We start from the raw sequence: 56,140 nt of genomic DNA on the forward strand, positions 1-56,140 counted from the left end.
CTGCGTCAACAGTCAGAATCGAGCCTAGTCCCTCCTCCTCCCTTCAAGTCCTACCATACAAGCGAGCCTGCTCGCGAATGCGGTCAGTCAATCAACGTTGATGTCGACTGACCCACCGCTTTCGCGAGCAGGCTCGCTCCCACATTAGGTTTGCGGTGGTTTTTTAGACCGCCATCGGCGCGGTCATTGGCGCGTGGTGTTGGTAGCCTTCCAGCGAGAAATCGCCCGGCTCGATCAGCTCCAGCCATTCCGGCTGATACACGCCTGTCTTGGCAAACTCCGGCACACGATCACTGATCACCAGTTTCGGCATCGGGAACGGCTCGCGCTTGAGCTGTTCATTCAGCATGTCCAGGTGGTTTTCGTAGACGTGCGCATCACCGATGAAATAGGTGAACCAGCGCGGCGTATACCCGGTCAGGCGACCGATCAGGCTCAGCAGCGCGGCGCCCTCGGTGAGGTTGAACGGCGTGCCCAGGCCCAGGTCGTTGGAGCGGATGTAGAGGGTCAGGGAGATTTCCCTGGTCTCGACATTCGGGTGGAACTGGTACAGCAAATGGCACGGCGGCAGGGCCATTTCATCGAGCTGGGCAACGTTCCAGCCGTGGAACAGGATGCGGCGGCTGCCCGGGTCCTTGATGATGGTGTCGACGCACTGGCGGATCTGGTCGATCGCCTTGTACAGCACCACGTAGGCCTGGCCGTCTTCTTCGCCTTCAGCGATCTGGCGGTAGCCCTGGCTCAAGGTCTGCTCGATGGCGGCCTGGTTGCTGACCGGGATCTGCTTGTACGCCGGCCATTTGCGCCATTGCACGCCGTAGATCTCGCCGAGATCGTCTTCGCCCTGGCGGAACGGGTTGGCCAGCCACTGCGCGTTTTCGTTGGCGTTCTGGTCCCAGACCTTGCAGCCCAGCGCACGGAATTCGGCGGCGTTGTTCACGCCACGCAGGAAACCGCACATCTCGCCGATGGCCGATTTGAAGGCCATCTTGCGCGTGGTGATCGCCGGGAACCCTTCCTTCAGGTCGTAACGCAGCATCGCGCCCGGAAAACTGATGGTGTTCACGCCCGTGCGGTTGGCTTGCTTGGTGCCGTTCTTGATGACGTGGGCGACCAGTTCGAGATATTGCTTCATGAGTTACCTGTGTCCTTGAACCCGGAGGCCGTCGCCCCCGGGGTTCGAATTTATACGGCTGCCGCTGGAGTCGCCGGGGCGCGGTGATACGCCAGCCAGATCAGGAACAGACCGCCGACGATCATCGGCACGCAGAGCACCTGGCCCATGGTCAGCCAGTTCCAGGCCAGATAGCCCAGTTGCGCGTCCGGTACGCGGACGAATTCGACGATGAAACGGAAGATGCCGTAGAACAGCGCGAACATCCCCGATACCGCCATGGTCGGCCGCGGCTTGCGCGAGAACAGCCACAGAATCAGGAACAGCGCGACGCCTTCCAGCGCGAACTGATACAGCTGCGACGGGTGGCGCGGCAACTGCGACGGATCGCTGAACGGCGGGAAAATCATTGCCCATGGCACGTCGGTCGGCTTGCCCCACAACTCGGCGTTGATGAAGTTACCGATACGCCCGGCGCCCAGGCCAATCGGCACCATTGGCGCGACGAAGTCCATCAGCTGGAAGAACGACTTGTTGTTCTTCTTGCCAAACCACAGAGCCGCGAGCATCACGCCGATGAATCCGCCGTGGAACGACATGCCGCCCTTCCACACTTCGAAAATCAGCGCCGGGTTGGCCAGGTAGGCGTGCAGATCGTAAAACAGCACATAACCCAATCGGCCGCCGACAATGACGCCCATCGACATCCAGAAGACCATGTCGGAAAGTTTCTCCTTGGTCCAGGTCGGGTCGAACCGGTTCAACCGGCGAGACGCCAGCAGCCAGGCGCCGCCAATGCCGATCAGGTACATCAAGCCGTACCAGTGGATTTTCAGCGGACCGATGGCCAGGGCCACCGGGTCGATCTGCGGGTAAGGCAGCATTGCGACTCCTCGTTAGAGTTGAAACCAAAATTCCCGGGCGACGCTGCCACCTCAGGATTAAGCCAGGATTGCGACGCGTGTCAGAGCAGAAAGCTCAGGCCAACGCAGAACAGCAAAGCGGCAAACAGTCTTTTCAGCAACTTCGGCGACAGCCTGTGGGCCAGTCGCGCGCCGATACGGGCGAAAACCATGCTGGTCAGGGCAATCCCCAGCAGCGCCGGCAAATAAATAAAACCGAGACTATGGGCCGGCAGCAACGGATCGTGCCAGCCCAGAATCATGAAACTTAATGCACTGGCCAAGGCAATCGGCAGACCGCAGGCCGACGACGTGGCCACGGCTTGCTGCATCGGCACACTGCGCCAGGTCAGGAATGGCACGGTCAATGAGCCGCCACCAATCCCGAAAATCGCCGAGGCCCAGCCAATCACGCTGCCGGCCAGGGTCAGACCGACTTTGCCGGGCACCGTTCGGCTGGCCTTGGGTTTGACGTCCAGTGCCAGTTGCGCGGCAATGACCAGGGCGAACACGCCGATGATCTTCTGCAGGTTCGGGCCGGAGATCGCTTCGGCGGTCAGTGCGCCGAAACCGGCGCCCATCAGAATGCCGACGGTCATCCAGACGAAAATCGGCCAACGCACTGCGCCACGGCGATGGTGTTCGCGTACGGCGTTGACCGAGGTAAAGATAATCGTCGCCAGGGACGTGCCGACTGCCAAGTGGGTCAGGATCGAAGCGTCAAAGCCTTGCAAGGTGAAACTGAAGACCAACACGGGGACGATGATGATCCCGCCGCCGACCCCGAACAGCCCGGCCAGCACGCCTGCACAGGCGCCGAGCGCCAGGTAAAGCAGAAATTCCATGGATGCATCCCCGAAGAAGTGGGGCATGGTAACGGATGGAGGGGTCAACGCTCCACTGCGCGAGGCGATGGAACGACGGGCGAGGACTGCGTAGAGTGAGCAAAAAACACACAAGGACCACCTTATGTGCCTGATTGTCTTCGCCTGGCGGCCCGACCACGCCCAGCCGCTGATCGTGGCGGCCAACCGCGACGAATTCTATGCCCGCCCGAGCCTGCCCCTGGCGCAATGGCCCGAAGCGCCCAACGTTTATGCCGGCCGAGACCTGGAAGCCGGCGGCACCTGGCTGGGTATTGGCGCCAATGGGCGCTTTGCGGCACTGACCAATATTCGTGATCCGCATCAGCCGCCATCGCGTAAGTCCCGCGGTGAACTGGTGGCGGGGTTTCTGTTGGGTGACAAGTCGATTGATGACTATTTGAGCGATATTGTCCGACGCTCCATCGAATATGCCGGGTTTAATCTGCTGATCGGCAATACCAACGAGCTGTGGCACTTCAATGCACGGGAGTCCGAGGCGGTGATGCTGCCCCCGGGAGTTTACGGATTGTCGAACGCCGGGCTTGATACGCCATGGCCGAAATTGCTCAAGGCCCGGACGGCGCTGGAAGAAGTATTGGCGGACCCGCAACCGCAGGCGTTGCTGGCGTTATTGGGCGATGCGCAGACGGCGCCGTTTACCGAACTGCCGGATACCGGGGTCGGGTTGGCGACCGAGACGTTGTTGTCGAGTGTGTTTATCGCCAGCCAGAGTTATGGGACGCGGGCGAGTACGGCGTTGATTGTTCAGGCGGATGGGACGCGGCATATGGTCGAAAGGAGTTTCGGGCCGTATGGGGGGCATTTGGGGGAAGTGGAGATCAGGCTTTAGTTTTGTGTTGTGAGGACTGGCCTCTTCGCGAGCAGGCTCGCTCCCACAGGGGATATGTGTCGATCACAAATCCAATGTGGGAGCGAGCCTGCTCGCGAAGGGTCCGCAACAGGTTTAGAGGGTCTTGACCGCAGCCGGATTGATCATCTTCGCCAACCCAAGGTTCTTCAGCGCCAGTTGCAGCGAGCTGTGGATAACTTGAGGGTTGTCGATGGTCATCAGTTCCGCGAGCAACTCCTTGGCCTTGCTCAGGTTGATCTGACGCAGCATCCACTTCACTTTCGGCAAGTTGGTGGCGTTCATCGACAGGCTGTCGAAGCCCATCGCCATCAACAGCACCGCCGCAGCCGGGTCACCGGCCATCTCACCACAGATACTCACCGGCTTGCCTTCGGCATGGGCGTCACGCACCACATTCTGCAACGCCTGAAGCACCGCCGGGTGCAGGTAGTCGTAAAGGTCGGCCACCCGCGGGTTGTTGCGGTCCACGGCCAGCAGGTACTGGGTCAGGTCGTTGGAGCCGACCGACAGGAAGTCCACTTGCCGCGCCAGTTCCTTGGTCTGATACACCGCCGCCGGAATCTCGATCATCACGCCAATCGGCGGCATCGGTACGTCGGTGCCTTCGTCGCGGACTTCGCCCCAGGCCCGGTGAATCAGGTGCAGGGCTTCTTCGAGTTCGTGGGTGCCGGAGATCATCGGCAGCAGGATCCGCAGGTTGTTCAAGCCTTCGCTGGCCTTGAGCATGGCGCGGGTCTGCACCAGGAAGATTTCCGGGTGATCGAGCGTGACGCGAATCCCGCGCCAGCCGAGGAAAGGGTTGTCTTCCTTGATCGGGAAGTACGACAACGCCTTGTCGCCGCCGATGTCCAGGCTGCGCATGGTGACCGGTTGCGGATGGAACGCGGCGAGCTGCTCGCGGTAGATCGCCAGCTGCTCCTTTTCGCTCGGAAACCTCTGGTTGATCATGAACGGCACTTCGGTGCGGTACAGACCCACGCCTTCCGCGCCACGCTTCTGCGCCCGCGCCACGTCCGCCAGCAAGCCGGTGTTGACCCACAGCGGCATGCGGTGACCATCGAGGGTCACGCACGGCAAGTCGCGCAGGGTGTCGAGACCGAGCGCCAGTTGTTTCTCTTCTTCCACCACCTCGGCGAATTGCTTGCGCAACACTTCGCTCGGGTTGGTATAGACCTCGCCGCGGGTGCCATCGACGATCAATTCGATGCCGTCGACCTTGGCGTACGGCAGGTCGACCAGCCCCATTACCGTCGGGATGCCCATCGCCCGGGCGAGGATCGCGACGTGGGAGTTACCCGAGCCGAGGACCGAGACCAGACCGACCAGCGTGCCTTCCGGCACCTCGCCGAGCATCGCCGGCGTCAGTTCTTCGCTGACCAGAATGGTTTTTTCCGGGTAAACCAGATTCTGCTGACGCTCTTCCTGCAGGTACGCCAGCAACCGCCGACCAAGGTCCTTGACGTCCGAGGCGCGCTCACGAAGGTAGGCGTCGTCCATCAATTCGAAACGGTTGACGTGCTCAGTGACCACTTGGCGCAACGCACCCTGGGCCCATTGGCCAGTCTTGATCACGGTGGTGACTTCGTTGCCCAGCGCAGCATCGTCGAGCATCATCAAATAGACGTCGAACAAGGCCCGCTCTTCTGGACGCAGCTGCGAGGCCAATTTGGCCGACAGCGCGCGCATGTCGGCGCGCACGCCCTCGATGGCGGTCTTGAACAACGCCAGTTCGGCGTCGATATCGACGATGTTTTTGTCCGGCACCACGTCCAGATCGGCCGGTGGCAGCATGACCACCGCCGTACCGACCGCCGCCCCCGGCGAACCCGGCACGCCGACGAACTTGGCTTCCTGGATGCCCTTGCCCTGACGGCCCAAACCACGGATCGAACCGGTGGCCTCGGCGTGAGCGATTACGCCGGCAAGCTGCGCGCTCATGGTCACAAGGAAGGCTTCTTCACCTTCATCGAACTGGCGGCGTTCTTTTTGCTGGATGACCAACACGCCGACGACGCGGCGGTGGTGAATGATCGGCGCCCCGAGGAAGGAGGCGTAGCGCTCTTCACCGGTCTCGGCGAAGTAGCGGTAGCGCGGGTGATCCGCGGCGTTTTCGAGGTTCAGCGGTTCTTCACGCGTGCCGACCAGGCCGACCAGACCTTCGTTGGGCGCCATGCTGACTTTACCGATCGAGCGCTTGTTCAAGCCCTCGGTGGCCATCAGCACGAAGCGGTTGGTCTCGGGGTCAAGCAGGTAGACCGAGCAGACCTGGCTGCCCATGGCCTCTTTGACGCGCAATACAATAATGCCCAACGCCGCCTTGAGATCCTTGGCGGAGTTAACTTCCTGGACGATCTTGCGCAGCGTATTGAGCATGGCTCGGGGTCGAACTCCGTCGTCAGTCGCGCGTTAAAAGGCGCGGGGCAAGCTCTTTGAGAGCGCGTCGATACACCTCGCGCTTGAATGTCACCACCTGGCCCAACGGATACCAATAGCTGACCCAGCGCCAGCCATCGAATTCCGGTTTACCGGTCAAATCCATCCGCACCCGCTGCTCGTTGGAGATCAGGCGCAGGAGAAACCATTTCTGTTTCTGGCCGATGCACAGCGGTTGGCTGTGGGTACGAACCAGACGTTGCGGCAAACGATAGCGCAACCAGCCCCGGGTGCAGGCGAGAATTTCAACATCTTCGCGCTCAAGACCCACTTCTTCGTTCAACTCGCGGTACAAGGCGTCTTCCGGCGTCTCCTGGGGGTTGATACCGCCCTGAGGAAACTGCCAGGCATCTTGATTGATACGGCGAGCCCATAGCACCTGTCCGGCATCATTCGTGAGAATGATCCCGACATTGGGGCGGAAACCATCGGGGTCGATCACGGCAACAACCTCGCAAACGCATGTCGCCGCATTGTTCCACAAAGGTTGTGAAAGCAGCAACGCGCCGACCGACCTTATGTGCACTCTTGTGAAAAGTCCGTATTCTGGGCGCCTTTCTACAGACTTTTCAGCGAGTAACTGCAATGCGTCTGGCTTTATTCGACTTGGACAACACCCTGCTGGGCGGCGACAGTGACCACGCCTGGGGCGATTACCTGTGCGAGCGCGGCTTTCTCGACGCCGTCGCCTACAAGGCACGCAACGACGAGTTCTATCAGGATTACCTGGCCGGCAAGCTGGATAACGCCGCTTACCTGAACTTCTGCCTGGAAGTGCTCGGGCGCACCGAGATGGCCACGCTGGATCAATGGCACCTCGATTACATGCGCGATTGCATCGAACCGATCGTGTTGCCGCAGGCCCTCGATCTGCTGAAAAAGCATCGCGATGCCGGCGACAAACTGGTGATCATCACCGCGACCAACCGCTTCGTGACCGGGCCGATTGCCCAGCGCCTGGGGGTTGAAACCCTGATCGCCACCGAGTGCGAGATGGTCGATGGCCGTTATACCGGGCGCAGCACGGATGTGCCGTGCTTTCGCGAAGGCAAGGTGACGCGATTGAATCGTTGGCTGGAAGAGACCGGGCATTCGTTGGAAGACAGCTATTTCTATAGCGACTCGATGAATGATTTGCCGTTGCTTGAGCAGGTGGCGAATCCGGTGGCGGTGGATCCGGATCCGAATTTGCGTGCTGAAGCCGAGAAGCGTGGCTGGCCGGTGATTAGCCTGCGCGGCTGATATCGCCTTCGCGAGCAAGCCCGCTCCCACATTCGACCGTATTTTCCTGGACGAACTCGGTTAAATGTGGGAGCGGGCTTGCTCGCGAAGGGGTCAACGCGGTCTCAAGCCTTAAACAGGCTTGGCACCCATCAACCCCGCAATAGCGATAAAGCAGACAAAACTGAACAACGCCAAGGCAAAGGTAAATCTCCCCACCCCACCCGGCACCTTGCGCAATCTGTTAAGCCGCACCAACAGCCAAAACCACGCCAACGCCGCCACGGTGTAAAGCACGCTCGACGCCAACAACCACGTCTGCCCCAACGGCCAGCCCACCAGATGCACCATCCCCCAGCCGGTGAACGGCATGCTCAGCAGCGCCAGCCCCATCAGCAGCCAGATGAACACCCGCGGCCGTTGCAGGGTACGGCTTCCCGCCGTCGCATCACCTTTGCGTCGCGCGAGAAAAACCCAGATCCCCAGACCCAGCGCACTGATCAGCAACACCACCGTTGCAACCATGTGCGCCACTTTCAGGGCAGTTAACGTTTCCATTGTCCGATTTCCTTATGACCTGCCCATCAGCGTAGCCGCTCAGCCCAGAAACAGCTTATAGGCCGGATTGTCGCTTTCGTCCCAGTACGGGTAACCGATTTCTTCCAGCGCCGCCGGCACCAGATGACGTTCGTCGTGCGGTACTTGCAGGCCCGCGACCACTCGACCGTCCGCCGCGCCATGGTTGCGGTAGTGGAACATCGAGATGTTCCAGCGCCCGCCCAGCTTATTGAGGAAGTTGAACAGCGCCCCCGGACGCTCCGGGAATTCGAAGCGCAGGATCACTTCATCGACCACGTGGGCCGCACGACCGCCGACCATGTGGCGGATGTGCAGCTTGGCCAGTTCGTTGTCGGTCAGGTCCAGCACCGGGAAGCCCTGTTCGGTCAGGCTCGCCAGCAGCGCACTGCGCGGATCGGTTTCCGGGTGCGTCTGCACGCCCACGAAGATGTGTGCTTCGCTGCCGGTGTTGTAGCGGTAGTTGAATTCGGTGATCTGGCGCTTGCCGATGGCTTCGCAGAACGCCTTGAAGCTGCCCGGTTTCTCGGGGATGGTCACGGCGATGATCGCTTCACGGCCCTCGCCCAGTTCGGCGCGTTCGGCGACGTGGCGCAAACGGTCGAAGTTGACGTTGGCGCCGGAGTCGATGGCGACGAAAGTGTGGCCGGTGACACCATTCTGCTCGACGTATTTCTTGATTCCCGCCACGCCCAGCGCACCGGCTGGCTCGGTGATCGAGCGGGTATCGTCGTAGATATCCTTGATCGCTGCACAAATCTCGTCGGTGCTGACCGTGATCACGTCATCGACATAGTCTTTGCAGATATCGAAGGTGTGCTGGCCGATCTGTGCCACCGCCACACCGTCGGCGAAGATGCCCACGGTCGGCAATACCACGCGCTCGCCAGCCGCCATCGCGACTTGCAGGCAATTGGAGTCGTCAGGCTCGACACCGATGATCTTGATTTCCGGGCGCAGGTATTTCACGTACGCCGCGATGCCGGCGATCAGGCCGCCGCCACCGACCGGCACGAAAATCGCGTCGAGACGGCCAGGGTGCTGGCGCAGAATCTCCATCGCCACGGTGCCCTGCCCGGCAATGGTGTGGGGATCGTCGTAAGGGTGGATGTAGACGTAGCCTTTTTCGTCGACCAGTTTCAGCGAGTAGGCCAGGGCTTCCGGGAACGAATCCCCGTGCAGCACCACTTTGCCGCCGCGCGAACGCACGCCTTCGACTTTGATTTCCGGGGTGGTCTTGGGCATGACGATGGTGGCTTTGACGCCCAACACTTTCGCCGCCAGGGCCAGGCCTTGCGCGTGGTTGCCCGCCGAGGCCGTGACCACGCCGCGAGCACGTTCTTCATCGCTCAACTGGGTCAGCTTGTTGTAAGCGCCGCGAATCTTGAACGAGAACACGGGCTGCAAGTCTTCGCGCTTGAGCCAGATATTGTTGCCCAGCCGCTCGGAGAGCTGGCGGGCAGTCTGCAATGGGGTTTCTACGGCAACGTCATAAACGCGCGAGGTGAGGATCTTTTTGACGTACTGTTCGAGCATCGGAAAGCATCACTGAGCGGGTTGGGCAGGGCCAAGGAGTCTAACCCGGCTTTCGGGCGGGCGACCACACGAATCAAGAGGTTTTAGCCCCGCATGGGGCTATAATGCCGGCCTTTCCGTTTCCCCTTGCCCGCTTTCGGAGCCCGCATGACCCAGGATCAACTCAAACAGGCAGTGGCTCAGGCCGCCGTCGACTTCATCCTCCCGAAACTCGACGACAAGAGCATCGTCGGGGTCGGCACCGGCTCCACCGCCAACTGCTTCATCGACGCCTTGGCCAAGCACAAAGGCGCGTTCGACGGCGCGGTCGCCAGCTCCGAAGCCACCGCCGCCCGCCTCAAGGGCCACGGCATTCCGGTGTACGAACTGAACACCGTCAGCGATCTGGAGTTCTACGTCGACGGCGCCGATGAAAGCGACGCGCACCTGAACCTGATCAAGGGCGGCGGCGCAGCCCTGACCCGCGAGAAGATTGTCGCGGCCGTGGCCAAGACCTTCATCTGCATCGCCGACGCCAGCAAACTGGTGCCGGTGCTCGGTGAGTTCCCGCTGCCGGTCGAAGTGATCCCGATGGCCCGCAGCCACGTGGCCCGCGAGCTGGTGAAACTGGGCGGCGACCCGGTTTACCGCGAAGGCGTGCTGACCGACAACGGCAACATCATCCTCGATGTGTTCAACATGCAGATCACCAACCCGGTTGAACTGGAACGCCAGATCAACGCGATTGTTGGCGTGGTCACCAATGGCTTGTTCGCGGCGCGTCCGGCGGATTTGCTGTTGCTGGGTACCAGTGAAGGCGTGAAAACCCTGCGCGCCGAGTAATCCTCAAAACGTGTGGGAGCGAGCCTGCTCGCGAATTCGGTGTATCCGTCGACAGTGATGTTGAATGATGCACCGCTTTCGCGAGCAGGCTCGCTCCCACAGTGGTTTTTGGGTGTTTTTAAGGTTGTGCCGGTTTTTTGAAGACATAGAACAGGTTCGGCTCGCTGACGAGGTACATCGTGCCGTCGTCGTCCATGGCGATGCCTTCCGCTTGCGGCACGGTCTTTTGCAGGCCTTGCCGTCCCTTGTTCAGTGACATCGTACTCAACGGTCGACCGTCCACGTCCAGCTCAATAATCAGCCGCGACTCGTCGGACAGCGCCAGCAAATGACCGCTGCGTTCGTCGTATTGCAGGCTCGACAGGTCTCGCACAAACATCCCGGCATCGCGCCTGGGGTTGTTCACCACGTGCACGGCGTAGGATTTCTCCGGGTTGTAATGCGGGAAGCCCTGCACTTCGTAGATAAGCATCGGGTCGCGTTCCTTGGCGACGAACAACCGTTTGCCCACCGAATCGTAAGCCAGCCCTTCAAACCCCTTGTTGCTGCCCATGTGCACACCAAGGACCATCTGCTCGGCGTCCGCCCCGTCGATGAAGGTTGTGTCCGGCTCCAGGTGAATCTTGATCAGTCGCTGCTCGCTCTCATCAGTGATGACGTAAGTGTCGGCACTGATGAACTCCACCGCCTCCGGGTCGCCAAAACCAATCAACGCCACACGCCGCAGGATCTTGCCCTCAAGCGACAACTCGATCAGCTCGGAATCTTTATTGGTGACCGTGAACAGGCTTTTGCGCACCGGATCGAACGTCAGCGCCGAGACGTTATCGTTCAGCCCGTCGATCACCCGTGCTTCGATGTCCACCCGGTATTGATCCAGACCGATGGAGATGCTGCTCTGCGGCTGCCAAAGCGTATGCAGGTTGAACCACGCACGCTCGAACAGGCGCATGTATTGGCCGACCGCAACCAGCGCGATCAGCGCAATCGCTGACAGGATCAAAACGAGGGGTTTGGGACGGGCAAGTCGGCGCATTCAGGCGAGCTCGAAAACAAAACGGGCGGATGAAATATCACGCCCGTATGAATTCAAGCTTAATGGCCAGTGGCTTGCGACCACAACCGCGGGTTTGCGGCGACTATTTCTGCTTTTCGAAGCGGTAGAACAGGTTTGGCTCACTGACCATGTACAAGTTACCCGCTTCGTCCATGGTCACGCCTTCGGCGCGTGGAATGGTGTTCTTCAGGCCGTTGAAGCCGCGCAACAGGGCGATGAAGCTGACTTGCTCACCCTTTTTGTCCAGCTCCATCAACAAGTGGGAATCGGCGGACAGCACCAGCATGTGACCCGTGCGCGGGTCGATGGCCAGGGCCGACAGGTTGCGCATGTCCAACGCATGGCTGGCCAGCTTCAGCTTGTCACCGGTCAGGACCCGGCCGTCACCTTTCCAGGAAAATAATGCCGGCGGGCGCTCTTCGCCCAGCAGCAACTGCTGGTTTTGCGAATCCCAGGTCACCCCTTCAAAGGCCTTGTTCTGATCTTTCGAAGGCCCGAGGTCATACTTGGTAAAGTCGGCGATGTTCAATTCACGGGTGTTGGCATCGACCTTGACGACGGTGATCAGGTGTTCGCGCTCATCGACAATCGCCAGCAGGCCGTTGCCCAGCACGGTGACGCCTTCCGGGTTACTCCAGCCCACCAGCGGCATTTTGCGCAGCACATCGCCCTGTAGATTCAGCTCGACCAGAAACGGGTTCTTGCCCATGACCGAGAACAGCGTTTTGGTCTGGGGATCGTAGGCGAGGTCCGAGGCTTCGTCCTTTTCCATACCCGGCAACTCTTTGGCATCGATCACTGCCCGATAGTCAGGAAGCCAGATACTGGCCTGACGCTCGGCCGGGCTCTTGAGTTGTTCTTTTACCCAGAGCACGCCGCGATTGTCCCAATGCATCGCAAAGGCAACGCCGTATGCGATGACCGCCACCAGCAACAGCCAGGCATACCAAGGCAGCGCGAAGCGCGAGCGGCGGGTTGTTTTGAGAGTCGACAGAGGTGGGGTGGCCATTGAGGGATGCGTTCCAGAAATTCAGGCTAGGGGTAATAGCACAATTGGGGCCGGCTCAGACGCCGCAAGCCCCGGAATTATCCAGACGAAATGTGAAAAAAACGGGAAATGGCGGGATTGCCCTTTTTGCCAACCACACAAACCAATGTGGGAGCGGGCTTGCTCGCTCCCACACTAGTTCAGCGGTGTAGCGACTAACGCACGCTGCTGGTGAAGCTACTGGCGCCAGGCAATTCCAGCACAATCTCATCACCGACATTCAACGGACCAACGCCCACCGGCGTACCAGTCAGGATCACGTCACCGGCCTGCAGCGAAAAGCAGCCGGCCATGTGCTGGATCATCGGCACGATCGGGTTGAGCATCGCGCTGCTGTTGCCATCCTGGCGCACTTCGCCGTTGATGGTCAGGCGAATGCCGATGTCGGTCAGGTCGGCAAAGGTGCTGCCGGACACGAACGGCGCGATCACCGCCGCGCCGTCGAACGACTTGGCGATTTCCCACGGCAGGCCCTTGGATTTCAGCTCGGCCTGCTTGTCGCGCAGTGTCAGGTCGAGTGCCGGGGCGAAACCGGAGATGGCGTCCAGCACTTCTTCGCGGCTCGGCTTGGTCGACAACGGCTTGCCGATCAACACCGCAATTTCCGCTTCGTAGTGCACCGAGCCACGCTCGGTTGGAATGGCAAAACCGCCTTCCAGCGGCACCACGCAGCTGCCCGGCTTGATGAACAGCAGCGGCTCGGTAGGCACCGGGTTGTCCAGTTCCTTGGCGTGTTCGGCGTAGTTACGGCCGATGCACACCACTTTTCCCAGCGGGAAATGAATACGCGTACCGTCGACATACTGGTGCTGATAGCTCATTACCGACTCCTGATTCGTGCTTTTAACAATCGAAAATCAAACAGCGAAGATCTTGCCCGGGTTCATGATGCCGTTCGGGTCGAACACCGCTTTCACCGCTTTCATGTACTCGATCTCAACCGGCGAACGGCTGTAGGTCAAGTAATCACGCTTGGTCATGCCCACGCCGTGCTCGGCGGAAATCGAACCGTTGTACTTCTCGACGGTTTCGAACACCCACTTGTTGACGGTGGCGCACTTGGCGAAGAACTCGTCCTTGCTCAGGTTTTCCGGTTTGAGGATGTTCAGGTGCAGGTTGCCGTCACCGATGTGGCCGAACCAGACGATTTCGAAGTCCGGGTAGTGTTCGCCGACGATCGCGTCGATTTCCTTGAGGAACGCCGGGACTTTCGACACGGTGACCGAAATGTCGTTCTTGTACGGCGTCCAGTGGGAAATGGTTTCGGAGATGTATTCGCGCAGCTTCCAGAGGTTCTGCAGCTGGGTTTCGCTCTGGCTCATCACGCCGTCCAGCACCCAGCCCTGCTCGACGCAGTGCTCGAAGGTTTCCAGCGCGTGGTTGGCCACTTCTTCGGTGGTCGCTTCGAATTCCAGCAATGCGTAGAACGGGCAATCGGTTTCGAAAGGTGCCGGAACGTCGCCGCGACCCATGACTTTCGCCAGGGCCTTGTCGGAGAAGAATTCGAAGGCAGTCAGGTCGAGTTTGCTCTGGAACGCGTGCAATACCGGCATGATCGAGTCGAAATCGCTGGTACCAAGGACCATCGCGGTGAGGTTTTTCGGTGCACGGTCCAGACGCATGGTCGCTTCAACCACAAAGCCGAGGGTGCCTTCAGCGCCGATAAACAGCTGGCGCAGGTCGTAGCCGGTGGCGTTCTTGATCAGGTCGCGGTTCAGTTCCAGCACGTCGCCCTTGCCGGTCACGACTTTCATGCCGGCAACCCAGTTACGGGTCATGCCGTAGCGAATGACCTTGATCCCGCCGGCATTGGTGCCGATATTGCCGCCAATCTGGCTCGAACCTGCCGAAGCGAAGTCCACCGGGTAGTACAGGCCTTTTTCTTCAGCGACGTTCTGCAAATGCTCGGTAACGACGCCTGGCTGACAAACGGCAGTGCGGTCGGTGAGGTTCACATCGAGAATCTGGTTCATGTAGTCGAACGACACGACCACTTCGCCATTGGCCGCCACGGCCGCGGCGGAAAGCCCGGTACGACCGCCGGACGGCACCAGCGCCACCTTGTGTTCATTGGCCCAACGGACAATGGCTTGCACCTGTTCGGTGGTCTTGGGAAACACGATGGCGGTCGGGGCCGGGGCGAAATGCTTGGTCCAATCCTTACCGTAAGCATTCAGGGAGTCGGCATCGGTCAGCACCTTGCCAGGCTCAACCAGGGTCTTCAGCTCATCAATCAGGGCAGGATTGGTCATCGACAGAACTCTCGAACAATTCATGGTCATCCTGAGAACGCTTCACGTCGCAGGAATGAGTGTTTAGCGGGGTGCGTATGCTAGCATACCGACCCCGCAGCATAGTGCCCAACGGCCAATCTGCGGCGACGGCTTTCCTGCCGTCCGGGTCAGCGTCTGCTGGCTATTTCCTGCCATTTTTCTCCGGGATACAGGTTTACGCAGATGAGCAAGACTTCTCTCGATAAGAGCAAGATCAAGTTCCTTCTTCTCGAAGGCGTCCACCAATCGGCTGTCGACGTTCTCAAGTCGGCGGGCTACACCAGCATCGAGTACCTCACGGGTTCTCTGCCGGAAGCCCAGCTGAAGGAAAAGATCGCTGATGCGCACTTCATCGGCATTCGCTCCCGCACTCAACTGACCGAAGAGATCTTCGATCACGCGAAGAAGCTGGTCGCGGTCGGCTGTTTCTGCATCGGCACCAACCAGGTTGACCTGAACGCAGCGCGCGAACGCGGGATTGCGGTGTTCAACGCACCGTACTCCAATACCCGCTCCGTCGCCGAGCTGGTGCTGGCCGAAGCGATCCTGCTGCTGCGCGGCATCCCTGAGAAGAACGCTTCCTGCCACCGTGGCGGCTGGATCAAGAGCGCGGCGAACTCCTTCGAGATCCGTGGCAAGAAGCTCGGCATCGTCGGTTACGGCTCGATCGGTACTCAACTGTCGGTCCTGGCTGAAGGCTTGGGCATGCAGGTGTACTTCTACGACACCGTGACCAAACTGCCACTGGGCAACGCCACCCAGGTCGGCAACCTGCACGAGCTGCTGGGCATGTCCGACATCGTCACCCTGCACGTTCCGGAAACCGCTGCGACCCAGTGGATGATCGGCGAGAAAGAAATCCGTGCGATCAAGAAGGGCGGCATCCTGATCAACGCGGCTCGCGGCACTGTAGTTGAACTGCAAGCGCTGGCGGACGCAATCAAGGACAAGCACCTGATCGGCGCGGCCATCGACGTGTTCCCGGTGGAGCCACGCTCCAACGACGAAGAGTTCGAAAGCCCGCTGCGTGGCCTGGACAACGTGATCCTGACCCCGCACATCGGTGGTTCCACCGCTGAAGCGCAAGCCAACATCGGTCTGGAAGTGGCAGAAAAACTGGTCAAGTACAGCGACAACGGTACCTCCGTATCGTCGGTGAACTTCCCGGAAGTGGCCCTGCCGGCTCACCCAGGCAAGCACCGTCTGCTGCACATCCACGAGAACATTCCGGGTGTGATGAGCGAAATCAACAAGGTGTTCGCCGAAAACGGCATCAACATCTCCGGTCAGTTCCTGCAGACCAACGAGAAAGTCGGCTACGTCGTGATCGACGTCGATGCCGACTACTCGGAAATCGCCCAAGAGAAACTGCAGCACATCAACGGCACCATTCGTTGCCGCGTGTTGTTCTGATAGCGACTTGAGCGACAAAAAAAGGAGCCCTCAGGGGCTCCTTTTTCATGGGCGCGGTTTTTTATTCCGAGCAGGTCACTTGACGTTGACGGTGATTTTTTTCGACACGATTGGCGGATCGAAAGCCATGTGGCCTTTGTCACCCAGCTCCAGTTGCAAGGTGTGTTTGCCGGGAGTCAGGGTGAGCTCGGTTTCGGTCTGCGCCTTGCCGAAATGCACATGATTGGCGTCCGCCGGAATAACCGAACCCGCAGGGACTACATCCTTGGCATCGATCAGCAGGTGGTGGTGACCGGTGTTCTTGGTCTCGTCACCGGCCGGGGCCAGGGAGACGTTCTCGACAGCGAATTTAACCTTGAAAGTTTGCGGGACAGTCCCACCGTCTTCAGGAGAGACGATGGACACTTCGGCACCTTTAGGCGCCGGCGTGGCAGCACTGGCCAGCACCGAAACACCCATCAGCAGGCCAGCCATAGCCGCACGAGACATAAACGTTTTCATTCTCTTCTCCAGTTTTTTCGTAAAATCCGCGTGACCATGACAACTTCATGGTCAATCGTTGTCGAAGGCACTCGACAACCATAGCAAAGCGAGCCTGACTCAGAGCATCGCGATAATGAATTCAAAGGAGTGACCATGCGCCTTTTGCCTGGCCTGATCTGCCTGCTACCCCTTTTGAGCCCTTTGGCTCATGCCGAACTGATTGACGACATCAACGACCGTGGCGAACTGCGCATTGCTCTTGAGGCTAATACACCCCCCTTCAATTTCAAGGATGAAGGCAAACTCAGCGGGTTCGAAGTCGAGCTGGGCCAACTGCTGGCCAACGAACTCGATGTCCGCCCCGATTTCGTCGTCACTGACTCGGGCGATCTGTTGACCGGCGTGGAAAGCGGCAAGTACGACGTCGCCATCAACCACATAGCAATGACCCCGGATCTGAAGGATCGTTTCGATTTCAGCGAGCCTTACCTTCAAACCGATGCGCAATTGATCGCGCAGAAGGAAGAGCCGCGCTCGATGCTGCTGGTGCAGTCGTTTGCGCAAGAGAAGCCCAAGGCCAATCCGCCGGTGGGTCTGGCGATTCCGTTTCAGAAAGGTAACCCGGCGTTTCATGCCAGCCTGGAGAATGCGTTGCAGCGGATCAAGGATGATGGCCGGATGGCGGCGCTGGAGAAGAAGTGGTTTGGGACGGATGCGAGCGTGGCGCCGAAACCCTGATTTCAGGTTGAACGAACAACCCTGTGGGAGCGAGCCTGCTCGCGAATGCAGTGTCTCAGTCGACATAAGTGTTGCCTGACACACCGCATTCGCGAGCAGGCTCGCTCCCACAGTGGTTATGTGTGGGGCGTTAGTCGAGTGAACTCAATGAGTGCGCCGCCTCGGCTAACTCCAGCTCACTGAAAACCTGCACACCATTACGCTTGAGCAACGCCGCCGTCACGCCTTCGCCCGCCACCTTCACGCCGCTGAAGCTTCCGTCATAGGTCAGCAAATTCCCGCAGGACGGGCTATTGGCTTTAAGCACGGCAATGCGGATGCCGTGCTTTTGCACCAGTTCCAGCGCCTGATAAGCCCCCGACAGAAACTGCGCACTGACATCCTCGCCCTCGGTGGTGATCACGCTGGCGTGGCCATCCAGCACTTGCGCGCCCTGCCCGCCGGGAATTTCCGCTGCGGCCCTGGGTGTCGGCAAGCCGCCAGCCACCTCGGGGCACAACGCAATGACCCGGCCCTCATCCAGCCACTGCTGGAGCTGATCGAATGGCCCGCTCGCCCCGCCGTCGTAACGTACGCGGTGACCCAGCAGGCAGCGGCTTACCAGAATCTTTTGCATGATCAGAACGGCTCGTTGCCCCGGCGTCGGAACCAGCCGGTCAATGACAGGCGATCCCGGGTCGCGGGCAGGACTTCGTGGGGGACTTCGCCCGACAGAAACACCACCAGGCATCCGCCGACAGGTTCCACATCGTAGGCCCGGTCTTGCTCCAGATACATGCGCAACTGGCCGCCGTGCTCGGGCAGCCAACCGTCATTGAGGTACACCACCGCCGAGACCATGCGCCGGTCGTCATCGCGAAAACGGTCGACGTGCCGAAGGTAAAACGCGCCTGGCGGATACAGCGCGAAATGGCTTTCGAAATCCTCCAGACCCAGAAACAACCCGCGGTTCATCGCTTCACGCAGGCTGTCCATCAATCCCAGATAGCTGTCGCAAGCCTCGGCCTGGCCGGGGTCGATCCACTGGATATGGTCGCCGCGAATCCCCTCGCGAACCTCCGACGACGGCCCTCGGCCTACCGCTGCGGGGGCCAGTTCACCCTCGGCTGCACGTTTACGGCACTCAGCCGCCAGCGCCCGGGTCAGATCCTCAGGCAGGAAAATGTTCTGTTGCGACCAGCCGTTTGCAGCCAGGTCGTCAACGATACGTAACAGCAGCGGGTGATCAGAGGGTATTTGCATGCCGCGCATAGTATTCCTGTGCCTGAAAATCCGACAGAGCCACGCAGCGGGTTGATACGAATTCTCGACAAGTACGGATGCCACACGGAGAATAGTCGCCTGCTGACAGGAGTCCCTATGCGCCGGTTGCTTTTTTCACTGTTGATGCTCTGTGTTTTGCCCGCTTGGGCAGACGGCCACGACCAGTTGTATAAAGTCGCCGGCTGGCCAGACCAACGCGCACATTTCAACGACGCCCTCACAGCCGCGCAACAACGCTACGAAAGCAGCCTGCCGCCGGCGGTGTTTCAGGCACTGGTCAACAACAGCAATCAGCGATTCGCTCCGCAGTCGGTCGATCAACGCGCCGAAGCTCAATTACGCAAAAGCCTGGCCGATCCAAAACCGGCACTGACCTTCTTCCAATCGCCCCTGGGCAAAAAAGTCGTGGCCGCCGAGTTGCTGGCGACCCGTCGCGACCAATTGGCGAAGAACGCCAAGGGCCTGCCGAAGATGCAAGCCAGCGACAGCCGTCAACTGATCATCGGCCACCTGGCCCAGGCCCTGCCCGCTCGCGAGGCGGGGGCTGAAGTCAGCCTGGCGATTGCCGGTGTCGCGGCTGACAGCCTGAGTTCGATGATTCCCGGGTTGCTCGGTAGTGGACAGTCGCAAGGGATATTGAACGGTCAGCGCCTGCGTTTGATGAACCAGATCGGCAGCGACCTGAACAACACGCTGCTGTATGTGTATCGCGACCTGTCGGATAACGAACTGGAAGAGTTCGCCACGTTTGCCGAGTCCACTGAGGGGCAGGCGTATTACCAGGCGGCGCTGGCGGCGATTCGGGCGGGGTTGGCGGTGGGGCAAAGCACTTCGAACCTCAGCCAATAATTTGCGGCGCATTCTTCGCGAGCAGGCTCGCTCCCACAGGGGAAACGCATTTCAAATGTGGGAGCGAGCCTGCTCGCGAAGGGGCCAGTGAATCCACTACAGATTCCGGCCCTTGATCCGCTTGCTCAAAAACCCGAAATACTCCTCCCGCATCACCAACGTCTCATTCGCCAGGTGATGCCGCGCCTCTGGCAACATCAACACCTGAGGCCGATCGAACTTGGCCTTCAACACCCCAAGGTTGTGCTCCCAATCCACCGTCATGTCCGCCTGCCCCTGCACGATCAGCGGCCGACGCGGGCTGTTCGGTGCGGCTTCGATGCGCTTGATCCAGCGCGCCAGTGCCCCGACCCACGCCGTGGGCAAACGCAGCGGCTGCAACGGATCAGCCTGCAGGAACGGCAGGAAATCCGGGTCGTTGGAGTTCTCGCTGAAGCGTCGGGCGATGGCTTTGACGAACGGTTTGAGCAGGTAATAGCTGAGCTTTGACCACCCCCAGGCACGCGGCCGGACCAGAGGTGACAACAGGATCACCTGCCCTTGAGCCGGACTGTTCGCGCCGTGGTTGAGCACATGATCAATCACGATCGCCCCGCCCGTGCTCTGCCCGCACAAGTGCCACGGCTGCGGCAGTTCAATGGACAACGCCTCGGCGAACAACCCTTGCAGCGTGTCCTGATACTCGGCGAATTCCTTGATGCTCGCCCGCTCGCCACTGGACAGCCCATGCCCCGGCAAGTCACAGGCAATCACGGCAAAACCCTGATCCAGCGCCCACTCGATCACGTGGCGGTAGAGCCCGGTGTGGTCGTAGAAACCGTGGAACAGGAACAGCGTCGCCTTCGCCCGCTCCGGCCACCAGAACTGGCTGACCAATTGATAGCCATCGATCTCGAAACGCCCCAACCCCCCACGCAGCGTACGACCGGGAAAATCCAGCCCATAGAAATGCTGATACGCCTTGGCCTCGGTCGACAGCGACTGCCCTTCGGCCAATGGCCGCAGGCTGGCGCGCAAATGATCGGGGGAAAACGTGGCTGACATGAAAGATTCCAGAGCGTTGAACGGACTTTATAGGCCTGCGATATTCATCTGTCGCAGCAAGCATGGCAAGCTAGCCGGCCTTCGAGGATCAAACCCATGCGCCCGGCCCACCGCACCACACTGCTTGCCAGCCTGCTCGCCCTCGTGTGTGCCGGCGTTTTGTGGGCCGCGTATGACTGGTTTCAAGGGCGTTACTTGCGGGCGTTCAGCGAACACACCGCGGTCTTTTCCGGCGACCCGCTGCGCTTGCCCGACGACCTCGCCGGCCCCGGCGCCATTCGCCTGGTGCACTTCTGGGACCCGGCCTGCCCGTGCAATGTCGGCAATCAGCAACACCTGAGTGAGCTGGTTGAGCGTTATGTACCGCAAGGCGTCGAGTTTTATGCCGTGCAAAAACCCGGCAGCCATGGCCAGCTCCCCACCACATTGAGCAGCCTGAAAACCATCACGCTACTGCCCGGCTCCGAACAGATTCCCGCCAGCCCGGCCGTGGCGATCTGGGATCGAGCCGGCAAACTGGCTTACTTCGGCCCGTACAGCGAAGGCCTGACCTGCAATTCGAACAACAGCTTTATCGAACCCATCCTGCAAGCCCTGAGCGAAGGTCGCGCAGTGAATGCAACGCATACGCTGGCCATCGGTTGTTACTGCCCGTGGCCGGTTGAAGTGAAATAAGGCATTACTGACTTTTGCAGGACCGCGATGCCCGGCACAGGAGGTCTGTGCTACATGTTGGCAGCCCACACGGGCGGCAATCCAATAAGAACAAGGAGTCTCCATGAAACGCGTCCTGACCGTACTTGCCTTGCTGATTGTCGCACTCGCCATCGGGGTTGGCGGGTATGTGTACAGCAAGCAGCCGTCGCGCCAGGGCCAAGTGGAGTTGCAGCACCTGCAAGGTTCGGTGAGTGTGCGCTACGACGAGCGCGGCGTTCCGCATATCCGCGCGGAAAACGAGACCGACCTCTACCGCACCCTCGGCTACGTGCAGGCCCAGGACCGTTTGTTCCAGATGGAAGCCATGCGTCGCCTGGCCCGTGGTGAACTGGCCGAGATCCTCGGCCCGAAACTGATCGACACTGACAAACTGTTCCGCAGCTTGCGCATCCGCGAACGGGCCGACAGCTACGTCGCCGCGCTGGATCGGCAGTCACCGGCGTGGAAGGCCCTGGAAGCCTATCTGGACGGCATCAATCAATATCAGGACACGCACGCAGCGCCTGTCGAGTTCGACGTGCTGGGCATCCACAAGCGCCCGTTCACGGCGCAAGACAGCATCAGCGTCGCCGGTTACATGGCGTACAGCTTTGCCGCGGCGTTTCGCACCGAACCGTTGCTGACGTTTGTGCGCGATCAATTGGGCGCCGACTACCTGAACATCTTCGACCTCGACTGGCAGCCCAAAGGTGTCCTGGCCCAAGGGCATTCCAAGCCTGCGCCCATCCTGTCCAGTAGCGACTGGAAAGACCTGAACGCCCTCGCCCGCCTGAGCGAACAGGCACTGGCCGACAATGGCCTGCCGCAATTCGAGGGCAGTAACGCCTGGGTGATTTCCGGCAACCGCACCAAAAGCGGCAAGCCGCTGCTGGCCGGCGATCCGCATATTCGTTTTTCCGTGCCGGCAGTCTGGTACGAGGCGCAACTCTCGGCGCCGGGGTTTGAGTTGTACGGCCATCATCAGGCGTTGGTGCCGTTTGCGTTCCTGGGCCACAACCTGGACTTCGGCTGGAGCCTGACCATGTTCCAGAACGACGACCTGGACCTGATCGCCGAGAAGACCAACCCGGACAATCCGAACCAGGTCTGGTATCGCGGCAAGTGGGTGGACATGGTCACCACCGAGCAACAGATCGTCGTGAAGGGGCAGGAAGCGGTCAAGCTGACGCTGCGTCAGTCGCCCCACGGCCCGATCATCAACGATGCGCTCGGCACGGCGGCCGGCAAGACGCCGGTGGCGATGTGGTGGGCCTTCCTTGAAACGCCGAACCCGATTCTCGACGGTTTCTATCAGCTCAACCGCGCCGACACGCTGGCCAAGGCGCGCGCTGCAGCCGCCAAGGTTCAGGCACCGGGGTTGAACATTGTCTACGCCAACGCCAAGGGCGACATCGGCTGGTGGGCTTCGGCACTGCTGCCCAAGCGCGCGGCCGGGGTGAAACCCGGTTTCATCCTCGACGGCAGCACCAATCAGCCGGACAAGGACGGTTTCTACCCGTTCAGCGCCAACCCACAGGAAGAGAACCCGGCGCGCGGCTACATCGTCTCGGCCAACTTCCAGCCGCTGTCGCCGACCGGCATGGAGATTCCCGGTTACTACAACCTGGCCGATCGCGGTCAACAGCTCAATCGCCAGCTAAGCGACAAGAACGTGAAGTGGGACATCGACGCCAGCCAGAAGCTGCAACTGGGCACCACCACCGCCTACGGTCCGCGCCTGTTGGCGCCGTTGCTGCCGGTGCTGCGTGAAGTGGTGACTGATCCAGCCGAACTGAAACTGGTGGAGCAACTGGCGCAGTGGAAAGGCGATTACCCGCTGGATTCGACCAGCGCCACGCTGTTCAACCAATTCCTGTTCAACCTCGCTGACGCGACGATGCACGATGAACTGGGCAATGATTTTTTCGAGACCTTGCTCTCGACCCGGGTGATCGATGCCGCGCTCCCGCGCCTCGCTGCCACGCCTGATTCACCGTGGTGGGACAACCGCAATACCCTCGGCAAGGAAACCCGTGCCGACACGGTCAAGGTGGCCTGGCAAGCGAGCATCGCCCACCTCAAGACCACCCTCGGCGTGGATTCGGCGCAGTGGCAGTGGGGCAAGGCGCATACCCTGACCCATGGTCATCCACTGGGCGTGCAGAAGCCGCTGGATCGGGTCTTCAACGTCGGGCCGTTCGACGCACCCGGTACCCACGAAGTGCCGAACAATCTCTCGGCCAAAATCGGCCCGGCGCCCTGGCCGGTGACTTATGGCCCGTCGACGCGGCGTCTGGTGGACTTTGCCGACCCGGCTCACAGCCTGACGATCAACCCGGTCGGCCAGAGCGGCGTACCATTTGACAGTCATTACGACGACCAGGCCGAAGCGTATGTCGAAGGGGTGTATTACGAAGCGCATTTCAACGATGAAGAAGTCTCGGCTAATACGCGCAGTACGGTGAAGTTTTTGCCGGCGCGGGCAGTGCCTTAGATCTTCGGCGTCTGGACTGACGCCTTCGCGAGCAGGCTCGCACAGTTTGAAATGCATACCCATGTGGGGGCGAGCCTGCTCGCGAAGAGGCCCTCAAACCATCGCCGCAAAGTTCAGCCTGAACTGCTGTGGCGTTACCCCCAATCGGCGGTTGAACACGCTGCGCATGTGCTGGGCATCGCGAAAGCCACATTGGTAGGCCACGGTCTTGAGCGGCGAATGCGTGCTCTCCAGCAGCACCCGCGCCGCATCCACCCTCGCCCGCTCGACGAATTCCGCCGGGGTGATTTTGGCTTCCTTGGCGAACACCCGGGAGAAATTGCGGGTGCTCATGTTGGCCGCATTCGCCAGGTCCGCGATGGTCAGGTCGCCGGTGAGGTTAGCCAGGACGTAGAGCTGAACCAGCGCCACGGCAGAGGTCGGCTCGGCGTGGGGCGTGAGGAACGGGCTGAACTGCGATTGCCCGCCTGAGCGTTGGGTGAATACCACCAGACGCTTGGCCACGTTCAGTGCGACTTCCGGACCGTGGTCCATGGCCAGCAGATACAACGATAAATCGATCCCCGCCGTGACCCCGGCCGAGGTGTAGAGCTCGCCGTCCTGCACGTACAAGCGATCCGACTCGACCTGGGTCGACGGGCACAACTGAGCCAGTGCGGCAGCGTCGCCCCAGTGAGTCGTCACGGTTCGCCCCTCCAGCAGTCCGGCCCGGGCGAGGATGAAGGCGCCGTTGCAGATCGAGCCAAAGCGTTGCGCCCGTGCGCAGGCACCTCGCAGCCAAGTATCGAATGACGCGCCGAATTCCATGAACGGCAACTGCGGTCCACCGGCCACCAGCAGCAAGTCATACGCCTCAAGCGCTTCGCTGAAATGCCGGTGCGCGTTGAGCGACAGACCGTTGGAACACGGCATCACCCCGCGCTCGACGCCGATCACTTCCAATCGATAGTGGTCTGCAGGTTCGAGGAAACGATTGGCTTCAGAAAACACATCCATGGGACCGGTGACGTCCAGGGACTGAACGCCGGCGAAGACCACGATGGCGATGGTTTTACTCATGGAAACAAACGCCCTCTCGAATTTGGCACGGACCTGTGGCGAGGGGGCTTGCCCCCTCGCCACAGCAAGCTCCCTCGCCACAAAAGCTCATTCATTGCGGTCAAACTTAGCCAATCCACGCGCAACAAGCGAGGTTGGCGCGATATGCAGGTTCATTGGCAAGGATCGCAGCCATGGATCGATTGTCCGGTTTCAGGGGTCGGCACAGACTTTACCCATCAGCGCCGCCACGGCGTTCCCCACGAGGAAAGCACCATGAGCAGCATCATTGCCGGTATCAAAATCCCCGACAGCGCACTGGCCAAGGCCACCACCGAATACATCCGCGACGTCGAATCCGACCTGCTGTATCACCACTCCCGCCGGGTGTTCCTGTTCGGTGCCTTGAGCGGCGAACGCAAGCAACTGGCCTACAACCCGGAGCTGTTGTACGTCGGCGCGATGTTCCATGACCTGGGTCTGGTGGAAGGACATCGCAGCGATGACGAACGTTTTGAAGTCGACAGCGCCAATGCCGCCAAGGCGTTCCTCAAGCCTTACGGGTTGAGTGACGACGATATCGAGCAGGTCTGGCTGTCGATTGCGTTGCACACAACACCGGGCGTGCCGCAACACTTGCGCCCGAATGTGGCGCTAGTGACCGCAGGCGTTGAAATGGATGTGCTGGGCATCGACTACGCGGCGTTTTCTACCGTGCAGCGCGAAGCTGTGGTGCATGCGCATCCACGCGGTGAAGGGTTCAAGGAGTGCATCCTGTGTGCGTTCGCCAACGGCTTCAAGCACAAGCCGGACACGACGTTCGGCACGGTGAATGCGGATGTGCTGGTCGATAGCGAGGTGGGGTTCAAGCCGATGAACTTCGTCGAGATCATCCGCAAATCCCCCTGGATTGCCTAAAACAACTGTGGGAGCGAGCCTGCTCGCGAAGAGGCCCTGTCATTCAGCATAAGGGTTGAATGACAGAACGCTTTCGCGAGCAGGCTCGCTCCCACATTGGATCTGGGTTGGCCACACAATTGTGGCCAACCTTTAAGCCGCTTCCGGCGCCGGGGCGCGGCGCACGTCCGGTTGTTTCCAGGAGTCGGCAGCGCCTTCTTCGATGGCTTGCTGAATCGCGCGCTTGCGGCTTTCTTCGGCACGGCGGCTGAAGAACCAGACCAGGAAGGTCACGATCGACACCGCCAGCAGAATCAGGCTGGCCACGGCGTTGATCTCAGGCTTCACGCCCAGGCGCACCGCCGAGAACACTTCCATGGGCAGGGTCGTCGAACCCGGGCCCGACACAAAGCTCGCCAGCACCAGGTCATCCAGCGACAGGGCAAACGACATCATGCCGCCCGCCGCCAGCGATGGCGCGATCATCGGGATGGTGATCAGGAAGAACACCTTCCACGGCCGTGCACCGAGGTCCATGGCCGCTTCTTCGATGGATAGGTCCAGCTCACGCAAGCGTGCCGACACCACCACCGCCACATACGCCGCACAGAACGTCGTGTGCGCAATCCAGATGGTGATGATCCCGCGTTCCTGTGGCCAACCGATCATCTGCGCCATCGCCACGAACAGCAGCAACAACGACAGACCGGTGATCACTTCGGGCATCACCAGCGGCGCGGTCACCAGGCCGCCGAACAGCGTACGACCCTTGAAGTGCGTGATACGGGTCAACACGAAGGCCGCCAGCGTACCCAGCGCCACCGCTGCAATCGCCGTGTAGCAGGCGATTTCCAGCGAGCGCACCACCGAGCCCATCAGTTGGGTGTTGTCGAGCAGGCCGACGTACCACTTGATCGACCAGCCGCCCCACACCGTTACCAGTTTCGAGGCGTTGAACGAGTAGATCACCAGGATCAGCATCGGTGCGTAGATGAACAACAGGCCGAACACCAGCATGAAAGTCGAGAAACTGAAGCGCTTCATTCTTTGCCCTCCATTTCTTTGGCCTGACTGCGGTTGAACAGGATGATCGGCACAATCAGGATCGCCAGCATCACCACCGCCAGGGCAGATGCCACCGGCCAGTCACGGTTGTTGAAGAACTCTTGCCACAGCACTTTACCGATCATCAGGGTTTCTGGACCGCCGAGCAGTTCCGGGATCACGAACTCACCCACCACCGGGATGAACACCAGCATGCAGCCGGCGACAATGCCGTTTTTCGACAGCGGAATCGTGATCTTCCAGAAGCTGTTGAACGTGCTCGAACCGAGGTCCGAGGCGGCTTCCAGCAGGCTGTTATCGTGCTTCACCAGGTTGGCGTAGAGCGGCAGGATCATGAACGGCAGGTACGAATAAACAACCCCGATGTACACCGCGAGGTTGGTATTCAGGATCTGCAGCGGTTCGTTGATCCAGCCCATGCTCATCAGGAAACCGTTGAGCAGGCCGTTGTTGCTGAGGATGCCCATCCACGCATACACGCGGATCAGGATCGCGGTCCAGGTCGGCATCATGATCAGCAGCACCAGCACCGTTTGCAGCTCTTTACGGGCACTGGCGATGGCGTAGGCCATCGGGTAACCGATCAGCAGGCAGAGCACAGTGCTGATCAGCGCCATCTTCAACGAGCCGAGGTAAGCGGCGATGTACAACTCGTCGTCGCCGAGCATCGCGTAGTTGCCGAGGTTGAGCAGCACCTGCAGCTTCTGGTCGACGAAATTGTAGATCTCGGTGTACGGCGGAATGGCCACATCGGCTTCGGCGAAGCTGATCTTCAAGACGATGAAGAACGGCAACATGAAGAACATGAACAGCCAGATGAACGGAACCCCGATGACCAGCTGACGGCCACCGGGAATTATTCGATTGAGGCGTCGTTTGAATTTGCGCATGTTCATGAGCGAAGTACCACGCCGCTGTCGTCTTCCCAGTACACGTAAACCTGGTCACCCCAGGTTGGGCGCTGGCCGCGACGCTCGGCGTTGGCGACGAACGACTGGACGATCTTGCCACTCGGCAGTTCGACGTAGAACACCGAGTGACCGCCGAGGTAGGCGATGTCGTGCACCTTGCCGCTGGACCAGTTGTATTCGCAGGTCGGCATGGTCGGTGTCACCAGCAGTTTTTCCGGACGGATCGCGTAGGTCACGGACTTGTCCTGCACCGAGGTGCTGATGCCGTGGCCCACATAGATCTGGCGGTCCAGGTCCTTGCAGGTGATGGTGGCGTGACCTTCGGCGTCGTCGATCACTTCACCGTCGAAGATGTTGACGTTGCCGATGAACTCGCAGACCAGGCGGCTGGTCGGGGTTTCGTAGATGTCGATCGGGCTGCCGATCTGGGCGATCCAGCCCAGGTGCATGATCGCGATGCGCTCGGCCATGGTCATGGCTTCTTCCTGGTCGTGGGTCACCATGACGCAGGTTACGCCGACGCGCTCGATGATCTCGACCAGCTCCAGCTGCATTTGCGAACGCAGCTTCTTGTCCAGAGCGCCCATTGGCTCGTCGAGCAGCAGCAGCTTCGGTCGCTTGGCCAGGGAACGCGCCAGGGCCACACGTTGACGCTGGCCACCGGACAACTGATGCGGCTTGCGCTTGGCGTACTGGCTCATCTGCACCAGCTTGAGCATGTCGGCCACGCGTGCATCGACTTCAGCGGCCGGCAGCTTGTCCTGCTTGAGGCCGAAGGCGATGTTCTGCGCCACGGTCATGTGCGGGAACAAGGCGTACGACTGGAACATCATGTTGATCGGTCGCTCGTACGGCGGCATCTCGGTGATGTCGACGCCGTCGAGGTAAATGCGCCCCTCCGTGGGCCGTTCGAAGCCTGCGAGCATGCGCAGCAAGGTGGATTTGCCCGATCCCGAACCGCCGAGCAGGGCGAAAATCTCGCCTTTCTTGATTTCCAGGGACACATCGTCCACGGCAATCGTCTCGTCGAACTTCTTCGTGACCCGGTCGATTTTGACCAGCACCTGTTTAGGTGACTGGTCGCCCTCGAGGGCTTTCTTATAGGCGCCGGAGGCAACTGCCATTTACGAAACTCCCAGAAAAAAAGAGTGCAGTTCGCTCAAGGTGAGCCAACCTTGGATAGTTTGAGCCTTGTAGCTATTTACCCGTCTTGACCTTGGTCCAGCTGCGGGTCATCAAACGTTGAATGTTTGGTGGTAACTCGACCGACACGTAGGTCTTGTCGAGGACTGCTTGCGGTGGATAAACCGCTTCGTCGGTGCGAATGGACTGTTCCATCAGTTTGTCCGACCCGGGGTTAGGGTTGGCGTAGCCGACGTAATCACTGACCTGGGCAATCACCTCAGGTTTCAGCAAATAGTTGATGAAGGCGTGGGCTTCCTTGACGTTGGCCGAGTCCTTCGGAATCGCCAGCATGTCGAACCAGAGCGCGCCGCCTTCTTTGGGAATCGTGTAGGCGATCTTCACGCCTTTCTTGGCTTCATTCGCACGGTTGCGGGCCTGGAACATGTCGCCGGAGAACCCGATCGCGATGCAGATATCGCCATTGGCCAGGTCGGTGATGTATTTGGAGGAGTGGAAGTACGTCACGTAAGGCCGCACGGCCAGCAACTTGGCTTCGGCCTTTTTGTAATCTTCCGGGTTGGTGCTGTTGGCGTTCAGGCCCATGTAGTTGAGGACTGTGGGCATCATTTCGTCAGCCGAGTCGAGGAACGCCACGCCGCAGCTGTGCAGCTTCTTGATGTTTTCCGGCTCGAACAGCACGCCCCAGGAATCGATCTTGTCGACGCCCAGAACGGCCTTGATCTTGTCGACGTTATAACCGATGCCGTTGGTGCCCCACAGGTACGGCACGGCGTACTGGTTACCCGGATCGTTCTGCTCCAGGCGCTTGAGCAGCACCGGGTCGAGGTTGCCATAGTTGGTCAGTTTGGAGCGGTCGAGCTTCTGGAAAGCGCCCGCCTTGATCTGCTTGCCGAGGAAGTGGTTGGACGGCACGACCACGTCGTAACCGGTACGCCCGGCCAGCAACTTGCCTTCCAGGGTTTCGTTGGAATCGAAGACGTCGTAAACCGGCTTGATACCGGTCTCTTTCTGGAAGTCTGCCAGGGTGGTCGAACCGATGTAGTCCGACCAGTTATAAATATGCACAGTGCCGGCAGCCTGGACACTAACGGCAAGCGTCAGACCGGCGCCAACCAGCATGGCATTGCGAAACAGAGAAAAAATAGGCAAGTGGAGGTCCTCTAAAATTAGTTGGGCCCAAGTTGCCCCGCGTTACATGACAGCCATGGCTGCCCGGCAACAAAACCGGCGCGCAACTTACCCTCGAAAAACCGTTCCAGCAAAACTTTCTGTCATTTATTTACACCTGTTGCCGTCATCACGTGGATGACGACAACAGGGGTTGCCTCAAACCGGCTTATTTACCCGACTTGATCTTGGTCCAGCTGCGAGTCAGCAGACGCTGGGTTGCGGCCGGCAAGTCGGCAATCGCGTACAGCTTGGCCATCACGTCCGCTGGCGGGTAGATGCCCGGGTCGCTGGTGATGTCTTTATCAACCAACGGGGTGGCAGCCGCGTTACCGTTCGGGAAGCGCACGGCATTGGTGATCGCAGCCATGACTTCCGGCTTCTGCAGGTAGGTCATGAACTTGTAGGCGCCTTCGACGTTTTCGGCATCTTTAGGGATAGCGACCATGTCGTAGAAGCTGCCGGCACCTTCTTTCGGAATGTTGTAGCTGACTTTCACCTTGTCACCGGCTTCAGCCGCGCGGGACTTGGCCTGGTAGATGTCACCCGAGTAACCCACGGCAACGCAGATGTTGCCGTTGGCCAGGTCGGAGATGTACTTGGACGAGTGGAAGTAGGCGATCGAAGGACGGACTTTGAGCAACAGGGCTTCAGCCTTGTCGATGTCTTCTTTCTTCTGGCTGTCGGTCGGCAGGCCCAGGTAGTGCAATGCCGCCGGAATCATCTCGGTTGGCGAATCCAGCAGGCTGATACCGCAGGACTTCAACTTGGCAGCATTTTCAGGCTTGAAGATCAGGTCCCAGGAATTGGTCGGTGCGTCGGCGCCCAATGCAGCCTTGACCTTCTCGGCGTTGAAGCCGATACCGATCGAACCCCACATGTAAGGGAAGGCGTGTTCGTTGCCCGGGTCGCTCACCGATACCGCTTTAAGCAGTTCAGGGTTCAGGTTTTTCCAGTTAGGCAGCTTGGACTTGTCCAGCTTCTGGTAAACGCCGGCCTTGATTTGCTTGGCCAGGAAGTTGTTCGAAGGTACGACGATGTCGTAACCGGACTTGCCTGCCAGCAACTTCGCTTCGAGGGTTTCGTTGCTGTCGAAAACGTCGTACACCACCTTGATCCCGGACTCTTTTTCAAAGTTCGCGATCGTGTCCGGAGCGATGTAGTCGGACCAGTTATAGACGTGCAACACCTTGTCGTCCGCCTGAACTGCACCCGCCATCGCGCCCAACAGGGACATGGCGAGAAGGGTCTTGCCAGCTATCTTCATACCTAATGCCTTCATCAGTAATGCTCCAATTTTTCTTTTTAACCACGTGCTCAGCGGCCTGTTACTGGGCATCCGAACAACCGGTAGTCTGGCAAGTTCCGAGGCAGGCTTTCAAGGAAAGACCCATCCTTAATTTGCCCTGAGCGAAGTGCCAGCTTCGCACCCCGCCCAGAGCCTAGCACTTAGCCCTGCAACGCACTCAGGGTCAGGTCCAGACACTTGCGTGCCTTGGCCACCAACTCGTCGATTTCAGCCGGTGTAATCACCAGTGGCGGAGCAATGATCATGGTGTCGCCCACCGCACGCATGATCAGGCCGTTGTCGAAGCAGAACTGGCGGCAGATCATGCCGACGCCCTTGCCTTCGTAACGTTTACGGGTGGCTTTGTCCTGAACCAGTTCAATGGCCCCCAGCAGACCGACCCCACGCACTTCCCCCACCAGCGGGTGATCGTTCAGTTCCCGCAGACGCTTTTGCAAATAGGGTGCCGTTTCTGCATGAACGCGCTCGATAATTTTTTCTTCGCGCAGGATGCGGATGTTTTCCAGCGCCACCGCAGCCGCCACCGGGTGACCGGAGTAGGTGAAACCGTGGTTGAAATCGCCGCCTTCGTTCAGTACGGCAACCACTTCGTCACGCACGATCAGGCCACCCATGGGGATGTAGCCGGAGGTCAGGCCCTTGGCGATGGTCATCATGTCGGGCTTGAGGTCGTAGTAATCGGTACCGAACCACTCACCGGTGCGGCCGAAACCACAGATCACTTCGTCCGCCACGAACAGGATGTCGTACTTGGCGAGGATTTCCTTGATGCGCGGCCAGTAGGTCTCAGGCGGAATGATCACGCCGCCGGCACCCTGGATCGGCTCGGCAATAAAAGCACCGACGTTGTCCACGCCGATTTCCAGAATCTTCTCTTCCAGCTGATTCGCCGCCCAGACGCCGAACTCTTCAGGCGTCATGTCACCGCCTTCGGTGAACCAGTACGGCTGTGCAATGTGGACGATGCCCGGGATCGGCAAGTCGCCTTGTTCGTGCATGTACGTCATGCCACCCAGGCTCGCGCCGGCCACGGTGGAACCGTGATAACCGTTCTTGCGGCTGATGATGACTTTCTTTTTCGGCTGGCCCTTGATCGCCCAGTAGTGACGAACCATACGCAGCATGGTGTCGTTGCCTTCGGAGCCGGAACCGGTGAAGAACACGTGGTTCATGCCTTCTGGCGCGATGTCGGCGATGGCCTTGGCCAGTTCCAGAACCGGCGGGTGAGCGGTCTGGAAGAACAGGTTGTAGTAAGGCAGTTCGCGCATTTGCTTGCTGGCCGCATCAGCCAGTTCATCACGCCCGTAACCGATCGCGACGCACCACAGGCCGGCCATGCCGTCGAGGATCTTGTTGCCTTCGCTGTCCCACAGGTAAACGCCCTTGGCGTTCGTGATGATCCGCGGGCCTTTTTCTTTCAGCTGCTTGAAATCGCTGAACGGGGCCAGGTGGTGATCGTTGCTCAGGGTTTGCCATTCACGGGTTTGCGGATTGTTGCTGGTCATACCAATCTCCAAAAAAAATCAGGTGAAAGCGCCGCCCGACAACGACGGCGCCCGGCGTATCAGACGGCGAAGAGCAGGAATTCCCGCTCCCACGAACTGATCACGCGCTTGAAGTTTTCATGCTCGGCCCGCTTGACCGCGACGTAGCCAGTGATGAAGTTTTTGCCTAGGTATTTCTCGATGGTCGTGCTGTTTTCCATGCGTTCCAGCGCGTCCTCGATGGTCAGTGGCAGGCGCAGGTTGCGGCGTTCATAGCCACGACCTACCACTGGAGCGCTCGGGTTGAGGCCCTCGACCATGCCGATGTAGCCGCAGAGCAGGCTCGCAGCAATCGCCAGGTACGGGTTGGCGTCAGCGCCCGGCAGGCGATTTTCCACCCGACGGTTTTGAGGCCCGGCATCCGGAACCCGCAGGCCCACGGTGCGGTTTTCTTCGCCCCACTCCACGTTCACCGGCGCCGAGGTGTCCGGCAGGAAGCGGCGGAACGAGTTGACGTTCGGCGCGAACAGCGGCAACAACTCGGGGATCAGTTTCTGCAAGCCACCGATGTGGTGCAGGAACAGTTGGCTCATGGTCCCGTCTTCATTGGAGAAGATGTTCTTGCCGGTTTCGATGTCGATGATGCTCTGGTGCAAGTGCATCGCGCTGCCCGGCTCGCCGGTCATGGGCTTGGCCATGAACGTCGCCGCCACGTCATGCTTGAGCGCGGCTTCACGCATGGTGCGCTTGAACACCAGGATCTGGTCGGCCAGGGACAAGGCATTGCCGTGACGGAAGTTGATCTCCATCTGCGCCGTGCCGTCTTCGTGGATCAGCGTATCGAGGTCCAGCTGCTGCAATTCGCACCAGTCGTAGACGTCTTCGAACAGCGGGTCGAATTCGTTCGCCGCTTCGATCGAGAACGACTGACGACCGATTTCCGGACGCCCGGAACGGCCAATCGGCGGTTGTAGCGGGTAGTCGGGGTCGTCGCTGCGCTTGGTCAGGTAGAACTCCATTTCCGGCGCCACGATGGGCTGCCAGCCGCGGTCGGTATAGAGTTTGAGGACCTTCTTGAGCACGTTGCGCGGCGACAGCTCGATCGGGTTGCCTTGCTTGTCGTAGGTATCGTGGATTACCTGGGCAGTCGGCTCGATAGCCCACGGCACGAGGAATACGGCGTTCTGGTCGGGGCGGCAGATCATGTCGATGTCGGCCGGGTCGAGCAGTTCGTAATAGATGTCGTCTTCGACATAGTCGCCAGTCACGGTCTGCAACAGAACGCTTTCGGGCAGGCGCATGCCTTTTTCAGCAATGAACTTGTTGGTCGGCGAAATCTTGCCCCGGGTGATCCCGGTCAAGTCGGCGATCATGCATTCGACTTCTGTGATCTTGTGGTCTTTCAACCAATCGGTGAGCTGGTCGAGGTTGTTACTCATAAATGCCTCTAGGCTTTGAGTTTCCTGACGCTTGCTTGCGTCAGGCAATGTTTGACGCATCGGCGTCGCGTTGAAACGGGTGTCTACGTCAGGCTATCGTGTTTTTCCGCACGGTGCGGCAAACGCCGGGCGTGCAGAATCGCGAGCGCTGCCCTGAGCGATAGCCGGGGCGCTATTGTGAATCGGTTCTATATTGAATGAAGTAACCGTAATGGGGGTGCCATCTCCGGCGTCCAGAATATCGGACGGAGACAGGCGATCCGTCAGGGCCGGCAGAATGACCAGCAGTTCCGGAGCCTCTGAGGCCACGGCGCGGACGAAGGTGTCGCCACTGATGTGATAAGCATGCAGACCAATCTGCCTAGAGCAGTTGGTGACGCCGATTAACGGCAGGCGAGACATGAAGCACCCCGGTATTATTGGTGTTATGGGTTTGAATCGAGCTTAGCCTTGTTCATTTTTTTACACAACACCCCCGTAAAAAATACAACACGCCCCGCTCAAGCCCGCGGCAGCCAAAGCGTTCAAAGGCATAAAAACGCCCCAAAGTGCCCCAAAAAAGCCTTACGGGCGCTTTTTTAGGGCAAAAAAGGCCTCGCTTGACTTCGGCAGGCCGTTCGGGTTGACTGGAATCCGAAGAGATCAATGATTGATATTTTTAACAACAAAGGTGTTGCATCATGTCGGTACCCCCGCGTGCCGTTCAGCTTAACGAAGCGAACGCGTTCCTTAAGGAACATCCTGAGGTTCTGTACGTTGACCTTCTGATTGCGGATATGAATGGTGTGGTGCGCGGCAAGCGCATTGAACGCACCAGCCTCCACAAGGTTTACGAGAAAGGCATCAACCTGCCGGCCTCTCTATTTGCTCTGGATATCAATGGCTCGACGGTGGAAAGCACCGGCCTGGGCCTGGACATCGGTGATGCTGACCGAATTTGCTATCCAATCCCTGACACCCTGTGCAACGAGCCTTGGCAGAAGCGCCCTACCGCGCAACTGTTGATGACCATGCACGAACTCGAAGGCCAGCCGTTCTTTGCCGACCCGCGGGAAGTGCTGGCCAATGTGGTGCGCAAGTTCGACGAGATGGGCCTGACCATCTGCGCCGCATTCGAACTGGAGTTCTACCTGATCGACCAGGAGAACGTGAACGGTCGTCCTCAACCGCCACGCTCGCCGGTGTCTGGCAAACGACCGCATTCGACACAGGTCTACCTGATCGACGACCTCGACGAATACGTCGACTGCCTCCAGGACATTCTGGAAGGTGCGAAAGAGCAAGGCATCCCGGCCGACGCAATCGTCAAGGAAAGTGCCCCGGCGCAGTTCGAAGTGAACCTGCACCACGTGGCCGACCCGATCAAGGCCTGCGACTACGCGGTCCTGCTCAAGCGCCTGATCAAAAACATCGCCTACGACCATGAAATGGACACCACGTTCATGGCCAAGCCTTACCCGGGCCAGGCGGGCAACGGTCTGCATGTCCACATCTCGATTCTTGATAAAGACGGCAAAAATATTTTTGCCAGCGAGGATCCCGAGCAGAACGCCGCACTGCGTCACGCGATCGGCGGTGTGCTCGAGACCCTGCCCGCGCAGATGGCTTTCCTCTGCCCGAACGTCAACTCCTACCGTCGTTTCGGCGCACAGTTCTACGTGCCGAACTCGCCGTGCTGGGGCCTGGACAACCGTACCGTGGCGATTCGCGTACCGACCGGCGCTTCCGATGCCGTACGTATCGAACACCGTGTTGCCGGCGCCGATGCCAACCCGTACCTGCTGATGGCTTCGGTCCTGGCAGGCGTGCACCACGGCCTGACCAACAAGATCGAGCCGGGCGCGCCCGTGGAAGGCAACTCCTACGAGCAGAACGAGCAAAGCCTGCCGAACAACCTGCGCGATGCATTGCGTGAGCTGGACGACAGCGAAGTCATGGCCAAGTACATCGATCCTAAATACATCGATATCTTCGTGGCCTGTAAGGAAAGCGAGTTGGAGGAGTTTGAACACTCCATCTCCGACCTTGAGTACAACTGGTACCTGCATACCGTGTAAGTGGTTGCAGTAAAAAAAGAACGCCGTTGGCTGATAAGGCCGACGGCGTTTTTTTATGGCCGCCTGCGGCGGTTCGCGAGCAGGCTCGCTCCCACAGGGACCGTCTGCGTATGCAGAATGTATGTTCTCTGGAGATCAACTGTGGGAGCGAGCCTGCTCGCGAAGGCGGCCGAGAAGACAACACACAACTCGACTCGTACAATGCCCGCTGCCCCCGCAGGAGACTTCAATGACCCGACTCGCCACCCCACGCAAACCCCGCGCCCGCAGCCAGGCACGGATCGATTCGATACTCGATGCCGCCCGCACGCTGCTGGCCGCCGAGGGCGTGGCGAGTCTGTCGATCTACAGCGTCGCCGAGCGCGCGGAGATCCCGCCCTCCTCCGTCTACCACTTCTTCGCCAGCGTCCCGGCGCTGCTTGAAGCACTGACGGCCGACGTTCACGCAGCGTTCCGCGCCTGCCTGCAAGCGCCCATCGATCATGGCGCCCTCAGCGGCTGGCGTGATCTGTCGCGGCTGGTGGAACAACGCATGCTGGCGATCTACAGCGAAGATGCCGCCGCCCGCCAATTGATCCTCGCCCAGCATGGCCTGACCGAAGTCACCCAGGCCGACCGCCAGCACGACATCGAACTGGGCGACCTGATGCACAAACTCTTCGATCACCATTTCGAATTGCCGAAGCTGCCGACGGACGTCGATGTGTTTGCACTGGCCATGGAATTGGGTGACCGGGTTTATGCGCGCTCGGTGCAGCAGCATGGGCAGATCACGCCGCGCATGGCAGAGGAAGGGATGCGGGTGTTTGATGCTTATCTGGGGTTGTACTTGCCGCCGTATCTGCCCAAGCGTGCCATTTCAGCCTAATTCCAGCAGTGGCCTCATTAGCCTCTTCGCGAGCAGGCTCGCTCCCACAGGGGTCTGTGAATGCCACAGATTCAATGTGGGAGCGAGCCTGCTCGCGAAGGCCGCACCGCCGATATCACTGACAGAGTTACAACTTGGCGATCGACACTTCAGTGGATTTCACAAACGCGATCACTTCGCTGCCGACCACCAGCTCCAGCTCTTTCACCGAGCGGGTGGTGATCACCGACGTGACGATGCCGGACGCGGTTTGCACGTCGATTTCCGAAAGTACGTCACCCAGTACGATTTCCTTGATCGAGCCTTTGAACTGGTTACGAACGTTGATGGCTTTGATAGTCATGATGTTGATTCCTGTCGTTGGATAAGGCTTGAGTTAATGAGCCCAACGCAATTGCGTAGGCAAGGGTGAAACGGGTTCCGGTTCCGGCGGTTCGCCGGGCAGTGCGAGGACGCGATTGAGCACTTCGGTTTCCAGCGCCGCCAGCCGATGCGAGCCACGCACCCGAGGGCGTGGCAGTTCCACGATCAGGTCGAGGCCGACTTCGCCCTCTTCGATCAGGATCACCCGATCGGCAATCGCCACCGCTTCGCTGACGTCGTGGGTCACCAGCAACACGGTGAAACCATGCTTGCGCCAGAGCCGCTCGATCAGTTGCTGCATTTCAATTCGGGTCAGGGCATCCAGCGCGCCCAGCGGTTCGTCGAGCAACAGCAAGCGCGGTTGATGGATCAACGCACGGGCCAGCGCCACACGTTGTTTCTGTCCACCGGACAAGGCCGCCGGCCATTCATTGGCGCGATCCGCCAGGCCGACCGACTCCAGCGCTTCAAGGGCTTGCGCACGCCAGTCGCCTTTAAGGCCTAGGCCGACGTTGTCGATGACCTTTTTCCAGGGCAGCAAACGCGCTTCCTGGAACATCAATCGGGTGTCTTCCCGCGCATCACTCAACGGCGCGGCGCCGGCGAGCAAGTCACCGCCCGTAGGCTGGTCGAGCCCCGCCAGCAAACGCAGCAAAGTACTTTTGCCGCAGCCGCTGCGACCAACCACTGCAACGAATTGGCCCGCCGGAATGTGCAGATCGATCTCGCGTAATACCTGCCGCGAGCCAAAGGTTTTTTGCAGCTTGCGCACCACCAGCGGAATCCCGCGCAGCAGGCGTGGAGGTTGTTGAGCGGTCATGCTGCACCTCCTTTGACAACCTGATAGGCCGGGTGCCACCGCAACCACACGCGTTCAAGCCCACGGGCCGCGAGGTCAGCCAGTTTGCCGAGCACCGCGTACAAAAGAATCGCCAGCACCACCACGTCGGTCTGCAAAAACTCCCGGGCATTCATCGCCAGATAACCGATGCCGGAGCTGGCGGAAATGGTTTCCGCGACGATCAGCGTCAGCCACATGAAGCCCAACGCAAACCTCACGCCGACCAGAATCGAAGGCAGTGCACCCGGCAGAATCACCTGGCGAAACAGGCTGAAACCGGACAAGCCATAACTGCGCGCCATCTCCACCAGTGCCGGGTCGACGTTGCGGATGCCGTGATAAGTGTTGAGGTAGATCGGGAACAACGTGCCCAGCGCCACCAGAAAAATCTTCGCCGACTCGTCGATGCCGAACCACAGAATCACCAGCGGAATCAGCGCCAGGTGCGGCACGTTGCGGATCATCTGCACCGAACTGTCGAGCAGGCGTTCGCCCCATTTCGACAGGCCGGTGATAAAGCCCAGCACCAGGCCGATGCTGCCGCCGATGGTGAAGCCCAGCGCGGCGCGCCAGCCGCTGATTGCCAGGTGCGTCCAGATTTCACCGCTGCGCACCAGGCTGACGCCGGCTTCGATCACGGCGATCGGTGCAGGCAGGATCCGCGTCGACAACCAGCCCGCCGACACCGACAACTGCCACACCGCCAGCAGCAACACCGGCAACGCCCACGGTGCGAGGTTGTGGATGATTTTCTTCATGGCACGCCTCAGCTCTGGGACGCGGCTTTGGGAAGGATGTCGTTGGCGACCATCTCGCCGAACGGGCTGACGTAGTTGGCGCCCTTCGGCAACTCCGGACGTTGAATGTCCAGATGCGGGAAGAGCAATTCGGCCACGCGGTAAGACTCTTCAAGGTGTGGATAACCGGAGAAGATAAAGGTGTCGATGCCCAGGTCCGCGTACTCCTTCACGCGGGCGGCCACGGTCGGGCCGTCGCCGACCAATGCCGTACCAGCGCCGCCACGCACCAGACCGACACCGGCCCACAGGTTCGGGCTGACTTCGAGGTTGTCGCGGCTGCCACCATGCAGTGCGGCCATGCGCTGCTGGCCGACAGAATCGAAACGCGCCAGAGAAGCCTGGGCGCGGGAAATGGTTTCGTCGTCCAGATGCGAGATCAATTTATCGGCAGCTTGCCAGGCTTCGGCGTTGGTCTCGCGGACGATCACATGTAGACGAATACCGAAGCGCACCGTGCGACCAAGCTTCGCCGCTTTGGCCCGCACTTGCTCGATCTTTTCGGCCACGGCGGCTGGCGGCTCTCCCCAGGTCAGGACCATTTCCACTTGCTCTGCCGCGAGGTCTTGCGCCGCTTCCGACGAGCCACCGAAGTACAGCGGCGGACGCGGTTGCTGGATCGGCGGATAGAGCAATTTCGCCCCTTTCACGCTGATGTGCTGACCGTCGTAATCGACGGTTTCGCCTTCCAGCACACGACGCCAGATACGGGTGAATTCCACCGAGGCTTGATAGCGCTCTTCGTGACTGAGAAACAATCCGTCGCCGGCCAATTCGTCCGGATCACCACCCGTCACCAGATTGAACAACGCACGACCGCCGGACAGACGATCCAGGGTCGCCGCCTGACGCGCGGCCACCGTCGGGGAAATGATCCCGGGGCGCAGGGCGACAAGGAATTTCAAACGCTGGGTCACCGGGATCAGCGACGCGGCCACCAGCCACGAGTCTTCACAGGAGCGCCCGGTTGGAATCAGCACGCCGCCGAAGCCCAGTCGATCCACCGCTTGCGCGACTTGTTGCAAGTAACCGTGGTCTACGGCGCGAGCGCCTTCGGCGGTGCCAAGGTAATGGCCGTCGCCGTGGGTAGGCAGGAACCAGAAGATATTGAGGCTCATGGAGTGGTCTCCTTAAAAGAATCGAATTACTGCGCTTTGGCAACAGCTGCCGGTGGCGTCCAGATCACGTCTTTGATACTCAACGGCTTCGGAATCAGCTTGAGCTGGTAGAAGCTGTCGGCGATTTTCTGTTGCGCCGCGACCACTTCAGGCGTGAGGAACAGCGCGCCATAGCCCTGGCGTTTCACCGAGGTCAGGGTGATGTCTGCCGGCAGACCGAGCAGTGGCGAAACCTGTTGGGTCACGTCTTCGGGATTGGCCTTGGACCACTCACCGACCGCGCGCACTTCTTCGACGAGGGTCTTGATCACTTCAGGGTTTTTCTGCGCGTAAGGTTTGGTCGCGAGGTAGAACTGATGGTTGTCGACGATGCCCTGGCCATCGCGCAGGGTGTGCGCTTGCAGTTGTTTCTCGGCGGCGGCCTGGTACGGGTCCCAGATGACCCAGGCGTCGACGCTGCCACGCTCAAAGGCTGCGCGGGCATCGGCCGGCGGCAGGAACACAGTCTGGATGTCGGTGTACTTGAGGCCGGCGTCTTCCAGCGCACGCACCAACAGGTAGTGGACGTTGGAGCCTTTGTTGAGCACGACTTTCTTGCCCTTGAGGTCTTTCACCGATTTGATCGGCGAGTCCTTCGGCACCAGGATCGCTTCGCTGTGTGGCGCCGGTGGTTCGTAGGCGACGTAGAGCAGATCGGCGCCGGCAGCCTGGGCGAATACAGGCGGGGTTTCACCGGTCACACCGAAATCGATGGAGCCGACGTTCAGGCCTTCGAGCAGTTGCGGGCCACCAGGGAATTCAGTCCATTGCACGTCCACGCCTTGGGCGGCGAGGCGTTTTTCCAGGGTGCCTTTAGCTTTGAGCAGCACCAGCGTGCCGTACTTTTGATAACCGATTCGCAACGTCTCGGCTTGAGCTTGAGTAATGGCGCCGAAGGACACAGCCGCAACAAACAGAGCGACCAGACCACGACGCAAAATGACAGTGCGCATAGCGCTCTCCTTTTTGCAGTTGGGTTTTGGCTGCACCTGCTTGGCCGTTGGCGGCTGAGTAAGGTGAGTGGATCAATTTCGGGTGAGGCTCAAATGCTCCAGCGAGCACTCAATAAACGTTCATTCAACAGATTCGGATCGAGCGGCTTTGGCCGCCTCGCCATGGCGCTGAAAAACAGTTCCAGCGACTCACTCAATCGTTGCTCCAGCTCCGGCGCCAATTGCGCCTGGGCGCTGCCTTCGCCGTAAGCGATCTGGCTGTCTACAGCAAAAATTCCGTGAAGCATTTCCTGGGCTTTCAGCGCCGACAGCACGGGCTTGAGCGCGTAATCCACCGCCAGCATGTGGGCGATGCTGCCGCCGGTAGCCATCGGCAATACGACCTTGTGGGCCAGGGCGCGCTCGGGAAGCAGGTCCAGCACGGTTTTCAGTGCGCCCGAGAACGACGCTTTGTAAACCGGCGTGGCGATCAGCAAGCCGTCGGCGTTTTCAATCTGTTGCAGCAGGTCGATGACCTTGGGGCTGTCAAAGCGTGCGTGCAGCAAGTCTTCCGCCGGGAAATCCCGAATCTGGTAACTCACCACTTCCACCCCTTGCTCCTGCAACCAGCGCTGGGAGCGTTCCAGCAGCACCCCGGATCGGGAGCGTTGGCTGGGACTGCCACCGAGTGAGACAACCAGCATTCAGAGGATTCCTTGAACGGTGTTGGCGATTCGCGGTTTGCGATCTCGCTGTGATGGGAGTGACCTTAACAGGTGTTTTTTATATCCATAAATCATATTTATTCATTTGGTTATGCGTTATGGAGATATGCAAATCAGCGATTTCCAGGCACAAAAAAAGGCCGTCGAAACGGCCTGAAATCCCCTGCTGTATGAATCTGCATTCGGTAGCGCTTATCACACCGCCTTCGCGAGCAGGCTCGCTCCCACAGGTAAATCGCGATCCAATGTGGGAGCGAGCCTGCTCGCGAAGAGGATTCAAGCCGCGCTGAAAATGGTTACCTGTTCGGCTGCGGCGTCAAACGCAAATACGGTTTTACCGCGCGATAACCCTTGGGAAAACGCTGCCTGATTTCATCTTCATCCTTGAGCGACGGCACGATCACCACTTCATCACCGTCCTGCCAGTTGGCCGGGGTCGCCACCTTGTAGTTATCGGTCAGTTGCAGTGAATCAATCACTCGCAGGATTTCGTGGAAGTTGCGACCGGTACTCGCCGGGTACGTGATGGTCAGCCGAATCTTTTTCTTCGGGTCGATCACGAACAGCGAGCGCACGGTCAGGGTGTCGTTGGCGTTGGGATGGATCAGGTCGTACAGGTCCGACACCTTGCGGTCGGCATCTGCGAGGATCGGGAAGTTGACGAGGGTGTTCTGGGTCTCGTTGATGTCCTCGATCCACCGGTGATGCGAGTCCACCGGGTCAACCGACAGGGCGATGGCCTTGACCCCGCGCTGGGCAAATTCGTCCTTGAGCCGGGCGGTGAACCCCAGTTCGGTGGTGCACACAGGGGTGAAGTCCGCCGGATGGGAAAACAGCACGCCCCAGCTATCGCCCAGCCATTCGTGGAAACGGAGGGTGCCGGCGCTGGAATCCTGTTCAAAGTCGGGGGCGATATCGCCAAGTCTGAGGCTCATGGTGCTGCTCCTGGTGAGTGCTTGTTGAGCTCGACTTTGCCTGCATCCACGAATAATTAAAAAGAATAAATATCGATTTATTTAGATCATAAAGAAATATTAAAGATCTGTTCACTGGACGTGAACAGGCGAGGCGCCCAACATCGCCCCCAAGGTTCGAGAAGGCCTTGAGTGCTGCAAAAGAGGGGAATTTCGAGGCGGGTTTACGGGGGTGACCCCGCCTCGAAACGCAAAAGCCCCGCCCGGCGAGATGCCGGGCGGGGCTTTTTTTGTCTCGGTTACCCGAGCGCTATTACAACAGCGGGATCGAGTAGCTGAGGATCAGGCGGTTTTCGTCCTGGGAGCGAGTGCCCGGCAGGTCGGTGCGCCACATAGCATTTTTCCAGGCAACACCAAGGTTCTTCAGCGGGCCGTCCTGAAGGACGTAGGCAACGCTCAAGTCGCGTTCCCACTCGGAAGCGCCATTGGCCAACTCTTTACCTGCACCGTTGACGGTGTCGATGTTGTCACCGCGCAGGTAAACCATACCGGCGGTCAGGCCTGGTACACCAACCTTGGCAAAGTCGAACGAGTAGCGTGCTTGCCAGGTTTTCTCGCCGGCACGGCCAAACTTCTGGATTTGCGAATCGGTGATGGTGTAGTTCGACGAACCATCACCCTGGTTCAGCCAAGGGAAGTCGCTGCTGCCGTTGCTGACCTGGTAACCGCCACCGAAGGTATGACCGGCAACCGTATACAGGAACAGGCCGCTGTACAGGTTGTTGTCGACCTTGCCTTTACCGTTTGGCGCGTTGTAGTTGCCAGTGGTGTAGTACAGCGGGTCGTGACCGTTGGCACCATCGTCAGAGCTGTTGAAGTAACGGAAATCCGACTTCAACACGCCCGGGCCGATTGCCCAGTTGTGAACCAGACCCAGGAAGTGTTGCTTGTAGAACTCTTCCAGGTTGCCGTAGTAGTACTGGGCCGTCAGGTCCTTGGTGATTTTGTAGTCACCACCGGCGTAGATGAACTTGTTGCTGTCGCGGAACTTGGTTCCACGAGAGTTCGCGCCCGAAATGGACATCTGCTCGTTGTTGCTGGAGTTACGGCCTTTAACGGCTTCGATCTGACCACCGACCAGCGACAGGTCCTTGATCTCGGCGGAAGTGATCTGGCCACCCTGCCAGGTTTGCGGCAGCAGACGACCATCGTTGGTCACGATGACCGGGTTTTTCGGCTGCAGGGTGCCCAGTTTCAGTTCAGTCTGGGAAACCTTGGCCTTGGCGGTCAGGCCCAGGCTGGAGAAGTCATCAACCGCTTCGCCGTTGGACTTGCTCGGGAACACAGTGCCACCGTAAGAGGTAGCAGTAGCGCCGTTGGTGCCGCCGCCCGAATCCAGCTTGACGCCCAATAGGCCGATCGCATCGATACCGAAGCCGACGGTGCCTTGGGTGTAACCGGAGATGAAACGCAGATCGAAGCCTTGGCCCCACTCTTCGTTTTTGTTCGGACCGGTACCGTCACGGTTATCGGTGTTGATGTAGAAATTACGCAGCCCCAGGGTTGCCTTGCTGTCTTCGATAAAACCAGCGGCGCCTGCTTGCTGCGCCAAAACCCCAACGGCCACAGCGATGGCCAAGGTGGACTTGTTCATTGTTTCGCTCCTCATTACTAATGCTTATGGTCTTGGTCCTGGGTCGAATGCCCTGGATCCTAAGACGCGCAATTTTTGCCGAGCCCTTCTAGGCCGGTCGTTTTGGCCGTGCAGGATACAGCTACATAAAGCCAAAAAGAATTGTGCGTTACTTTTTAATGCAATTTAGGTATATGCCTGCGCAGCACAGATCCGAGGTATCGGCATGAAAGCCAATTCCTTGACCTGTTCTACTAACGGGGGGTTGCTCAACTAGTGCCGGCGTCGAGACCAAGGCCGGGCGGGGCCTACTTTAGGTGCTGGAGAAAAAAACCAAAAAGAATAAAAAATGCGCACGACAGCATTTATTGGAATAAACAGGCAAAAAAAAGCCTCGCCAATTGGCGAGGCCTTTTCTGACGACTTGTTACAGGAAGCTGTAGGTGTAGTTGAAGATCAGACGAGTCTGGTCCTGATCAACAAGGCTGGTGCCATCGCCACGATAAGTACCGTGACGCAGCGTTGTACCAAACCCTTTAAGTGCGCCCGTTTGAATCACGTAATCGATACGTGCGTCGGTCTCATGCTCGCTCAGGTCTTTACCAACACCGTTGGTAGCCTTGATGTCTTGACCACTCAGGTAAGAAATCGAAGCTTTCAGGCCGGGTACGCCCAGCGAGGCGAAATCGTAGGAGTACTGGCCGTACGTGGTGTTTTCACCGGCACGGATAAAGCTGCCAACTGTGGCATCGGTAAACGAGTAGAAGCTGGCGCCGCCGGCGCCTTCGTTGCGACCGTTGCCATCGAGGACGCTACCCTGGTTCAGGAACACAAAGCCGCCGTCATCGCTGACGCGCTGGTGCCCGAGCAGGAATGCGCTGCCACCCAGGGTATAGGTGAAGGTTGCGCTCCAGGTTTGGTTATCAACCTCGCCCAGGGTCTTGGCGTAGCCACCGTTGTTGTTGAACCGATAGCCAGCATCACCGTTCTTGCCGTCGGAGCTACTGTCGAAATAACGCAGATCGGTCTTGAACGACTGGTTCGAGGCAATCGGGTAAACGTGCACCAGACCGAGGAAGTTCTGCTTGTAGTAGTCTTCCAGGTTCGCGTAGTAGTACTGCAGCATCAGGTCTTTGGTGACCTTCCAGTCAGCGCCGGCGTAACGGAATTTGTTGCTTTCCTGAGTACCGCCATTCACTGCCAGGCCAGTGCTGTTGGAGGAGGCGCGACCGGTTGCGTGCTCCAGTTGGCCCAGGTTGAAGGTCACATTGTCGATTTCCTTCGAGGTGATGGTGCCACCTTCGAAGGTCTGCGGCAGCACTCGGCTGTCGTTCGCGATCAGGATCGGCATGTTTGGCTGAAGAGCGCCACCCAAGTGGGCCTCGGTCTTCGAGAAGCGTGCCTTGACGTTGCCCGCCAGACGACTCCATTCACTCTCTGCCGATCCATCGGAATCGCTAGGAGAGAAGGAGTTGTTGTCCGGGTGATGGCCCTTGCCGCCGTCCAGATGGATACCCACCAGTGCCTGGGCGTCGATACCAAAACCTACGGTACCTTGGGTGAAACCGGACAGGTAATCGAACTTCAGACCCTCAGCTGCCTCGCGCTGACGGTTAGCAGGCGTCGCGGCGCCTTCACGGGCATCGGCGTCAAAATAGTAAGTACGCGAACTGACGGAAGCCTTGCTGTCTTCCAGGAAACCAGCGGCGCCTGCCTGCTGCGCCAAAACCCCTACGGCCACGGCCAAAGCCAAGTTTGACTTGTTCATTGTGAAGCTCCTCTCGATTCTAATTCTTGTGTTCCTGGCCCCAAGTCGATGCTCGGAATCCTAAGATGCGCGATTAGCGCCAGAGCGTGACCCACAAGTCAATCGTAACTATGTGTGTCTACGACCATGGTCTAATCCCCCGTTTTTTGGTCCATGCAGGTCATGAGTTCGTCATAAACCTGAAAAGAACTAGCTCTTTCTTTTCTCATACCCTTTAGGAATTACGCTCCGCGTCGCTCCCTGTCCCCAGAATAGAGCCCCCAGCTCATAAGCTAATTCCTAAATAGTATTTATTAGCGGTTTTTTAGATCGTTTAGCGTTTGAAGCAATTCGGAAACAAAACCTTACCGAAAGGCCATGTCATGACGACCAAACGCGCACTATCCGGCTCAATTGTTACAGTTTGTGTATCGCTGTTAGTTTCTCTCTCCGCTCAGGCGGCCAACCTGACCGTGGGTTATCAAACCGGCATCGACCCCAGCAAAGTCCCCCAGGCAGACGGTCTGTACGAAAAAACCATCGGCGAGAAAATCGACTGGCGTCGCTTCAACAGCGGCCCGGAAGTGGTGACTGCCATCGCGTCGGGTGACGTACAAATCGGCAACCTCGGCTCAAGTCCCTTGGCCGCGGCCGCTTCGCGCAACTTGCCGATTGTTGCGTTCATCGTGTCGGCGCAGATCAATGCGGCGGAAGCCCTGGTGGTGCGCAACGGCAGCGGCATCGATAAACCGGAAGATCTGATCGGCAAGACCATCGCCACCCCGTTCGTTTCAACCTCTCACTACAGCTTGCTCGGCGCACTGAAGCACTGGGGCCTGGACGCCTCGAAAGTCAAAGTGGTGAATCTGCAACCGGCGGAAATTGCTGCGGCATGGAAGCGCGGGGATATTGATGGCGCATTTGTCTGGTCGCCGGCGCTGGGGGAAATTCGCAAGACCGGCAAGACGTTGACCGATGCGGCGCAGGTCGGCCAGTGGGGGGCGCCGACCTTCGAGGTCTGGGTCGCGCGCAAGGATTACGCAGAGAAACACCCAGAGGTTGTGGCCAAGTTTGCCAAGGTCACACTCGACTCGTTCGCCGACTACGCCGCGCATAAAGACAGCTGGACCGCCGATTCGGTGCCGGTACAGAAAATCGCCAAACTGACCGGAGCCAATGCTGCCGATGTACCGGAGTTGTTGGCCGGTTCTGCATTCCCGGATGCCAAGGCCCAGCAGACCACCGCGCTACTGGAGGGCGGCACGGCGAAGGCGATTGGCGAGACGGCGAAGTTCTTGAAAGAGCAAGGGAAGGTAGAGACGGTGCTGCCGGATTATTCGGCGTATGTCAGTGCGAAGTTTGTGGCTGAGTAATTGCCAGGGGCTGCTGCGCAGCCCATCGCGAGCAGGCTCGCTCCCACACTGGATCTGCATTCACTGGATATCTGCTGTGGGAGCGAGCCTGCTCGCGAAGGGCGCGCTGCGGTTATAAGGTCTTTTCGAAGATCTTCGAATTACGCTGATAGTTGTACAGCGAAGCCCGTGCCGACGGCAGGCGTTCAACGCTGCTCGGCACAAACCCGCGTTCGCGGAACCAGTGGGCGGTGCGGGTCGTCAGCACGAACAGGGTTTTCAACCCCTGGGCCCGAGCACGGGTTTCAATGCGCTCCAGCAGTTCATCACCGCGACCGCCATGACGGTATTCCGGGTTCACCGCCAGGCACGCCAACTCCCCGGCGTCCGAATCGGCAATCTGATACAACGCCGCACAGGCGATGATCATGCCTTCGCGTTCAACCACGCTGAACTGCTCGATCTCGCGCTCCAGCACTTCGCGGGAACGACGCACCAGAATCCCCTGCTCTTCCAGCGGGCTGATCAGGTCCAGCAAACCACCGACGTCTTCAATCGCGGCTTCACGCACCACTTCGAATTGTTCCTGCGCCACCAGCGTACCGCCACCGTCACGGGTGAACAGTTCGGTCAGCAGGGCACCGTCTTCGGCGTAGCTGACGATATGACTGCGCGCCACACCGCCGCGGCACGCCTCAGCTGCTGCATCCAACAATTCAGCCTGATAGTTGCTGCCCAGCCGCTGTAGATGCGCCGGCACTTGTTGCGGACGCAGTTCGCGCACCAGACGACCGTTTTCATCGATCAGGCCCAGGTCGGCGCCGAACAGCAGCAATTTGTCCGCGCCCAGGTCGATGGCCGCGCGAGTGGCGACGTCTTCGCAGGCAAGGTTGAAGATCTCACCGGTCGGCGAGTAACCCAACGGCGACAGCAATACGATGGAGCGCTCGTCCAGCAGGCGGTTGATGCCTTTGCGGTCGACCCGGCGCACTTCGCCGGTGTGGTGATAATCCACGCCTTCCAGCACCCCGATCGGCCGCGCCGTGACCAGGTTGCCGCTGGCCACCCGCAGGCGCGAGCCCTGCATCGGCGACGAGGCCATGTCCATGGACAGACGCGCTTCGATGGCGATGCGCAGTTGACCGACGGCATCGATCACACACTCCAGCGTCGCGGCATCGGTGATGCGCATGCCGTGGTGGTAATGCGGGGTCAGGCCGCGCGCAGCCAGGCGCGTTTCAATTTGCGGGCGGGAACCGTGAACCAGCACCAGCCGCACGCCCAGGCTGTGCAACAGCACCAGGTCGTGGACGATATTGCCGAAATTCGGATGTTCCACACCATCGCCGGGGAGCATGACGACAAAGGTGCAATCGCGGTGGGCATTGATGTAAGGCGAAGCGTGACGAAGCCAATTAACGTATTCGGGCATGAACCTGGGCCTGTAATAAATAGCAGCCAAAAAATGGGCGAAACTGAAAACGCACAGCGGGCTGATGGTTATCGTCGGAACAGGCTTGGCGACACGCGCGCTCTCCTCATGAATACGGGTTGGGACACTGGCAATTTATACGGTGAGTCAGCCAAAACACAAAACCCTGTGGGAGCAGGCTCGCTCCCACATTTTTGATGTCGCTCAACTGGCCGGTGTCAGGCAGTAATGTTGAATCAGTTGACGTAATAGATGCACCGTAGGCTGCAAACGTGACATTTCGAGGTATTCCCCCGGCTGGTGGGCGCAGGCGATATCGCCCGGGCCGAGCACCAGTGTCTCGCAGCCAAGTTGCTGAAGATAAGGCGCTTCGGTGCCGAACGCCACTGCTTCGGCGTCATGACCGGTCAGCTTTTGCGCAACCCGTACCAATTCCGAGTCTTCGGCCTGTTCGAAGGGCGGCACCTCAGGGAACAGTGGCGCGTAATCGATCTTCACCTGATGGCGCTCGGCAACCGGTTTGAGCCGCTGCAGAATCTCCGCGCGCAAGGCCTTGGGGTCCATGCCCGGCAAGGGACGCAGGTCGAACTCCAGCGAGCATTGGCCGCAGATGCGGTTAGGGTTGTCGCCGCCATGAATGCAGCCGAAGTTCATGGTCGGCGTCGGCACGCCAAACTGCGGATTGCGGAATTCGCGCTGCCACAACAGGCGCAGGCCCCGCAGTTCGCCGATGGCGTCGTGCATCGCTTCAAGAGCGCTGTGGCCCAGGCGTGGGTCCGAGGAGTGGCCGCTCTGACCGAGAATGTCGATGCGCTCCATCATGATGCCTTTGTGCATGCGGATCGGCTTCAACCCGGTCGGCTCGCCGATGACCGCCGCGCGGCCCAATGCACGCCCGGCCTTGGCCAGGGCGCGAGCACCGGACATCGAGCTTTCTTCATCGCACGTAGCGAGGATCAGCAGCGGTTGCTTGAACGGCTGATCGAGCAGCGGGATCACCGCTTCGATGGCCAGGGCGAAAAAGCCCTTCATGTCGCAACTGCCCAGGCCCACCCAACGACCATCGACCTCGGTGAGCTTCAGCGGATCGGTCTGCCACAACGCGCCATCGAACGGCACCGTGTCACTGTGGCCGGCCAGCACCAGGCCACCGGGGCCGGAACCAAAACTGGCGAGCAGGTTGAACTTGCCGGGGCTGACCTGCTGGATATCACAGGCAAAACCCAGATCACCCAGCCACGTCGCCAGCAAATCGATCACCGGGCGATTGGTCTGATCCAGGCTCGGTTGGGTGCAGCTGACCGACGGCGCAGCGATCAGTGCAGCGAACTGATCTTTCATGGACGGCAAAGGCATCGCTGACTCCAACTCCCGAATTGAAGTCCATCATAGAACCATCTGGCGACAGGAATAAACCGTCGCGGCGCGTAGGACTTGCGAGTCCTGTACACTGCACGACCTTGGCAGCCACACATTCCCCCGGCTGCGCTCCCGATCCTGGATTTTCCGGCCATGCAGAAAGAAACCGAAATCAAGCTCCGCGTCAGCCGCGAAACCCTCGCCGCCCTGCGCGAGCACCCGCTCCTGAAAAAACGCAACAAAAGTGGCTGGGAACGCCGTGAGTTGATGAATCAGTACTTCGACACGCCTGAGCGCGACCTGGCCCGTGCCAAGGTTGCCCTGCGCCTGCGCCGCGATGGCGAAGAAGTGATCCAGACGCTGAAGACCCGCGGCCACAGTGTTGCCGGCCTGTCCGAGCGTAACGAATACGACTGGAACCTGCCCAAAGCCAAGCTCGACGTGAAGAAACTCGACGGCGAATGCTGGCCTGAAGAGCTGGCTGAACTGGACAAGAAAACCCTGAAGCCGATCTTCACCACCGATTTCGTTCGCGAACGCGCTGAAATCGCCTGGGGCCGTGGCAAGACCAAAGTGGTCATCGAAGCCGCGCTGGACCTGGGCCACGTGATCGTCGGCAAGCAGAAAGAAGAAATCTGCGAGCTGGAACTGGAATTGCGCGAAGGCGAGCCGGCCGCCCTGCTGGAACTGGCCGCCGAACTGGCCGCGACCCTGGCCCTGATGCCTTGCGACATCAGCAAGGCTGAGCGCGGCTATCGCCTGTACGACGCCAACAGCTATTCGTTGAGCCTGCCGGCGCCGCAAATCACCGCCGAAACCCCGCTGGACGACGCGTTCGCCGCGCTGAGCTGGCACTTGCTGGGCAGCAGCCAGCGTCTGGCCGAGCAGTATCGCTTCAACGGCCACTGGCGCCTGTTGCTGGACTGGGTTGAAAACCTCGCTGAATTGCGTGCTTTGCTCAGCAGCCTGGGCCAGGCCGCACCACGTCAGTCGACGCACGACCTGCGCCTTGCGCTGGATGCGTTGCTGGAAGACTGGCGTCCGCTGGTGCAGGCCGGTATTGAGGACGAGGACGTGCGCAAAGCCGCACCGGAACAATTCCTCGAAGAACTGGAAGACCCGCGCTGGGGCCTGTTCTCGCTGAACACTTCGCGTTGGTTGCTGGCCCGCACCTGGGCGGCTGATCGCAACGTCCGCGGTAATCGTCAGGGCGCTGCGCAACTGGGTAGCTGGTTGCCGCGTTTGCTCGGTGAAGAAGCAACCTCCCTACAACTGCAGCGTTATCAGCAACAGCCGGAAGATCTGGCCGAGCAACTGCCGCGCATCGAACGCATCCAGGCCTGGCTGCACCATGCCCGTGGCGTGCTGGACATCCCGGAAATGGATCGCCTGTACGGTGAGCTGAAACAGCTGGCGCAACTGGCCAACGAACCGATCACCGATGAATCGCTGGATGCGCGTAAGCAGCAGGCGATTGCGGTGTATCAGAATCGCGCCTGGAAAATGCTGCTGCGTATGTAAAACCGCCTTCGCGAGCAGGCTCGCTCCCACAATGGAATGCATTCCAAATGTGGGAGCGAGCCTGCTCGCGAAGGGGCCAGCACATTCACCGCAAAACTTCAGACCGGCAAACTCGTCGTCGACTTGATCTCCGACAACGCCACAATCGAGTTCACTTCCTGTATCCCCGGCACCATCGATAGCTTCTCGAAAAAAAACCGCTCATACGCCTCAATGTCCGCCGTGACAATCCGCAGCAAAAAATCCACCGACCCCATCAGCACATAACACTCCAGCACCTCGGGAAAGCCGCGAATCGCCTCGGTAAACTCAGTGAAGTTCGACCGCCCGTGCGCATTGAGTTTGATCTCGGCAAAGATCTGCGTGTTCAGGCCGATTTTCTTGCGGTCGAGCAACGTCACCTGCCCACGAATGATCCCCTCTTCCTTCATCCGCTGAATCCGCCGCCAGCACGGCGACTGCGACAGTCCCACCTGTTCGGCGATCTGTGCGCTGGAGAGCGAAGCGTCCTCTTGCAGCAACGCGAGAATCTTGCGGTCGTAGCCATCGAGTTCGCTTTGCATAGAAAAACCTTAAATCACTTAGCCATTGAATTACACGATTCGATAAATCGCCAATAAGCCCAATCATAGATAAGAAATGCCCGGCAACGAATGTAAAAATTCCTCCAGTGAATTTGGAGTCCGACCATGCCGCATCTAGAAGCCGTCCACACCCCGTCCACCCGCGTCGATGTCTGGAACGCCAACAACGCCCATTGCCGCGTTCATTACCAACTGCTGGCCGAGGCCGAACCGGACCTGCTGTGCCGGGCGCTCAATCTGTTCGCCTTGCAGTTCTTGACGCCGCAACAGGTCAACGTGCAGCGCCAGGAGGATTTGCTGTCGATCGACATCGTCATGGACGGTCTCAGTTGGCACCGCGCCCAAGTGATTGCAGAAAAATTACGCAACATGATCAGCGTCTGCTCGGTCGAGCTGCAAACCGCTGAGGCCGCGTGGGATCAACCGGCCCAGGCGGCAGGCTGAAAAACCCCGACATGGCTTCGTCGGGTAGTGGCCCAACGGTCGACGGCTGCGCGACTATCCTTTGCGGACTGTTGTTCATGAGGAGCCCGCATGTCCGTTCAACTTGCCATTCAGGACCGCTGGCTGGATCTCAATGATTTGCTGCGCGAACTGGTCGCCCAAGGTTTCATCAGCCAGGACTCGGCCGAGCACGCGCTCAATGCACGCCGCCGCCACGCCGCCAATGGCCAGATGCACCCGCTGGAGTTCATCGCCAGCCAACACCTCGACGATCTCAGCCGTCCCGGCAAACACCTGGACCTGGAAAGCCTGACCCTGTGGCTGTCGCAGCAGGCCGGCCAGCCTTACCTGCGCATTGATCCGCTAAAGATCAACGTAGCGGCCATCACGCCGCTGATGTCCTACGCCTTTGCCCAGCGCCACAAGATTCTCGCGGTGTCGATCGACCGCGACGCGGTGACGGTGGCCAGCGCCCAGCCCTACGTCAGCGGCTGGGAAGCCGACCTGACCCACGTGTTGAAGCTGCCGATCAAACGGGTCGTGGCCAACCCGGTGGACATCCAGCGCTTGAGCGTCGAGTTTTTCCGTCTGGCCAAATCGGTCAGCGGCGCGACCACTGCCGATCAGCAAACCAGCACGCTGGGCAACTTCGAGCAACTGCTCAACCTCGGCGCCAGCGACCAGGAGCCGGACGCCAATGACGCGCACATCGTCAACATCGTCGACTGGCTGTTTCAGTACGCGTTCCAGCAGCGCGCCAGCGATATCCACATCGAACCCCGGCGCGAGCAAGGCACAGTGCGTTTTCGCATCGACGGCGTGTTGCACAACGTCTATCAATTCCCGCCGCAAGTGACCATGGCCATCGTCAGCCGCCTGAAAAGCCTCGGGCGGATGAACGTCGCGGAGAAGCGCAAACCCCAGGACGGCCGGGTGAAAACCAAGACCCCGGACGGCGGTGAAGTCGAACTGCGGCTGTCGACATTGCCAACGGCATTTGGCGAAAAAATGGTCATGCGGATTTTCGACCCGGAAGTGCTGCTCAAGGATTTCGATCAGTTGGGCTTCTCCGCCGAAGACCTGCGCCGCTGGCAGGACATGACCCGCCAGCCCAACGGCATCATTCTGGTCACCGGGCCGACCGGTTCCGGCAAGACCACCACGCTGTACACCACGCTGAAGAAACTGGCGACACCGGAGGTCAACCTCTGCACCATCGAAGACCCGATTGAAATGGTCGAGCCCGCGTTCAACCAGATGCAGGTCCAGCACAACATCGACCTGACCTTCGCCGCCGGCGTGCGCGCGCTGATGCGACAAGACCCGGACATCATCATGATCGGCGAAATTCGCGACCTCGAAACCGCCGAGATGGCGATTCAGGCGGCGCTCACCGGCCACTTGGTGCTCTCGACGCTGCACACCAACGACGCGCCGAGCGCGATCAGTCGCCTGCTGGAACTCGGCGTACCGCATTACCTGATCAAAGCCACTGTATTGGGCGTCATGGCCCAGCGTCTGGTGCGCACCTTGTGCCCACATTGCAAGGCGCCGCTGACGCTGGGCGAAGATGATTGGCAAACCCTGACCAAACCCTGGCAAGCCCCGCTGCCGAGCAACGCGCAGCGCGCCATCGGCTGCCTGGAGTGTCGCGACACCGGCTATCACGGCCGCGCCGGGGTCTACGAGATCATGCAGCTCACGGACGGCGTCAAAGCGTTGATCAACCCGGACACCGACCTGCTGGCAATCCGGCGTCAGGCATTCAAGGAAGGCATGCGCAGCTTGCGGCTGTCGGGCGCACAGAAAGTGGCGGCGGGTTTGACCACGATTGAAGAGGTGCTGCGCGTGACGCCGCAGAGCGAGCAAAAGTAGGCGCGGGTGTATGGAACTGGATGGGGGGATGGCTATCCAAGGCCGTGTAGTTAACCCAGTGGAGTCACCCATCATGCGTTTCAAACTTGCTTTCGCCACCGTCGCGCTGCTGTCCCTTCCAGTCGGTTCCGCGATGGCCGATAGCTTTTGGACTAACGTCCTTTCGTCAGGCGCGACCACCGGCTCGACTTACCTGACGTTCAAGGATCACAAACTGATCGTCGCCGCCCAGGACGATGCCAGCAGCTTCGTCGCCAGTGACGGCGGGATTCGCGGCCCTTACCTGGAAGCGGCGATGCAGAAAGTCCGCGCCGACAACCCGGGCCTGCAAGTGACGGACATGGAACTGGCGAATGCGATTCTGGCGAAGAACGCCGTCGCTTCGAAGTAAGTCCATCGATACAAAAATGCCGCTCACTGAGCGGCATTTTTTTGCCCGAACACAATTCCCTCCTGTGGGATTTGTGTTTCGGTAGTTCAGCGGTAGTCATCCACCGGTACGCACGCGCAGAACAGATTCCGGTCGCCATAGACGTTGTCCACCCGATTCACCACCGGCCAGTATTTGTGCTGTCGGGTGTGCGCATCCGGCGTCACCGCTTGCTCGATGCTGTAAGACCGCTCCCACACCCCGGTGATGTCCGCCAAGGTGTGCGGCGAACGCTTCAGCGGGTTGTCCTCGGCCGGCCAATTACCATTTTCTACCTCGCTGATTTCCGCACGGATGCTCAGCATCGCCCCGATAAACCGGTCCAGCTCTGCCTTCGATTCACTTTCGGTCGGCTCGACCATCAACGTCCCCGGCACGGGAAACGACATAGTGGGCGCATGGAAACCGTAATCCATCAGGCGCTTGGCCACGTCTTCTTCACTGATGCCGGTCAGCGCCTTCAGTGGCCGCAGATCCAGAATGCATTCGTGCGCCACTCGCTCGTTGCGCCCGGTGTAGAGCACCGGGAACGCACCGGATAAATGCTGCGCCAAGTAATTCGCGGCGAGGATCGCCACTTCGCTGGCGTCCGCCAGTTGCGGCCCCATCATCGCGATGTACATCCAGCTGATCGGCAAAATGCTCGCACTGCCCCAAGGCGCCGCGCTCACCGCGCCGTTCTGCGGCAATGGCCCGTCGATGGGCACCACCGGGTGATTGGCCACGAACGGCGCCAGGTGCGCCCGCACACCAATCGGCCCCATGCCCGGCCCGCCGCCGCCATGGGGAATACAGAAAGTCTTGTGCAGGTTCATGTGCGAGACGTCAGCGCCAATATCCGCCGGGCGAGCGAGGCCGACTTGCGCGTTGAGGTTGGCGCCATCCATGTACACCTGACCGCCGTGGCTGTGGATAACTTCACAGATTTCGCTGATGCCTTCCTCGTAGACACCA

At 59.7% G+C, this 56,140-nt stretch carries 52 protein-coding genes and 1 pseudogene (1 of these 53 cut by a window edge); 16 read left to right on the top strand and 37 right to left on the bottom strand.

Annotation, left to right across the window (positions count from 1 at the left end; translation table 11 throughout):
• Nucleotides 1-163: 163 nt before the first annotated feature.
• The 3 genes from AC07N8_RS15830 to AC07N8_RS15840 all read right to left on the bottom strand — a co-directional run bounded on the left by AC07N8_RS15830 (nt 164) and on the right by AC07N8_RS15840 (nt 2,861).
• Nucleotides 164-1,135 carry a thymidylate synthase gene (locus AC07N8_RS15830; RefSeq protein WP_483843350.1) on the bottom strand — a complete coding sequence of 324 codons (972 nt, stop codon included), beginning with the start codon at nt 1,133-1,135 and terminating at the stop codon, nt 164-166.
• A 50-nt stretch (nt 1,136-1,185) separates the two neighbouring features.
• The gene (lgt, locus tag AC07N8_RS15835) at nt 1,186-1,998 is read right to left on the bottom strand and encodes a prolipoprotein diacylglyceryl transferase (RefSeq protein WP_310262072.1); all 813 of its coding nucleotides are present in this window, start codon (nt 1,996-1,998) and stop codon (nt 1,186-1,188) included.
• An 80-nt stretch (nt 1,999-2,078) separates the two neighbouring features.
• The gene (locus AC07N8_RS15840) at nt 2,079-2,861 is read right to left on the bottom strand and encodes a sulfite exporter TauE/SafE family protein (RefSeq protein ID WP_483843349.1); all 783 of its coding nucleotides are present in this window, start codon (nt 2,859-2,861) and stop codon (nt 2,079-2,081) included.
• Nucleotides 2,862-2,985: 124 nt separating this feature from the next.
• Here AC07N8_RS15840 and AC07N8_RS15845 point away from each other — a divergent pair, with 124 nt between their 5' ends.
• A complete protein-coding gene (locus AC07N8_RS15845; protein ID WP_493144487.1) occupies nt 2,986-3,732 on the top strand; it encodes an NRDE family protein in 747 nt (248 codons plus the stop codon).
• A gap of 114 nt (nt 3,733-3,846) precedes the next feature.
• Here the strand turns inward: AC07N8_RS15845 and ptsP are convergent, their stop codons facing one another.
• Both ptsP and AC07N8_RS15855 read right to left on the bottom strand, forming a co-directional pair.
• Complete coding sequence (gene ptsP / locus AC07N8_RS15850) at nt 3,847-6,126, bottom strand: phosphoenolpyruvate--protein phosphotransferase (RefSeq protein ID WP_493144488.1); 2,280 nt, start codon at nt 6,124-6,126, stop codon at nt 3,847-3,849.
• A 22-nt stretch (nt 6,127-6,148) separates the two neighbouring features.
• The gene (locus AC07N8_RS15855) at nt 6,149-6,628 is read right to left on the bottom strand and encodes an RNA pyrophosphohydrolase (RefSeq protein WP_007945562.1); all 480 of its coding nucleotides are present in this window, start codon (nt 6,626-6,628) and stop codon (nt 6,149-6,151) included.
• A 143-nt stretch (nt 6,629-6,771) separates the two neighbouring features.
• On the opposite strand from AC07N8_RS15855, the gene AC07N8_RS15860 reads away from it, so the two are divergent.
• A complete protein-coding gene (locus AC07N8_RS15860) occupies nt 6,772-7,428 on the top strand; it encodes a histidinol-phosphatase (RefSeq protein ID WP_493144491.1) in 657 nt (218 codons plus the stop codon).
• Between the two features lie 111 nt (nt 7,429-7,539).
• Here AC07N8_RS15860 and AC07N8_RS15865 read toward each other — a convergent pair whose 3' ends face one another.
• Nucleotides 7,540-7,965 (bottom strand): DUF2269 domain-containing protein, encoded by a 426-nt coding sequence (locus AC07N8_RS15865; protein WP_493144492.1) that lies wholly within the window; start codon nt 7,963-7,965, stop codon nt 7,540-7,542.
• Nucleotides 7,966-8,004: 39 nt separating this feature from the next.
• Nucleotides 8,005-9,519 (bottom strand): threonine ammonia-lyase, biosynthetic, encoded by a 1,515-nt coding sequence (ilvA, locus tag AC07N8_RS15870; protein WP_483843344.1) that lies wholly within the window; start codon nt 9,517-9,519, stop codon nt 8,005-8,007.
• A gap of 147 nt (nt 9,520-9,666) precedes the next feature.
• On the opposite strand from ilvA, the gene rpiA reads away from it, so the two are divergent.
• Nucleotides 9,667-10,341: a ribose-5-phosphate isomerase RpiA gene (gene rpiA / locus AC07N8_RS15875; RefSeq protein ID WP_027926507.1), complete on the top strand. Its 675-nt coding sequence runs from the start codon at nt 9,667-9,669 to the stop codon at nt 10,339-10,341.
• Between the two features lie 118 nt (nt 10,342-10,459).
• Here the strand turns inward: rpiA and AC07N8_RS15880 are convergent, their stop codons facing one another.
• From AC07N8_RS15880 to AC07N8_RS15895, 4 genes are all read right to left on the bottom strand, one after another.
• Entirely contained in the window at nt 10,460-11,377 is a 918-nt protein-coding gene (locus tag AC07N8_RS15880; protein WP_493144494.1) for an SdiA-regulated domain-containing protein, read from the bottom strand.
• Between the two features lie 103 nt (nt 11,378-11,480).
• Nucleotides 11,481-12,407 carry an SdiA-regulated domain-containing protein gene (locus tag AC07N8_RS15885; protein ID WP_483843342.1) on the bottom strand — a complete coding sequence of 309 codons (927 nt, stop codon included), beginning with the start codon at nt 12,405-12,407 and terminating at the stop codon, nt 11,481-11,483.
• A 194-nt stretch (nt 12,408-12,601) separates the two neighbouring features.
• On the bottom strand, nt 12,602-13,267 hold the full coding sequence (locus tag AC07N8_RS15890) for a fumarylacetoacetate hydrolase family protein (RefSeq protein ID WP_059182000.1): 666 nt from the start codon (nt 13,265-13,267) through the stop codon (nt 12,602-12,604).
• Nucleotides 13,268-13,303: 36 nt separating this feature from the next.
• Nucleotides 13,304-14,698, bottom strand: a complete 1,395-nt coding sequence (locus AC07N8_RS15895; RefSeq protein WP_493144496.1) for an FAD-binding oxidoreductase — start codon at nt 14,696-14,698, stop codon at nt 13,304-13,306.
• A gap of 204 nt (nt 14,699-14,902) precedes the next feature.
• Between AC07N8_RS15895 and serA the strand changes: the two genes are divergently transcribed.
• Nucleotides 14,903-16,132, top strand: coding sequence for a phosphoglycerate dehydrogenase (serA, locus tag AC07N8_RS15900; protein ID WP_157714314.1), 1,230 nt, complete (start codon nt 14,903-14,905; stop codon nt 16,130-16,132).
• Between the two features lie 75 nt (nt 16,133-16,207).
• On the opposite strand, the gene AC07N8_RS15905 is transcribed toward serA, so the two are convergent.
• Nucleotides 16,208-16,633 carry a DUF4399 domain-containing protein gene (locus tag AC07N8_RS15905; protein ID WP_493144498.1) on the bottom strand — a complete coding sequence of 142 codons (426 nt, stop codon included), beginning with the start codon at nt 16,631-16,633 and terminating at the stop codon, nt 16,208-16,210.
• A 135-nt stretch (nt 16,634-16,768) separates the two neighbouring features.
• On the opposite strand from AC07N8_RS15905, the gene AC07N8_RS15910 reads away from it, so the two are divergent.
• Nucleotides 16,769-17,353 (top strand): transporter substrate-binding domain-containing protein, encoded by a 585-nt coding sequence (locus tag AC07N8_RS15910; RefSeq protein WP_483843339.1) that lies wholly within the window; start codon nt 16,769-16,771, stop codon nt 17,351-17,353.
• 130 nt (nt 17,354-17,483) lie between these two features.
• Here the strand turns inward: AC07N8_RS15910 and AC07N8_RS15915 are convergent, their stop codons facing one another.
• Together AC07N8_RS15915 and AC07N8_RS15920 are read right to left on the bottom strand one after the other, a co-directional pair.
• Nucleotides 17,484-17,969 (bottom strand): 2-thiouracil desulfurase family protein, encoded by a 486-nt coding sequence (locus AC07N8_RS15915; protein WP_483843338.1) that lies wholly within the window; start codon nt 17,967-17,969, stop codon nt 17,484-17,486.
• A gap of 2 nt (nt 17,970-17,971) precedes the next feature.
• Nucleotides 17,972-18,604 carry a 2OG-Fe(II) oxygenase gene (locus AC07N8_RS15920; protein ID WP_493144502.1) on the bottom strand — a complete coding sequence of 211 codons (633 nt, stop codon included), beginning with the start codon at nt 18,602-18,604 and terminating at the stop codon, nt 17,972-17,974.
• A gap of 108 nt (nt 18,605-18,712) precedes the next feature.
• Between AC07N8_RS15920 and AC07N8_RS15925 the strand changes: the two genes are divergently transcribed.
• A complete protein-coding gene (locus AC07N8_RS15925; protein WP_483843336.1) occupies nt 18,713-19,465 on the top strand; it encodes a DUF2059 domain-containing protein in 753 nt (250 codons plus the stop codon).
• A 96-nt stretch (nt 19,466-19,561) separates the two neighbouring features.
• Here the strand turns inward: AC07N8_RS15925 and bipL are convergent, their stop codons facing one another.
• A complete protein-coding gene (bipL, locus tag AC07N8_RS15930; protein WP_493144504.1) occupies nt 19,562-20,509 on the bottom strand; it encodes a phospholipase BipL in 948 nt (315 codons plus the stop codon).
• A gap of 96 nt (nt 20,510-20,605) precedes the next feature.
• On the opposite strand from bipL, the gene AC07N8_RS15935 reads away from it, so the two are divergent.
• Nucleotides 20,606-21,184, top strand: a complete 579-nt coding sequence (locus AC07N8_RS15935) for a DUF6436 domain-containing protein (protein ID WP_483843334.1) — start codon at nt 20,606-20,608, stop codon at nt 21,182-21,184.
• Nucleotides 21,185-21,287: 103 nt separating this feature from the next.
• Complete coding sequence (locus AC07N8_RS15940) at nt 21,288-23,699, top strand: penicillin acylase family protein (RefSeq protein WP_493144506.1); 2,412 nt, start codon at nt 21,288-21,290, stop codon at nt 23,697-23,699.
• A gap of 93 nt (nt 23,700-23,792) precedes the next feature.
• Here the strand turns inward: AC07N8_RS15940 and AC07N8_RS15945 are convergent, their stop codons facing one another.
• Nucleotides 23,793-24,758, bottom strand: a complete 966-nt coding sequence (locus AC07N8_RS15945; RefSeq protein ID WP_483843332.1) for a GlxA family transcriptional regulator — start codon at nt 24,756-24,758, stop codon at nt 23,793-23,795.
• A gap of 255 nt (nt 24,759-25,013) precedes the next feature.
• On the opposite strand from AC07N8_RS15945, the gene AC07N8_RS15950 reads away from it, so the two are divergent.
• The gene (locus tag AC07N8_RS15950) at nt 25,014-25,655 is read left to right on the top strand and encodes an HD domain-containing protein (RefSeq protein WP_493144509.1); all 642 of its coding nucleotides are present in this window, start codon (nt 25,014-25,016) and stop codon (nt 25,653-25,655) included.
• A 132-nt stretch (nt 25,656-25,787) separates the two neighbouring features.
• Here the strand turns inward: AC07N8_RS15950 and AC07N8_RS15955 are convergent, their stop codons facing one another.
• The 8 genes and pseudogenes from AC07N8_RS15955 to AC07N8_RS15990 form a co-directional block, all read right to left on the bottom strand.
• Nucleotides 25,788-26,678: an ABC transporter permease subunit gene (locus AC07N8_RS15955; RefSeq protein WP_493144511.1), complete on the bottom strand. Its 891-nt coding sequence runs from the start codon at nt 26,676-26,678 to the stop codon at nt 25,788-25,790.
• Nucleotides 26,675-27,556 (bottom strand): ABC transporter permease subunit, encoded by an 882-nt coding sequence (locus tag AC07N8_RS15960; protein WP_483843425.1) that lies wholly within the window; start codon nt 27,554-27,556, stop codon nt 26,675-26,677. Before AC07N8_RS15960 ends, AC07N8_RS15955 begins: the two co-directional genes overlap by 4 nt.
• Nucleotides 27,557-27,591: 35 nt before the next feature.
• On the bottom strand, nt 27,592-28,734 hold the full coding sequence (locus AC07N8_RS15965) for an ABC transporter ATP-binding protein (RefSeq protein ID WP_027926489.1): 1,143 nt from the start codon (nt 28,732-28,734) through the stop codon (nt 27,592-27,594).
• Nucleotides 28,735-28,807: 73 nt separating this feature from the next.
• Nucleotides 28,808-29,905 carry a polyamine ABC transporter substrate-binding protein gene (locus AC07N8_RS15970; RefSeq protein ID WP_483843329.1) on the bottom strand — a complete coding sequence of 366 codons (1,098 nt, stop codon included), beginning with the start codon at nt 29,903-29,905 and terminating at the stop codon, nt 28,808-28,810.
• A gap of 187 nt (nt 29,906-30,092) precedes the next feature.
• Nucleotides 30,093-31,190 (bottom strand): polyamine ABC transporter substrate-binding protein, encoded by a 1,098-nt coding sequence (locus tag AC07N8_RS15975; RefSeq protein WP_123434798.1) that lies wholly within the window; start codon nt 31,188-31,190, stop codon nt 30,093-30,095.
• A 182-nt stretch (nt 31,191-31,372) separates the two neighbouring features.
• A complete protein-coding gene (locus AC07N8_RS15980; RefSeq protein WP_123434799.1) occupies nt 31,373-32,737 on the bottom strand; it encodes an aspartate aminotransferase family protein in 1,365 nt (454 codons plus the stop codon).
• Nucleotides 32,738-32,796: 59 nt separating this feature from the next.
• Nucleotides 32,797-34,155 carry a glutamine synthetase family protein gene (locus AC07N8_RS15985; RefSeq protein WP_483843327.1) on the bottom strand — a complete coding sequence of 453 codons (1,359 nt, stop codon included), beginning with the start codon at nt 34,153-34,155 and terminating at the stop codon, nt 32,797-32,799.
• A gap of 111 nt (nt 34,156-34,266) precedes the next feature.
• Nucleotides 34,267-34,557 (bottom strand): annotated as a pseudogene (locus AC07N8_RS15990) (gamma-glutamyl-gamma-aminobutyrate hydrolase family protein); the annotation flags it as partial.
• A 278-nt stretch (nt 34,558-34,835) separates the two neighbouring features.
• On the opposite strand from AC07N8_RS15990, the gene AC07N8_RS15995 reads away from it, so the two are divergent.
• Complete coding sequence (locus AC07N8_RS15995) at nt 34,836-36,212, top strand: glutamine synthetase family protein (RefSeq protein WP_259153858.1); 1,377 nt, start codon at nt 34,836-34,838, stop codon at nt 36,210-36,212.
• A gap of 229 nt (nt 36,213-36,441) precedes the next feature.
• Nucleotides 36,442-37,080 (top strand): TetR/AcrR family transcriptional regulator, encoded by a 639-nt coding sequence (locus AC07N8_RS16000; protein ID WP_123434803.1) that lies wholly within the window; start codon nt 36,442-36,444, stop codon nt 37,078-37,080.
• A 127-nt stretch (nt 37,081-37,207) separates the two neighbouring features.
• Here the strand turns inward: AC07N8_RS16000 and AC07N8_RS16005 are convergent, their stop codons facing one another.
• The 9 genes from AC07N8_RS16005 to AC07N8_RS16045 form a co-directional block, all read right to left on the bottom strand.
• A complete protein-coding gene (locus tag AC07N8_RS16005) occupies nt 37,208-37,423 on the bottom strand; it encodes a TOBE domain-containing protein (protein WP_003229256.1) in 216 nt (71 codons plus the stop codon).
• 33 nt (nt 37,424-37,456) lie between these two features.
• A complete protein-coding gene (gene ssuB / locus AC07N8_RS16010; RefSeq protein ID WP_493144513.1) occupies nt 37,457-38,263 on the bottom strand; it encodes an aliphatic sulfonates ABC transporter ATP-binding protein in 807 nt (268 codons plus the stop codon).
• Entirely contained in the window at nt 38,260-39,042 is a 783-nt protein-coding gene (ssuC, locus tag AC07N8_RS16015; protein ID WP_140664429.1) for an aliphatic sulfonate ABC transporter permease SsuC, read from the bottom strand. The genes ssuB and ssuC overlap by 4 nt, the downstream gene beginning before the upstream one ends.
• Nucleotides 39,043-39,050: 8 nt before the next feature.
• Nucleotides 39,051-40,199, bottom strand: coding sequence for an FMNH2-dependent alkanesulfonate monooxygenase (gene ssuD / locus AC07N8_RS16020; protein ID WP_493144519.1), 1,149 nt, complete (start codon nt 40,197-40,199; stop codon nt 39,051-39,053).
• Between the two features lie 26 nt (nt 40,200-40,225).
• Nucleotides 40,226-41,191: a sulfonate ABC transporter substrate-binding protein gene (locus AC07N8_RS16025; RefSeq protein ID WP_483843323.1), complete on the bottom strand. Its 966-nt coding sequence runs from the start codon at nt 41,189-41,191 to the stop codon at nt 40,226-40,228.
• Nucleotides 41,192-41,280: 89 nt separating this feature from the next.
• Complete coding sequence (ssuE, locus tag AC07N8_RS16030; RefSeq protein WP_483843322.1) at nt 41,281-41,874, bottom strand: NADPH-dependent FMN reductase; 594 nt, start codon at nt 41,872-41,874, stop codon at nt 41,281-41,283.
• Nucleotides 41,875-42,191: 317 nt separating this feature from the next.
• A complete protein-coding gene (locus tag AC07N8_RS16035; protein ID WP_483843801.1) occupies nt 42,192-42,830 on the bottom strand; it encodes a peroxiredoxin in 639 nt (212 codons plus the stop codon).
• Nucleotides 42,831-43,122: 292 nt separating this feature from the next.
• Entirely contained in the window at nt 43,123-44,463 is a 1,341-nt protein-coding gene (locus AC07N8_RS16040) for an OprD family porin (protein ID WP_483843800.1), read from the bottom strand.
• Nucleotides 44,464-44,869: 406 nt separating this feature from the next.
• Complete coding sequence (locus AC07N8_RS16045) at nt 44,870-46,210, bottom strand: OprD family outer membrane porin (RefSeq protein ID WP_483843799.1); 1,341 nt, start codon at nt 46,208-46,210, stop codon at nt 44,870-44,872.
• Between the two features lie 362 nt (nt 46,211-46,572).
• On the opposite strand from AC07N8_RS16045, the gene tauA reads away from it, so the two are divergent.
• Complete coding sequence (gene tauA, locus AC07N8_RS16050; protein WP_483843798.1) at nt 46,573-47,562, top strand: taurine ABC transporter substrate-binding protein; 990 nt, start codon at nt 46,573-46,575, stop codon at nt 47,560-47,562.
• Nucleotides 47,563-47,674: 112 nt separating this feature from the next.
• Here the strand turns inward: tauA and argA are convergent, their stop codons facing one another.
• Entirely contained in the window at nt 47,675-48,973 is a 1,299-nt protein-coding gene (gene argA / locus AC07N8_RS16055; protein ID WP_008026003.1) for an amino-acid N-acetyltransferase, read from the bottom strand.
• A gap of 204 nt (nt 48,974-49,177) precedes the next feature.
• A complete protein-coding gene (argE, locus tag AC07N8_RS16060; protein ID WP_483843797.1) occupies nt 49,178-50,329 on the bottom strand; it encodes an acetylornithine deacetylase in 1,152 nt (383 codons plus the stop codon).
• A gap of 156 nt (nt 50,330-50,485) precedes the next feature.
• On the opposite strand from argE, the gene AC07N8_RS16065 reads away from it, so the two are divergent.
• Nucleotides 50,486-51,853, top strand: a complete 1,368-nt coding sequence (locus AC07N8_RS16065; RefSeq protein WP_059181989.1) for a CYTH domain-containing protein — start codon at nt 50,486-50,488, stop codon at nt 51,851-51,853.
• 98 nt (nt 51,854-51,951) lie between these two features.
• Here the strand turns inward: AC07N8_RS16065 and AC07N8_RS16070 are convergent, their stop codons facing one another.
• Entirely contained in the window at nt 51,952-52,416 is a 465-nt protein-coding gene (locus tag AC07N8_RS16070; RefSeq protein ID WP_027926471.1) for an Lrp/AsnC family transcriptional regulator, read from the bottom strand.
• A 126-nt stretch (nt 52,417-52,542) separates the two neighbouring features.
• Here AC07N8_RS16070 and AC07N8_RS16075 point away from each other — a divergent pair, with 126 nt between their 5' ends.
• From AC07N8_RS16075 to AC07N8_RS16085, 3 genes are all read left to right on the top strand, one after another.
• Complete coding sequence (locus AC07N8_RS16075) at nt 52,543-52,881, top strand: ACT-like domain-containing protein (RefSeq protein WP_493144527.1); 339 nt, start codon at nt 52,543-52,545, stop codon at nt 52,879-52,881.
• A 90-nt stretch (nt 52,882-52,971) separates the two neighbouring features.
• Nucleotides 52,972-54,756 (top strand): type IV pilus assembly ATPase TfpB, encoded by a 1,785-nt coding sequence (gene tfpB / locus AC07N8_RS16080; protein ID WP_483843795.1) that lies wholly within the window; start codon nt 52,972-52,974, stop codon nt 54,754-54,756.
• A gap of 73 nt (nt 54,757-54,829) precedes the next feature.
• Complete coding sequence (locus AC07N8_RS16085; protein ID WP_493144529.1) at nt 54,830-55,147, top strand: DUF2388 domain-containing protein; 318 nt, start codon at nt 54,830-54,832, stop codon at nt 55,145-55,147.
• An 86-nt stretch (nt 55,148-55,233) separates the two neighbouring features.
• Here the strand turns inward: AC07N8_RS16085 and gcvP are convergent, their stop codons facing one another.
• Nucleotides 55,234-56,140, bottom strand: the 3' portion of a protein-coding gene (gene gcvP, locus AC07N8_RS16090) for an aminomethyl-transferring glycine dehydrogenase (RefSeq protein ID WP_493144531.1). The gene runs 1,967 nt beyond the window's last position; 907 of the gene's 2,874 nt are visible here — the last part of the coding sequence; its start codon lies beyond the right edge, outside the window; the stop codon is at nt 55,234-55,236.

The organism is Pseudomonas sp. GW821-FHT10C09 (genome assembly GCF_059415465.1).

What these genes read in the sequence shown, in the direction of transcription:
- AC07N8_RS15830 (WP_483843350.1), bottom strand. Translation starts at nt 1,135, where the DNA reads ATGAAGCAATATCTCGAACTGGTCGCCCACGTCATCAAGAACGGCACC.
- lgt (WP_310262072.1), bottom strand. Translation starts at nt 1,998, where the DNA reads ATGCTGCCTTACCCGCAGATCGACCCGGTGGCCCTGGCCATCGGTCCG.
- AC07N8_RS15840 (WP_483843349.1), bottom strand. Translation starts at nt 2,861, where the DNA reads ATGGAATTTCTGCTTTACCTGGCGCTCGGCGCCTGTGCAGGCGTGCTG.
- AC07N8_RS15845 (WP_493144487.1), top strand. Translation starts at nt 2,986, where the DNA reads ATGTGCCTGATTGTCTTCGCCTGGCGGCCCGACCACGCCCAGCCGCTG.
- ptsP (WP_493144488.1), bottom strand. Translation starts at nt 6,126, where the DNA reads ATGCTCAATACGCTGCGCAAGATCGTCCAGGAAGTTAACTCCGCCAAG.
- AC07N8_RS15860 (WP_493144491.1), top strand. Translation starts at nt 6,772, where the DNA reads ATGCGTCTGGCTTTATTCGACTTGGACAACACCCTGCTGGGCGGCGAC.
- AC07N8_RS15865 (WP_493144492.1), bottom strand. Translation starts at nt 7,965, where the DNA reads ATGGAAACGTTAACTGCCCTGAAAGTGGCGCACATGGTTGCAACGGTG.
- ilvA (WP_483843344.1), bottom strand. Translation starts at nt 9,519, where the DNA reads ATGCTCGAACAGTACGTCAAAAAGATCCTCACCTCGCGCGTTTATGAC.
- rpiA (WP_027926507.1), top strand. Translation starts at nt 9,667, where the DNA reads ATGACCCAGGATCAACTCAAACAGGCAGTGGCTCAGGCCGCCGTCGAC.
- AC07N8_RS15880 (WP_493144494.1), bottom strand. Translation starts at nt 11,377, where the DNA reads ATGCGCCGACTTGCCCGTCCCAAACCCCTCGTTTTGATCCTGTCAGCG.
- AC07N8_RS15885 (WP_483843342.1), bottom strand. Translation starts at nt 12,407, where the DNA reads ATGGCCACCCCACCTCTGTCGACTCTCAAAACAACCCGCCGCTCGCGC.
- AC07N8_RS15890 (WP_059182000.1), bottom strand. Translation starts at nt 13,267, where the DNA reads ATGAGCTATCAGCACCAGTATGTCGACGGTACGCGTATTCATTTCCCG.
- AC07N8_RS15895 (WP_493144496.1), bottom strand. Translation starts at nt 14,698, where the DNA reads ATGACCAATCCTGCCCTGATTGATGAGCTGAAGACCCTGGTTGAGCCT.
- serA (WP_157714314.1), top strand. Translation starts at nt 14,903, where the DNA reads ATGAGCAAGACTTCTCTCGATAAGAGCAAGATCAAGTTCCTTCTTCTC.
- AC07N8_RS15905 (WP_493144498.1), bottom strand. Translation starts at nt 16,633, where the DNA reads ATGAAAACGTTTATGTCTCGTGCGGCTATGGCTGGCCTGCTGATGGGT.
- AC07N8_RS15910 (WP_483843339.1), top strand. Translation starts at nt 16,769, where the DNA reads ATGCGCCTTTTGCCTGGCCTGATCTGCCTGCTACCCCTTTTGAGCCCT.
- AC07N8_RS15915 (WP_483843338.1), bottom strand. Translation starts at nt 17,969, where the DNA reads ATGCAAAAGATTCTGGTAAGCCGCTGCCTGCTGGGTCACCGCGTACGT.
- AC07N8_RS15920 (WP_493144502.1), bottom strand. Translation starts at nt 18,604, where the DNA reads ATGCGCGGCATGCAAATACCCTCTGATCACCCGCTGCTGTTACGTATC.
- AC07N8_RS15925 (WP_483843336.1), top strand. Translation starts at nt 18,713, where the DNA reads ATGCGCCGGTTGCTTTTTTCACTGTTGATGCTCTGTGTTTTGCCCGCT.
- bipL (WP_493144504.1), bottom strand. Translation starts at nt 20,509, where the DNA reads ATGTCAGCCACGTTTTCCCCCGATCATTTGCGCGCCAGCCTGCGGCCA.
- AC07N8_RS15935 (WP_483843334.1), top strand. Translation starts at nt 20,606, where the DNA reads ATGCGCCCGGCCCACCGCACCACACTGCTTGCCAGCCTGCTCGCCCTC.
- AC07N8_RS15940 (WP_493144506.1), top strand. Translation starts at nt 21,288, where the DNA reads ATGAAACGCGTCCTGACCGTACTTGCCTTGCTGATTGTCGCACTCGCC.
- AC07N8_RS15945 (WP_483843332.1), bottom strand. Translation starts at nt 24,758, where the DNA reads ATGAGTAAAACCATCGCCATCGTGGTCTTCGCCGGCGTTCAGTCCCTG.
- AC07N8_RS15950 (WP_493144509.1), top strand. Translation starts at nt 25,014, where the DNA reads ATGAGCAGCATCATTGCCGGTATCAAAATCCCCGACAGCGCACTGGCC.
- AC07N8_RS15955 (WP_493144511.1), bottom strand. Translation starts at nt 26,678, where the DNA reads ATGAAGCGCTTCAGTTTCTCGACTTTCATGCTGGTGTTCGGCCTGTTG.
- AC07N8_RS15965 (WP_027926489.1), bottom strand. Translation starts at nt 28,734, where the DNA reads ATGGCAGTTGCCTCCGGCGCCTATAAGAAAGCCCTCGAGGGCGACCAG.
- AC07N8_RS15975 (WP_123434798.1), bottom strand. Translation starts at nt 31,190, where the DNA reads ATGAAGATAGCTGGCAAGACCCTTCTCGCCATGTCCCTGTTGGGCGCG.
- AC07N8_RS15980 (WP_123434799.1), bottom strand. Translation starts at nt 32,737, where the DNA reads ATGACCAGCAACAATCCGCAAACCCGTGAATGGCAAACCCTGAGCAAC.
- AC07N8_RS15985 (WP_483843327.1), bottom strand. Translation starts at nt 34,155, where the DNA reads ATGAGTAACAACCTCGACCAGCTCACCGATTGGTTGAAAGACCACAAG.
- AC07N8_RS15995 (WP_259153858.1), top strand. Translation starts at nt 34,836, where the DNA reads ATGTCGGTACCCCCGCGTGCCGTTCAGCTTAACGAAGCGAACGCGTTC.
- AC07N8_RS16000 (WP_123434803.1), top strand. Translation starts at nt 36,442, where the DNA reads ATGACCCGACTCGCCACCCCACGCAAACCCCGCGCCCGCAGCCAGGCA.
- AC07N8_RS16005 (WP_003229256.1), bottom strand. Translation starts at nt 37,423, where the DNA reads ATGACTATCAAAGCCATCAACGTTCGTAACCAGTTCAAAGGCTCGATC.
- ssuB (WP_493144513.1), bottom strand. Translation starts at nt 38,263, where the DNA reads ATGACCGCTCAACAACCTCCACGCCTGCTGCGCGGGATTCCGCTGGTG.
- ssuC (WP_140664429.1), bottom strand. Translation starts at nt 39,042, where the DNA reads ATGAAGAAAATCATCCACAACCTCGCACCGTGGGCGTTGCCGGTGTTG.
- ssuD (WP_493144519.1), bottom strand. Translation starts at nt 40,199, where the DNA reads ATGAGCCTCAATATCTTCTGGTTCCTGCCTACCCACGGCGACGGCCAT.
- AC07N8_RS16025 (WP_483843323.1), bottom strand. Translation starts at nt 41,191, where the DNA reads ATGCGCACTGTCATTTTGCGTCGTGGTCTGGTCGCTCTGTTTGTTGCG.
- ssuE (WP_483843322.1), bottom strand. Translation starts at nt 41,874, where the DNA reads ATGCTGGTTGTCTCACTCGGTGGCAGTCCCAGCCAACGCTCCCGATCC.
- AC07N8_RS16035 (WP_483843801.1), bottom strand. Translation starts at nt 42,830, where the DNA reads ATGAGCCTCAGACTTGGCGATATCGCCCCCGACTTTGAACAGGATTCC.
- AC07N8_RS16040 (WP_483843800.1), bottom strand. Translation starts at nt 44,463, where the DNA reads ATGAACAAGTCCACCTTGGCCATCGCTGTGGCCGTTGGGGTTTTGGCG.
- AC07N8_RS16045 (WP_483843799.1), bottom strand. Translation starts at nt 46,210, where the DNA reads ATGAACAAGTCAAACTTGGCTTTGGCCGTGGCCGTAGGGGTTTTGGCG.
- tauA (WP_483843798.1), top strand. Translation starts at nt 46,573, where the DNA reads ATGACGACCAAACGCGCACTATCCGGCTCAATTGTTACAGTTTGTGTA.
- argA (WP_008026003.1), bottom strand. Translation starts at nt 48,973, where the DNA reads ATGCCCGAATACGTTAATTGGCTTCGTCACGCTTCGCCTTACATCAAT.
- argE (WP_483843797.1), bottom strand. Translation starts at nt 50,329, where the DNA reads ATGCCTTTGCCGTCCATGAAAGATCAGTTCGCTGCACTGATCGCTGCG.
- AC07N8_RS16065 (WP_059181989.1), top strand. Translation starts at nt 50,486, where the DNA reads ATGCAGAAAGAAACCGAAATCAAGCTCCGCGTCAGCCGCGAAACCCTC.
- AC07N8_RS16070 (WP_027926471.1), bottom strand. Translation starts at nt 52,416, where the DNA reads ATGCAAAGCGAACTCGATGGCTACGACCGCAAGATTCTCGCGTTGCTG.
- AC07N8_RS16075 (WP_493144527.1), top strand. Translation starts at nt 52,543, where the DNA reads ATGCCGCATCTAGAAGCCGTCCACACCCCGTCCACCCGCGTCGATGTC.
- tfpB (WP_483843795.1), top strand. Translation starts at nt 52,972, where the DNA reads ATGTCCGTTCAACTTGCCATTCAGGACCGCTGGCTGGATCTCAATGAT.
- AC07N8_RS16085 (WP_493144529.1), top strand. Translation starts at nt 54,830, where the DNA reads ATGCGTTTCAAACTTGCTTTCGCCACCGTCGCGCTGCTGTCCCTTCCA.